56 protein-coding genes and 1 riboswitch (1 of these 57 running past the window's edge) are annotated in these 57,671 nt (G+C 30.9%); of the genes, 7 read left to right on the plus strand and 49 right to left on the minus strand.

The window, feature by feature from the left end; genetic code table 11:
* Positions 1 to 187: CAP domain-containing protein (locus C661_RS21655; protein ID WP_041877247.1), on the plus strand; the 187-nt coding region annotated here is incomplete at its 5' end.
* 179 nt (positions 188 to 366) lie between these two features.
* Here the strand turns inward: C661_RS21655 and C661_RS23950 are convergent.
* The 10 genes from C661_RS23950 to C661_RS21660 form a co-directional block, all read right to left on the minus strand.
* The gene (locus C661_RS23950) at positions 367 to 522 is read right to left on the minus strand and encodes a hypothetical protein (protein ID WP_017415165.1); all 156 of its coding nucleotides are present in this window, start codon (positions 520 to 522) and stop codon (positions 367 to 369) included.
* Positions 523 to 640: 118 nt separating this feature from the next.
* The gene (locus C661_RS0109975; RefSeq protein WP_017415166.1) at positions 641 to 1,378 is read right to left on the minus strand and encodes a hypothetical protein; all 738 of its coding nucleotides are present in this window, start codon (positions 1,376 to 1,378) and stop codon (positions 641 to 643) included.
* Positions 1,379 to 1,480: 102 nt separating this feature from the next.
* Positions 1,481 to 2,104: a DUF47 domain-containing protein gene (locus C661_RS0109980; RefSeq protein ID WP_017415167.1), complete on the minus strand. Its 624-nt coding sequence runs from the start codon at positions 2,102 to 2,104 to the stop codon at positions 1,481 to 1,483.
* Positions 2,105 to 2,125: 21 nt separating this feature from the next.
* Complete coding sequence (locus C661_RS0109985) at positions 2,126 to 3,178, minus strand: inorganic phosphate transporter (RefSeq protein ID WP_017415168.1); 1,053 nt, start codon at positions 3,176 to 3,178, stop codon at positions 2,126 to 2,128.
* Between the two features lie 277 nt (positions 3,179 to 3,455).
* Positions 3,456 to 3,623, minus strand: a complete 168-nt coding sequence (locus C661_RS23645) for a hypothetical protein (protein WP_017415169.1) — start codon at positions 3,621 to 3,623, stop codon at positions 3,456 to 3,458.
* A gap of 295 nt (positions 3,624 to 3,918) precedes the next feature.
* Positions 3,919 to 4,911 carry an adenosine deaminase gene (add, locus tag C661_RS0109995; RefSeq protein ID WP_017415170.1) on the minus strand — a complete coding sequence of 331 codons (993 nt, stop codon included), beginning with the start codon at positions 4,909 to 4,911 and terminating at the stop codon, positions 3,919 to 3,921.
* A gap of 133 nt (positions 4,912 to 5,044) precedes the next feature.
* Positions 5,045 to 5,144, minus strand: a riboswitch (purine riboswitch).
* 42 nt (positions 5,145 to 5,186) lie between these two features.
* Entirely contained in the window at positions 5,187 to 6,329 is a 1,143-nt protein-coding gene (locus C661_RS0110000) for a P-loop NTPase family protein (protein WP_017415171.1), read from the minus strand.
* 49 nt (positions 6,330 to 6,378) lie between these two features.
* The gene (locus C661_RS0110005) at positions 6,379 to 7,194 is read right to left on the minus strand and encodes a TPM domain-containing protein (RefSeq protein WP_017415172.1); all 816 of its coding nucleotides are present in this window, start codon (positions 7,192 to 7,194) and stop codon (positions 6,379 to 6,381) included.
* Complete coding sequence (locus C661_RS0110010; RefSeq protein ID WP_017415173.1) at positions 7,187 to 8,224, minus strand: TFIIB-type zinc ribbon-containing protein; 1,038 nt, start codon at positions 8,222 to 8,224, stop codon at positions 7,187 to 7,189. Before C661_RS0110010 ends, C661_RS0110005 begins: the two co-directional genes overlap by 8 nt.
* A 21-nt stretch (positions 8,225 to 8,245) precedes the next feature.
* Positions 8,246 to 9,733: an SPFH domain-containing protein gene (locus C661_RS21660; protein ID WP_017415174.1), complete on the minus strand. Its 1,488-nt coding sequence runs from the start codon at positions 9,731 to 9,733 to the stop codon at positions 8,246 to 8,248.
* A 262-nt stretch (positions 9,734 to 9,995) separates the two neighbouring features.
* Here C661_RS21660 and C661_RS0110020 point away from each other — a divergent pair, with 262 nt between their 5' ends.
* Positions 9,996 to 11,471 (plus strand): hypothetical protein, encoded by a 1,476-nt coding sequence (locus tag C661_RS0110020; protein ID WP_017415175.1) that lies wholly within the window; start codon positions 9,996 to 9,998, stop codon positions 11,469 to 11,471.
* A gap of 305 nt (positions 11,472 to 11,776) precedes the next feature.
* Here C661_RS0110020 and hydE read toward each other — a convergent pair whose 3' ends face one another.
* Complete coding sequence (gene hydE / locus C661_RS0110025) at positions 11,777 to 12,808, minus strand: [FeFe] hydrogenase H-cluster radical SAM maturase HydE (RefSeq protein WP_017415176.1); 1,032 nt, start codon at positions 12,806 to 12,808, stop codon at positions 11,777 to 11,779.
* A gap of 266 nt (positions 12,809 to 13,074) precedes the next feature.
* Here hydE and C661_RS22740 point away from each other — a divergent pair, with 266 nt between their 5' ends.
* Together C661_RS22740 and C661_RS0110035 are read left to right on the plus strand one after the other, a co-directional pair.
* Positions 13,075 to 13,602, plus strand: a complete 528-nt coding sequence (locus C661_RS22740; protein ID WP_017415177.1) for a helix-turn-helix domain-containing protein — start codon at positions 13,075 to 13,077, stop codon at positions 13,600 to 13,602.
* Between the two features lie 364 nt (positions 13,603 to 13,966).
* Positions 13,967 to 14,860 (plus strand): AraC family transcriptional regulator, encoded by an 894-nt coding sequence (locus tag C661_RS0110035; protein WP_017415178.1) that lies wholly within the window; start codon positions 13,967 to 13,969, stop codon positions 14,858 to 14,860.
* Between the two features lie 260 nt (positions 14,861 to 15,120).
* On the opposite strand, the gene C661_RS0110040 is transcribed toward C661_RS0110035, so the two are convergent.
* The 7 genes from C661_RS0110040 to C661_RS0110075 form a co-directional block, all read right to left on the minus strand.
* Entirely contained in the window at positions 15,121 to 15,864 is a 744-nt protein-coding gene (locus C661_RS0110040; protein WP_017415179.1) for a lysoplasmalogenase family protein, read from the minus strand.
* 176 nt (positions 15,865 to 16,040) lie between these two features.
* Positions 16,041 to 17,375: a WD40/YVTN/BNR-like repeat-containing protein gene (locus C661_RS0110050; RefSeq protein WP_017415181.1), complete on the minus strand. Its 1,335-nt coding sequence runs from the start codon at positions 17,373 to 17,375 to the stop codon at positions 16,041 to 16,043.
* A gap of 36 nt (positions 17,376 to 17,411) precedes the next feature.
* Positions 17,412 to 18,374, minus strand: coding sequence for an NAD(P)H-dependent glycerol-3-phosphate dehydrogenase (locus tag C661_RS0110055; RefSeq protein ID WP_017415182.1), 963 nt, complete (start codon positions 18,372 to 18,374; stop codon positions 17,412 to 17,414).
* Between the two features lie 79 nt (positions 18,375 to 18,453).
* Positions 18,454 to 18,771, minus strand: coding sequence for a MazG nucleotide pyrophosphohydrolase domain-containing protein (locus tag C661_RS0110060; RefSeq protein WP_017415183.1), 318 nt, complete (start codon positions 18,769 to 18,771; stop codon positions 18,454 to 18,456).
* A gap of 348 nt (positions 18,772 to 19,119) precedes the next feature.
* Positions 19,120 to 19,533 (minus strand): NUDIX hydrolase, encoded by a 414-nt coding sequence (locus tag C661_RS0110065; protein ID WP_017415184.1) that lies wholly within the window; start codon positions 19,531 to 19,533, stop codon positions 19,120 to 19,122.
* A 233-nt stretch (positions 19,534 to 19,766) separates the two neighbouring features.
* Positions 19,767 to 21,359: an ATP-binding cassette domain-containing protein gene (locus C661_RS0110070; protein WP_017415185.1), complete on the minus strand. Its 1,593-nt coding sequence runs from the start codon at positions 21,357 to 21,359 to the stop codon at positions 19,767 to 19,769.
* A 2-nt stretch (positions 21,360 to 21,361) separates the two neighbouring features.
* Complete coding sequence (locus tag C661_RS0110075; protein WP_017415186.1) at positions 21,362 to 22,966, minus strand: ATP-binding cassette domain-containing protein; 1,605 nt, start codon at positions 22,964 to 22,966, stop codon at positions 21,362 to 21,364.
* Between the two features lie 407 nt (positions 22,967 to 23,373).
* Between C661_RS0110075 and C661_RS0110080 the strand changes: the two genes are divergently transcribed.
* Positions 23,374 to 24,150, plus strand: coding sequence for a DeoR/GlpR family DNA-binding transcription regulator (locus C661_RS0110080; protein ID WP_017415187.1), 777 nt, complete (start codon positions 23,374 to 23,376; stop codon positions 24,148 to 24,150).
* Between the two features lie 103 nt (positions 24,151 to 24,253).
* On the opposite strand, the gene C661_RS24225 is transcribed toward C661_RS0110080, so the two are convergent.
* From C661_RS24225 to C661_RS0110170, 18 genes are all read right to left on the minus strand, one after another.
* The gene (locus C661_RS24225; RefSeq protein WP_017415188.1) at positions 24,254 to 25,048 is read right to left on the minus strand and encodes a GNAT family N-acetyltransferase; all 795 of its coding nucleotides are present in this window, start codon (positions 25,046 to 25,048) and stop codon (positions 24,254 to 24,256) included.
* Between the two features lie 77 nt (positions 25,049 to 25,125).
* Positions 25,126 to 25,692 carry a GNAT family N-acetyltransferase gene (locus C661_RS0110090; RefSeq protein WP_017415189.1) on the minus strand — a complete coding sequence of 189 codons (567 nt, stop codon included), beginning with the start codon at positions 25,690 to 25,692 and terminating at the stop codon, positions 25,126 to 25,128.
* A 472-nt stretch (positions 25,693 to 26,164) separates the two neighbouring features.
* Positions 26,165 to 26,896, minus strand: a complete 732-nt coding sequence (gene nadE, locus C661_RS0110095) for an NAD(+) synthase (RefSeq protein WP_017415190.1) — start codon at positions 26,894 to 26,896, stop codon at positions 26,165 to 26,167.
* 21 nt (positions 26,897 to 26,917) lie between these two features.
* Positions 26,918 to 28,387 carry a nicotinate phosphoribosyltransferase gene (locus C661_RS0110100; protein WP_017415191.1) on the minus strand — a complete coding sequence of 490 codons (1,470 nt, stop codon included), beginning with the start codon at positions 28,385 to 28,387 and terminating at the stop codon, positions 26,918 to 26,920.
* Between the two features lie 2 nt (positions 28,388 to 28,389).
* The gene (locus C661_RS0110105) at positions 28,390 to 28,938 is read right to left on the minus strand and encodes a cysteine hydrolase family protein (RefSeq protein ID WP_026051009.1); all 549 of its coding nucleotides are present in this window, start codon (positions 28,936 to 28,938) and stop codon (positions 28,390 to 28,392) included.
* A gap of 13 nt (positions 28,939 to 28,951) precedes the next feature.
* Positions 28,952 to 29,749: a ribose-phosphate pyrophosphokinase gene (locus C661_RS0110110; RefSeq protein ID WP_017415193.1), complete on the minus strand. Its 798-nt coding sequence runs from the start codon at positions 29,747 to 29,749 to the stop codon at positions 28,952 to 28,954.
* A 20-nt stretch (positions 29,750 to 29,769) separates the two neighbouring features.
* Positions 29,770 to 30,660, minus strand: a complete 891-nt coding sequence (locus tag C661_RS0110115; RefSeq protein WP_017415194.1) for an NUDIX hydrolase — start codon at positions 30,658 to 30,660, stop codon at positions 29,770 to 29,772.
* 177 nt (positions 30,661 to 30,837) lie between these two features.
* Positions 30,838 to 32,535, minus strand: a complete 1,698-nt coding sequence (locus C661_RS0110120; protein ID WP_017415195.1) for a peptide ABC transporter substrate-binding protein — start codon at positions 32,533 to 32,535, stop codon at positions 30,838 to 30,840.
* A 445-nt stretch (positions 32,536 to 32,980) separates the two neighbouring features.
* Positions 32,981 to 34,942 (minus strand): FtsX-like permease family protein, encoded by a 1,962-nt coding sequence (locus C661_RS0110125; protein ID WP_017415196.1) that lies wholly within the window; start codon positions 34,940 to 34,942, stop codon positions 32,981 to 32,983.
* Positions 34,929 to 35,696, minus strand: a complete 768-nt coding sequence (locus tag C661_RS0110130) for an ABC transporter ATP-binding protein (protein WP_017415197.1) — start codon at positions 35,694 to 35,696, stop codon at positions 34,929 to 34,931. Before C661_RS0110130 ends, C661_RS0110125 begins: the two co-directional genes overlap by 14 nt.
* A gap of 244 nt (positions 35,697 to 35,940) precedes the next feature.
* Entirely contained in the window at positions 35,941 to 36,993 is a 1,053-nt protein-coding gene (locus tag C661_RS0110135) for a sensor histidine kinase (RefSeq protein WP_017415198.1), read from the minus strand.
* A 15-nt stretch (positions 36,994 to 37,008) separates the two neighbouring features.
* A complete protein-coding gene (locus C661_RS0110140; RefSeq protein ID WP_017415199.1) occupies positions 37,009 to 37,698 on the minus strand; it encodes a response regulator transcription factor in 690 nt (229 codons plus the stop codon).
* A gap of 84 nt (positions 37,699 to 37,782) precedes the next feature.
* The gene (locus C661_RS0110145; RefSeq protein WP_017415200.1) at positions 37,783 to 38,406 is read right to left on the minus strand and encodes a cyclase family protein; all 624 of its coding nucleotides are present in this window, start codon (positions 38,404 to 38,406) and stop codon (positions 37,783 to 37,785) included.
* 143 nt (positions 38,407 to 38,549) lie between these two features.
* Positions 38,550 to 38,813 carry a hypothetical protein gene (locus C661_RS0110150; protein WP_017415201.1) on the minus strand — a complete coding sequence of 88 codons (264 nt, stop codon included), beginning with the start codon at positions 38,811 to 38,813 and terminating at the stop codon, positions 38,550 to 38,552.
* 324 nt (positions 38,814 to 39,137) lie between these two features.
* Positions 39,138 to 39,485, minus strand: a complete 348-nt coding sequence (locus C661_RS0110155) for a hypothetical protein (protein ID WP_017415202.1) — start codon at positions 39,483 to 39,485, stop codon at positions 39,138 to 39,140.
* A 111-nt stretch (positions 39,486 to 39,596) separates the two neighbouring features.
* A complete protein-coding gene (locus tag C661_RS0110160; RefSeq protein WP_017415203.1) occupies positions 39,597 to 40,046 on the minus strand; it encodes an NUDIX hydrolase in 450 nt (149 codons plus the stop codon).
* A 115-nt stretch (positions 40,047 to 40,161) separates the two neighbouring features.
* On the minus strand, positions 40,162 to 40,950 hold the full coding sequence (locus C661_RS0110165) for a class I SAM-dependent methyltransferase (protein ID WP_017415204.1): 789 nt from the start codon (positions 40,948 to 40,950) through the stop codon (positions 40,162 to 40,164).
* 120 nt (positions 40,951 to 41,070) lie between these two features.
* Entirely contained in the window at positions 41,071 to 41,652 is a 582-nt protein-coding gene (locus tag C661_RS0110170; protein WP_017415205.1) for a nitroreductase family protein, read from the minus strand.
* Between the two features lie 540 nt (positions 41,653 to 42,192).
* Between C661_RS0110170 and C661_RS0110175 the strand changes: the two genes are divergently transcribed.
* Both C661_RS0110175 and C661_RS21670 read left to right on the plus strand, forming a co-directional pair.
* A complete protein-coding gene (locus C661_RS0110175; RefSeq protein ID WP_017415206.1) occupies positions 42,193 to 43,977 on the plus strand; it encodes a PAS domain-containing protein in 1,785 nt (594 codons plus the stop codon).
* Positions 43,978 to 44,389: 412 nt separating this feature from the next.
* Positions 44,390 to 45,085 carry a DUF3784 domain-containing protein gene (locus tag C661_RS21670; RefSeq protein ID WP_017415207.1) on the plus strand — a complete coding sequence of 232 codons (696 nt, stop codon included), beginning with the start codon at positions 44,390 to 44,392 and terminating at the stop codon, positions 45,083 to 45,085.
* A gap of 240 nt (positions 45,086 to 45,325) precedes the next feature.
* On the opposite strand, the gene C661_RS0110185 is transcribed toward C661_RS21670, so the two are convergent.
* The 13 genes from C661_RS0110185 to C661_RS0110245 all read right to left on the minus strand — a co-directional run.
* A complete protein-coding gene (locus C661_RS0110185) occupies positions 45,326 to 46,108 on the minus strand; it encodes an ABC transporter permease (RefSeq protein ID WP_017415208.1) in 783 nt (260 codons plus the stop codon).
* Positions 46,109 to 46,112: 4 nt separating this feature from the next.
* The gene (locus C661_RS0110190; protein WP_017415209.1) at positions 46,113 to 46,916 is read right to left on the minus strand and encodes an ABC transporter permease; all 804 of its coding nucleotides are present in this window, start codon (positions 46,914 to 46,916) and stop codon (positions 46,113 to 46,115) included.
* Positions 46,913 to 47,887 (minus strand): ABC transporter ATP-binding protein, encoded by a 975-nt coding sequence (locus tag C661_RS0110195; protein ID WP_017415210.1) that lies wholly within the window; start codon positions 47,885 to 47,887, stop codon positions 46,913 to 46,915. Before C661_RS0110195 ends, C661_RS0110190 begins: the two co-directional genes overlap by 4 nt.
* 356 nt (positions 47,888 to 48,243) lie before the next feature.
* Positions 48,244 to 49,704 carry a nicotinate phosphoribosyltransferase gene (locus C661_RS0110200; RefSeq protein WP_017415211.1) on the minus strand — a complete coding sequence of 487 codons (1,461 nt, stop codon included), beginning with the start codon at positions 49,702 to 49,704 and terminating at the stop codon, positions 48,244 to 48,246.
* A gap of 74 nt (positions 49,705 to 49,778) precedes the next feature.
* On the minus strand, positions 49,779 to 50,543 hold the full coding sequence (locus C661_RS0110205) for an ABC transporter permease (protein WP_017415212.1): 765 nt from the start codon (positions 50,541 to 50,543) through the stop codon (positions 49,779 to 49,781).
* Entirely contained in the window at positions 50,525 to 51,250 is a 726-nt protein-coding gene (locus C661_RS0110210; protein ID WP_017415213.1) for an ABC transporter ATP-binding protein, read from the minus strand. The genes C661_RS0110205 and C661_RS0110210 overlap by 19 nt, the downstream gene beginning before the upstream one ends.
* A gap of 138 nt (positions 51,251 to 51,388) precedes the next feature.
* Positions 51,389 to 52,318: an ABC transporter substrate-binding protein gene (locus C661_RS0110215; protein WP_017415214.1), complete on the minus strand. Its 930-nt coding sequence runs from the start codon at positions 52,316 to 52,318 to the stop codon at positions 51,389 to 51,391.
* Positions 52,319 to 52,421: 103 nt separating this feature from the next.
* Positions 52,422 to 53,168, minus strand: coding sequence for a polysaccharide deacetylase family protein (locus C661_RS0110220; protein WP_017415215.1), 747 nt, complete (start codon positions 53,166 to 53,168; stop codon positions 52,422 to 52,424).
* 275 nt (positions 53,169 to 53,443) lie between these two features.
* Positions 53,444 to 54,247 carry an MBL fold metallo-hydrolase gene (locus C661_RS0110225; protein WP_017415216.1) on the minus strand — a complete coding sequence of 268 codons (804 nt, stop codon included), beginning with the start codon at positions 54,245 to 54,247 and terminating at the stop codon, positions 53,444 to 53,446.
* 384 nt (positions 54,248 to 54,631) lie between these two features.
* Entirely contained in the window at positions 54,632 to 55,555 is a 924-nt protein-coding gene (locus C661_RS0110230; RefSeq protein WP_017415217.1) for an NUDIX domain-containing protein, read from the minus strand.
* Between the two features lie 345 nt (positions 55,556 to 55,900).
* Positions 55,901 to 56,449, minus strand: a complete 549-nt coding sequence (locus C661_RS0110235) for a GNAT family N-acetyltransferase (protein WP_017415218.1) — start codon at positions 56,447 to 56,449, stop codon at positions 55,901 to 55,903.
* Between the two features lie 216 nt (positions 56,450 to 56,665).
* Positions 56,666 to 57,091, minus strand: a complete 426-nt coding sequence (locus C661_RS0110240; protein ID WP_017415219.1) for a GNAT family N-acetyltransferase — start codon at positions 57,089 to 57,091, stop codon at positions 56,666 to 56,668.
* A 182-nt stretch (positions 57,092 to 57,273) separates the two neighbouring features.
* Positions 57,274 to 57,671: the 3' portion of a nucleotidyltransferase family protein gene (locus C661_RS0110245; protein WP_017415220.1), read on the minus strand. 154 nt of this gene lie beyond the right edge of the window; 398 of the gene's 552 nt are visible here — the last part of the coding sequence; its start codon lies beyond the right edge, outside the window — the gene reads right to left on this strand; its stop codon occupies positions 57,274 to 57,276.

The raw sequence follows: 57,671 nt of genomic DNA on the forward strand, positions 1-57,671 counted from the left end.
TATATTCTATAGCCAAGGTTACCCAGAAGCTACAACTACAGCTAAATACTTAGTTGATCAGTGGATGAACTCTCCAGGACACAGAGCAAACATTTTAAGTGCTAACTGGACTAAAATGGGTGCAGGAGTAGTATTCAGCAGCCAAGGAAACTATGTTTACGCAACTCAACATTTCTCAACTAACTAATATTAAAACTTAAATGATTATAGCTTTTAAGAATATAATAGGAGCTGTTACACAACTTACTTATAAGTTGTGTAACAGCTCCCTTTTATTCACTAGTTGTTTTTATGTTAGGTAATTATTACTCTACCACTATAAAAAACTCATAATCATTTCATTCATCTTCTTTATAATTTTTACTACTACTTATCGAAAAGTCCTCCTCCATTAGAATTTCTTCTAGCCTTCTGTCCTTGACCTAAAGTTTTTGCTGGTCTTTCTACTGCTCCTTGTTTTGCGCTTTTTGCTTTTTTAGCTTCGATAATTTTTTTCATCATTTCTACATTCTTCTCTGACATAGTAATCTCCTTTAAAATCTATTTATTAGCAATTTCATTTACTATTACTTTATTTAACTTGTAATTTTCATAAAAGTATTTTACCACATTTTTATAGCTTATTCCTACTATAAAGTTATTACTGAAGATAATTCTTTATTATTTTTTTCATTTTTTCCTTATTTTGCTCAAATTGAGTAAATCTATGTCCATTAGCCCCTGAAGGATGAGGAAAGCCTTTTAGACATTGTTCTTCCTTTAATACTCCTGATTTAATTAAATCCTCAAGAACTTCTTCCACAGATTTGCCTAGTGGTATAAATAGTCCATGTTTTAAAGCTTCTACTTGAGGATAGAAATAGTTCTTTACATACTTCAACAGTAAATCATTCTTTAACAGCTTAGGCCTATGGCCTGTATAGTTTTTTCCATCTACAAATACTGCAAAAGGAATTACGGAAGTAGTATGAAGTAAGTAATCTTTGCTTCCAAATAGCTCACTGCAACTTTCTATTCCTAGCACCTTGTTTAGCTCTAATTCATTTAACATATCTATAATATTCTTTCGTATGACTCCATAAAATCTTCCTTCACTTTTACATATATACGGTATTTCTTCTAAGGGTATGCTTCTCTCAATGGCCTTCCGTGCTACAGCAATGGACTTACTCATTTGTTGAAATCCAGGAGTTATTCCAATTATAAAAATCTTAGCTTTTGTATTAACATATTCATTATGAGTGCAATAAAAAATCTCCATATTTCCTTGGTTCTCTATAAAGAAGTCAGCGGTTAGTATTTCAGCCTTTTCATAAGATTCTTTTAGAGGAAGCTTCCTTATTCTGTCATAATAATGTTCTAGATCTAAATAATTCATAGTTGTCCCCCTAAATTTATAATGGTAACTTAAAAGAAATTAGAATTTGATTATAGTAAAAAAGTAGCAGGAATAAATCCATGCTACTCTATTTTTATCTAATTAAGAATTTTTCATTACAATATTTTCAATATTATTTGCTACTTCTTCACAACTATCACAACATTTTTCTAATAAGCGGTATATTTCTGTCCATATCATTAACTCAATTGGATCTTTTGAATTTCTGTATAGATTACGTACCCCGTTAATATAAAGCATATCGCCTTCTTCTTCTAAACGGTTAACTTCTACAATCGCATCATGAAGAGTTTTTGATCTTTTAAAGTTCTCAAATTCTACTAATGCAGAGTTCATAGATTTACAACAGCTCATTATTAACTCTGTAAACTTAATTATTTCTGGTCTAATAACTTGCACATTATACATCTCAACACCAATTAGTACATCTTCTATTGAGTCTATTACGTCATCAATATTATCAGTAATGCTGATGATATCTTCTCTTTCTATTGGTGGAAGAAATTCTTTAACTAATCTATTAGTTATTTTATGTTTTTCAAGGTCTGCTGTATGTTCAATATTATGCATATCTTTTACTTTTTGTTCTGCAGTTTTCACATCATAATTATGTAAGGTATCATTTAAAATTTCAGCAGCTTTTAATGAAAAATTTGATAACTCAACAAAAGCCTTAAAATAATTAAAATCTCTACTATTTTTCATTCTTATACTTTCCTTTCGCTTTTAAAATATTTTCATAAAAATATAGGCCATTACGTATCCAACGATACCACAACCAGGGAATGTTAAAACCCAAGCTAGTACCATTTCTTTTACTATGCTCCAGTTAACAGCTGAAATTCTTTTTGAAGCACCAACACCCATAATTGCTGTTGTTTTAGTGTGGGTAGTACTAACTGGTACACCAAACACAGAAGAAACTAATAAACAAACCGCTCCTGCTACGTCAGCAGCGAAACCTTGATAAGTTTCTAATTTTACCATACCCATACCCACTGTTTTAATAATACGATAGCCTCCTATTGAAGTACCAAGTGCCATTACTAAGGAACAAAGCACCATTAGCCATATAGGAATTGTAAAGTTAGTAACATTAGCTTGGCCATTAGCAAGAAATATACCTAACATGAAAACGCCCATAAACTTCTGACCATCTTGTGCCCCATGCATAAACGCCATTGCTGCTCCACCAGCTACCTGTGCATTTTGGAAAAACACTTTAGTTTTACGTCTATCCATAGATTTACATACGGATTGTATAATACGAACCACTAAGAAACCAAATCCTAAACCCATTATAGTGGACATAAATAATCCATAAATAACTTTCATCCATTGCTCGCCATTTATACCTGAAAAGCCACCTTGCAGTGCTATTGCTGCTCCAGATAGTCCTGCTATTAAGGCATGACTTTCACTAGTTGGAATTCCAAGGGCCCAAGCTGCTGTTGCCCATAATACAATTGCAAACAATGCTGCACATAGTGCAATTAATGCATCAGTAGAGTTTCCTCCAAAGTCAACCATTTTATAAATGGTTTGTGCAACTGTAGCATTAAATATAGTCATAACTAATACGCCTAAAAAATTAAAAATTGTAGCCATTATTATGGCTTTCTTTGGACTAATTGCTCTTGTAGAAACACAAGTTGCAATTGCATTAGGTGCATCAGTCCAGCCATTTACCAAAATAACACCCAATGTAAGTAATACTATTATAAATAATGCCGGGTTTGATATTAGCTGCTGCAAAAAATCTCCCAAAGTAATACTCATTTTTAACCTCCACCTATTTTGAAAATTGATAATTCCCTTTAGTCACAAATAAAATATAGCACTTGTTTTATAGAATATCAATTAGTAACATAAACTTAACATAGATTTAACATTAAATATTTTGTATCTTCTGAATAATTCTTTAAATGTATTGTTGTTTAGAGTAATATACTATACCAATTATATTGTTTTTATTTATATAAAAGAAAAGTAGCAAGAAATTATTCCTTCTTACTACTTTAACTGATATTTTTATACAATTATATTTGTTCACTTTTTATAAGTTGGTAGGTCCATTTTGAGAATCATTTTCTTGAAATTGAGCTAAATTGTTATTGTTATCTTGATTAAAGGAATTAGCTTTTCTGCTACTTATTTTATTAAGCAAATAAACACTTACTATTAAAACCACAAACAAGCCCAAAATACCATATAAAAACCCCATAAAAATCCTCCTATAAAATTATTGAACAATTAGTAAATCTTTACATTAATTATATGCCAATAATTATTAGTTTACAACAATTTTCCCGTAAATACTGTGATAATAACATAAAGCTTATAGTTATCCTCTTATTAACTGTTGTTTTTATATTTTGAAATCTCTTATTATTACAATTTCTTATATAATATAACTATGATGGTAACTCTTATAAATTTTACATAAACATAAATTTAACTTCAACTTAATTAACTAAATCCTTAAAACTAAGACTACTTCAAGGATTACTAATTATTTTTTAAATGTAGCTTTTCAACTTTTCCTTTGTTTCACAATCAGCGAAACATGCTTCTATGCTATTGAAATATATTTTTTTATAATCCTCATGATTCATATTAAACTCTTTCAATACAATTTCACATTCCTTAGTCATGTTTGTATTTGATACAGTTCTGTTATCAGTATTTATGGTTACCCTTATTCCATCTTTATGAAAATCCTGTATAGGATGCTCAATAAAGCTATTTACTGCTTTTGTTTGAATATTACTTGTAGGGCACATTTCCAGAACCACCTGCTTACTTTTAACAACATCATAAGCTTCCTTGCAATTTTTTATATACACTCCGTGTCCAATTCTCTCTGCGCCTAACATTTCTACAGCTTCCAATACATTTTTCCCAATACCAGTTTCCCCAGCATGAATAGTTACTCTATACCCATATTCTCTGGCTAAAGAAATTGGTTCATAGAACTTTTCACAAAAGCCTTCTTCTTCAGAAGAGCATAAGTCTATAGCAACTACTCCCTTACCAAGAAACTTTCTACCTGCTTCTACTACCTGAAAAGCCTTTTCTACAGCCATGGTTCTCATACATCCTAGTATTAAGTTTCCCTTTATATCATATTTTTCTTCTCCATCTCTAATTCCTTGCAATACACTTTCTATAACCTGTTCTATAGTAAGTCCTTTTTTCGTATGAAGAACTGGTGAAAATCTCACCTCAATATATTTTACATTTTCTCTTGCGCAATCTTCAAGTAATTCAAAGGTAATTCGTCTTAAGTTCTCCATTGATTGCATTACCAAGTTTGGAAGAGAAAACCTCTTTAAGTACTCATCTAAAGATTCACAATCTAAAGGTGCAGTGACGTGTTCATTTATTATATCTATATCAAAAGATGGAATACTTAAATTCTCTTTCCTTGCTATATCAATTATTGTTTCAGGCCTTACACTCCCATCTAAATGACAATGAAGTTCAACCTTAGGTAATTTTAATAAACTCATATTCTTATCCCCCTAACTTAAATATATAAATTATTGACTATTAATCTATTCCTTAACCAATTAAAAGGAACCCAATTAAATAATGAAATAAACAAATTTTGTATAATAAAAAATCCTGATTACGAAGAAAATACACATAGAGTATTTTCTTCGTAATCAGGAATTATTGGCTCCTGGTAGAAACCCCCAAACCATATTATTGGAGTTATACGAAGTTGAAAAATCATTATTTTTATATTAGTATAATGATTATTATTTTTAATGTCAAGATACTTTTAAATACGTTTAAATATCATACCAGGCTCTCCATAAGAAGCTGCAGTATCTCGTCCACCTATTACTAGTCTATCCACTTTCCCCGATTCATTTTTTAAGAAAATTGCATCTAAGGTACTTGCTTCTATGTGAAAACTATTGTTGTAAATTGGTATAAGTCTTTCTTTGTAAGTTTCATTAATGTAAAAAAACAATCTGCCCTTTTCTAGCACTACTGGAATTTTCCTTTGGATTTCTCCATTTAAATAAGTTCCTACATAATTTTCTAAAATGTCACAAGGGACAGCTCCATCTTCTAAATGTTTCACCTTTAAAAACTTTAATATATCTTCCTTATACTTATCCCAATTTCCTTCTGAATTCTCTATATCCACCTTATTTATGCCAAGTTCATCATAAAGTTCATCTCCAATAGATCTATATTCCCTAAAGAATTCTATTGCACCCTCTATGCCAGTTAAGTTTTTGCTTTTTCCATAACTACTTTCACAAACCATGGTTACAATATATTCTGTAAAGTCAGCTCCCCTAAATTCCAAAATCTTTTTAATGGAATTTTCCACATCTTTTTCATAGAGATATATTAATGTGGGATTGTATCCTTTAACAGTTGTTAAAAGCTTACTCACATATTTTTTAATTTCTTCCCTAGGTTTATTACTTAAAAGCATAGTAACGATGGGACCTTGAAATAAACTACTTTCTATAACAGTAATTTCTTCTGATGAATCTACTTTCTTACTAAACTCTTCCCATTTCTTACCTTTAAGATCCATATAACTTTCCACGTTACTATTTTCTACATCTAAACCCTCTAATTGTTCAATAAGCTCTTCGGGTATTATTCCTTTATATTTACGTTGAAGTTCTATATATTTATAAAAATATTTATTATACTTTTTTTCTACTTCTGTTTCTAATATACTTCTGAAATCTGAGTATTTGTTTAGTAGTTCCTCATAATCTTTCCTATCTAAACATGCAACACTACAAAATTCTAAGGGATGATATAAACCTACTTCATAGTACCATTGTGCCTTTATATTATTTCTTTGAAGTTGATGTGCAATAAATTGAGCTATGGTAGATTTTCCCGCCCCTGGAAGTCCCTCTACTATTATTAACTTAGAACTTAAGTCCATTATTTTATCCCCCTGTATTTTAAGTTTATTATCCTTTAAAACCTACTGTTTAAAAGCTTCCACCACCGCCACCATGGGTTTCTCCACTGCTGCTAGTGTGAGTGCTACTATTATTATCACTATTAGATGAAGTTTCTATTTTAGTTCTTGAAATAGCTTCCCTTATGAAATCATCTCTCGAATCTAACAACTTGAAGGTGCCACCTTCATAGGTTCTGCTATTTATTGTCACTTTACCTTTGCTTGACAGGGAGGCTATAACAGTGGTAGCTACAGCTATACCAGCAGCTATTAAATACATTGGGAAGAACTTTATCATTGTTTTAACTCTCTTTAAATAAGGTTCTTTGGGTGCTGTAGGATCTTTTATAACTTTCTGTCCTTCAGGTACCCCTAGTTTTCCGTAGTTACTTACAGCTTTAATAAAAACTTTGCAACCTTCTCCATACTTTTTACTACCAAGTTCCTTGGTAACCTGCTTTATCATATCCTTTATTCTTCCATCAGTAAATATATTGATTGCCTTACCTTTGGTACTTATCCAAGCTTCCCTTTTTTCCATATTAATAAGAATAAGTATCCCTGAATGATCTGTTCCAATTCCATAGCCATTATTGTCATAATAATCATCTGCAAAAGCTCTAGAACTTTTCCCCTTAGTATCTTTAGTGATAACTACAACTACGTCAAGACTTAAATCCTTTTTTACATCCTCAATCATAGTTTGAATTTCTTGAGCTTCACTATTTTGTAATAAATTCATATAATCTTTAACATTTTTTTCTTCAGCTGCACTAACCTTAATTGTAGGCATCATAATAAGAAAAATAAATACAAGAGTTATAGTGCCAATTTTCTTAAACAAATAAAGCACCTCCAAACACAGCTATCATCCATACTGCAAAAAATATAATTCCAGCAAAAACCACTTGTTTTTTCACACTAATAGGAGTATCTCCAACCACTTTACCTGTTTGACCATTAACCATAAACACATGTTCTTTCCCCTTATATTTATTTATTAATAGATATATAGGTAACATAGAGTAGTCTTCATTAGCATTAGATATATTTACATCACTACTTCTAGTAGAGTAAGTTGCATATCCATCCACAGTATTTTTTAATCCTTCCTGAAAGTAATCCTCAACTCTTTCCTTTAAAATCCCTCTGGCCTCCCATGCTTCCACATCATATTTTTCAGCCATAAATCCTGACATATATTGCATAGAAAAATCCTTCAGATCCTCATAATTATATGGCTCAATTAAATGCATGAACTTATCATCTAACTTTTTTGAGGCATCCACAGGAACTTTGTGATATTCTGCATTTCCTCTACGAAAAACTCTATAATACCTAGTGTTAGTATACCTATATTCACCGTCAGACCAAGAGCTTACCGTAGTTCCCTCTCCATTAATAACTCCCTCTACATGACAATCAAAAAGCCAAAAGGGAGCATATATTCCTGTTATCTTATCAATTTCCCTTTTTCCTTTAAATTCATCCGGTACAAATCTACGTTTTCCAATCCACTCTTTATAAATATCTCTAGCTTCTTCTTGAGTTAATCTAAAAGGAATTAAGTTTTTAGGCTTAAACTTGCCTGAAAATCTACTCTTGATAATAGTTGGGCTTTTACAATACAAACAAAAGGTAGCAGAAGTGGTGCCATCTGCAATTAGTTCTGCTCCACAACTTGTGCACTTATAGGAATCTAACTCAAGATTATCCTCCTCTGGTGTTTTACTTTCTTCTTGCTGATACGCATCATCAAGCTGCTCTTTTGTAAATTCACTAAAACAATAATTACATTTCCAATTCTGAGTTGGAGGGTGAAATTCCAACCCTGCTTTACAACTGAGACACTTATACTCTTTTACTGAACTCATTATAACTCTCCTCGCAAATTTCTAGCTATTGAATTGCTTATCTGCATCATCAAATTTATCTCCACACTTGGGACAAAAGGCAGGTGAGTTTTTAGGGTTTTCTGGAACCCATCCACACTTATTGCATTTAAACCTTACTTCTATTATTGAGCTATCAGGCTTCTTCCTACCACAGTTAGAGCAAAATAAGTCTTCTGTTACCTTGCCACAGGAGCAAGTCCATTTCTTATCTTCTGGTCTCTTAGACCCACAACTTGGGCAGAACATACCTTCACTAACTTTTCTTCCACAACTACATTGCCATCCATTTTCTTCATTAAGCTCCTTAACAGCTTTCTTAGCTCCACATTTAAAACAAAAGTTAGCTTCAGGAGCCATGGTATTTCCGCAAGTACACGTCCATCCACCTACTGGTGTTGATGTAATATTACTTTGTTGATTCACCACTTGCTGATTATTCATAGTTCCCATGGCATTACTAGCATTAATACCCATAGACATTCCTGCAAATCCTAGCATGGCTCCGCCCTCATTAGACCCTGCTGCCTCTAACCCAGAAGCAAGACTTCCTGTCATACGAGCTGCTCTTGCATTTGGATCAAATAATATAGAGTCATTTGCATACTTTTCAAGTAAGCTATCTGTTTTCTCATCAAAGGATATTCCTGCAATACCCACACTATGGATATAAAATCCTCTTTTAGTAAGCCATTCTTTATCTAAAACCTCAGCCATATACTGGCCAAGCTCCAGGGTTTTTGTTGCTATATCTGAAACTAGCACCTGGTTTCCAGCTAAACTTGCTAGAGCAGTAGTATATGCTTGTAAAAATTCATTTAAATATTGTTCTGCCATATGGCTAGTTGTAAGAGTACTCTTTCCTGACTTGCTACAAACTTCAGTATAAAAAAGTATAGGGTCTCCTATTTTTATTGAGTATGTTCCAAAGGATGTAACCTTGCAGGGTACTACTCTTCCTGGTACTAATACCCTATCAGTATAAGACACTGGATTTCTTGTTCCAAATCTAATATTAGGAATTTCTTGCTTATTTATATAAATAACTCTTTGCTTTACTGGGGTTATACCACCAAATTTAAATCGTTCCCAAGAATCCCTTAAAGTACTCATTAGTCCCTCAGATCTTTGAATAGCTCCTCCACCTGGATTTCCATATTCCGAAATTTCTGCCCCATGTTCTGATTGAAAGAATATAGATGGGGAACTAGAGTTATCAACTTCATAATAACCGGGTTCATCAGTAGCTGAAATAATTCTTCCTCCATCAACTAAAAGCATAAATACATTTTCAGGTACATGTATAATTGATCCATTTGAGATCACATCTTCACTGCCTCTTCTATTTGAACTACGCCAATCTCCCTTTCTAACAAAAACTCCATAAGAAGCCAAGGTTGAATTATCCATTTGTTCAGGCTCGATGGTTTCAAGCCATTGATCTGCAAAGGCCCCTCCAATTGAACTAATAGCTGCTTTAAAAATACCCATGAATTTATCTTCCTTTCCAAATATAAATAACATTTTCCTATAATTACTTGTAACATTTATATGAAATACTACTTTTATTTATCCATAAAATACATAAATCTAAAAAATCTTACAATTAATTATATCATAAACTACCTTATTAATGCTTTTATATTTTATAGCTCTTACAGTAACCTTCTTTGTCACTGAAATTACATTTACACATATAATATATTACAACATGGTACAAGCATAAAAAATTTTATAATAAGGAGTTAATACTATGATAGGATTAAATAAAATCACCCCCTATAACGGGTTTTATCCAGATCCAGTTCTTGGTCAGCAAAACAACTACGCTTGGTCAATGTCTGAATTAGGTGATTATATTTATGTTGGTACAGGAAGAAATATAGTATTCTCAGTTGCGGTAGGAGTTTTTAATATTCCACCAGATAGAGTTCCAAAAGCCTTTATTCCAGTTCTTCCACCTGATATGAATGCGGAAATTTGGCGCTATAATAAAAATGGAAATGAACCTTGGGAAAGAGTTTTTAAGTCAACTCCTGAAAATTTTAGTAACGGCTTTAGATTTATGATTAACTACACTCTAAGGGATGGAAGAGAAATTCTTGTTGCTGCTGGAGGAAACTTTACTGGTTTAAATATTTTAGTCAGTGAGAATGGTACTGATTGGATACAAGCAAATACTGGTCTTTCAGCTGGAAATACCGTAAGAGCTATGATAGTTCACAATGGTAGACTTTTTATGGGAGTTATGACTGGCTTAGGTGGCAGCGATGAAACTATTTTATATGAAACAGAGAATCCTCTAGCTGGTTGGCGTAGAGTGACCTTTGGTGGCACTGTGGACAATCCAAGAGGAGAAATAGCTTCTATGGAATCCTTTAATGGTCATCTTTATCTTGGAAACTCAAGACCAGGAGGTTTCGAAGTTTGGCGCACTAAAGGGTATGAACCCATAGAGAATCAATGGAAGTTAGTTGTGGATAAAGGTGCTGGAGATGCTTATAATGAACATGCGCTTAGCATGAAAGCCTTTAAGGGTCACCTATATGTAGGTACTGGAATTTGGTTTGGTATTTACAGTATAGCAAGTACTCCTTCTAATCCAAGGATAATCCCTCCAAAGGGCTTTGATTTGATAAGAGTATGTAAAAACGATAGATGGGAAGTAATAGTTGGAAGTACACCACTATCCCCTACTAACCCTACAACTGATGGTATTAGAAATCCAAGAATTCCAGCTGGTTTTGGATTCATTTCCAATGCCTACTGCTGGCAATTAGAAGAATATAACGGTAAGCTTTATTGCGGTACTTGGGATTGGTCAGTGCTTATTCCTACTATTATTTTATCTATAATTAGCAATTTAGATGATATAATAGAACTTCTAAGAAATAATCCATCTACTTTAGATATAGTTTTACCAAATAATTTAACCCTTCCTTCCTTAAATGAAGAAAACTTGGGTAATCTTATTCCTATAATAAAAGCTATACTAAAATTTATTTTAAGGTCACTTCCAACTATGGGAGGAGATCTGTGGGTTACTGAAAGTGGAGAATGTTGGCTACCCGTTTCTTTAAACGGTCTTTGTAATCCTAAGAACTATGGGATTAGAAAACTCTTCTCAGCTGATGATGGCAGACTTTATGCAGGAACAGCAAATCCTTATGAAGGTTGTGAGGTTTGGAGATCTGAACCCCAAGGTCCATGTTATCGAGATTGTTTATAGCATAGAATAACTACTGAATGTATCAACAAGATTAATCAAAATATACAGATAAAATCCTCGCTAATTTTTATTACAGATATATAGCTTACTTTAGACTTCCAAGGTGAGAATGTATTTTATTCATTCCCCAAAACCTTAAGGGAACCCATGTAGGATTAATGTATAAGTTAAGTCTTGTCTTTGGTTCCTTATAACACTAGTTTTAACAACTTCAGGTAATTTTTAAGGAGATGGTGATAAGTCCATCTCCTTTTTTATTGGTAAATATATTTCATTGTAGCTTATTTTTGAAGAACTGATGGAATTTAATTTTTATGCTTATTTCTAAATCCATATTCGCCTGAAACCCTTCTTCCAATACCATTTATCTTTCCAGTAATGCAACTTCTGCAATGACCTGGGGTATCGTTAACGCAAATTTTTCCTGGATAAAGAGCATAAAGCTTTCTATACTCTCCTTCAGTAACATTAGGCATAACTACATTTGCTCCACTTTGAAGTGCAATAATTCTTCCCTGCTTATTTAAAGACTCCATAGCAGTTGTAGCTGGAATGTTTATATCTGGAAGTAGTAACCTTGTAATTGCCATAACTTTTAAGCTAACAGTAAAATCTCCGCCCTTTTCACCCTTCAGTGGAGTATCTTCGTTAGGTATGAAAGGTCCTATTCCAATCATATCTGCATTAATGCTTTTAAAGAATAGTATATCTTCTGCAAGCGATTCCATAGTCTGGTTTGGAAGTCCAACTAAACAGCCTGTACCAATCTCAAAATCTAGTGCTTTTAAATCCTCAAGACATCTAATCCTTTCTTCATGACTCATACCTGGGTCCATATCTTGGTAAAGCTTCTTATCTGTAGTTTCAATTCTTAATAAGTATCTGTCTGCTCCAGCCTCCTTATAAGCTTTATATTCCTCAGTGGTCTTTTCTCCAAGGCTTAGAGTCATAGCTACATTAAGTTTTTTAATCTCCTTAATTATATAAGTCATTCTCTCCACATTATAATAATCATCTTCCCCACCTTGAAGCACTAACGTCTTGTAACCATAACCAACAGCCTTTTTAGCTAAGTCAACGATTTCCTCTGGTTGAAGTCTATATCTTTTTATGTTACTATTCTGTGCTCTAAGTCCACAGTAAAGACAGTTTCTCTTACATATATTTGTAAACTCAATTAATCCTCTTAAATGAACCTCATCTCCAACATACTGCTTTCTTACTCTATCAGCAGCTTCAAAAAGCTCCTTGTCATACTCATTGCTATTTAATAAGGAAACTATTTCTTCCTTGGTCAACTGATGTATTTCTTCTGCCTTTTTAATCAAATCCAGCATAAAAACGCCTCCTAACTTTGTTCTTATTGCAAACTTATATATATATTTAAATACAATAAAATTTCTTTACTAAATAAATTTCTGTATTTTCTTACATTATATCAGAAATTTAAGAACATTCCATCCAAAGATGATAACTTGTTTCAACTAATAGTTTAGTTTATCATAATTATTGTAAACCATGGGATTATTGTATATATATGGATAATAATTTATGATTATATTATAGAAACCGGTTTTAAGTAATAATTGGAGATGATATAAGGATGGATATAAGAAAAATAGGTGAATATATACAAAGCCTAAGAAAAAAGAAGGGTATAACCCAAACTCAATTAGGTGACAGACTTAATGTATCTTATCAAGCTGTCTCAAAATGGGAACGTGGAGAAACTCTTCCTGATACTTCTCTGCTACTTGATTTGTCGAGTATCTTAGAAACTACAGTAGATAATATTTTAAATGGAGGGGAAAAATTGATGAATTTTAATAAAAAAATATCAACTAAGGATATTAAACTTGGCATAGATAATTTATCAACTATAGGGAGCTTAATTGGTAAAGATAATACTATTTATATCGGCATGGTAGAAGGCATAAATAATAAAATGAATATAGATTTAGAGGAATGCTTCAGTGATCCTTATAAAAAGGAAGCATTAGTTGTAGAGATAATAGTACAAAACCTTATAAATGGTGACTATGTAGATATTTCTGATGCACAGAGCTATTTGCAATATGATCATTGGAAAAACATGGTATCTAAGTATGCTAACAAATACGGAATTAAATAAATCATGTAATATTTATCTTAATTGATTTTAAATAGGCTAGTAGAAAATCTTTCTACTAGCTCTTTTTATTTATAAAGCCTCTTCTTATTATGTCCTATGATTTTCATACTATTAAATTCAATAAAACTGTGAATTGCCTCAATATCATATATAATGGTTTACCCTTATACTTTATCAAAAGTAGCTGTGTATATACTCTGTACAACATAATTGCTTAAATTCTGAAAAGCTATTTAGAAAGAATTTTTTTCAATAAATTCAGTAATTAATATGACCAATTAGCAAAATAGGAAAAGAACTATACTTACCTATATGATAAAATATATTTACAGTACTGAAATAATCTTAATTAATGGAGGCCTCAATGGATTATATTGATATAACTCAAAAGGTATTAGACTATATAGATAATCATATAACAGAAAAACTTACTGGTGAAGAATTAGCAAGCTTTGCTGGATTTTCATCTTATCACTTTTATAGAATCTTTCGAGATATTATTGGTGTAACCATAATGAATTATGTTACAAAACGAAAGCTTCAATTTGCTTTATATGAACTAAGTAATGGAGGAAAAGTATTAGATATTGCTTTAAATTATGGTTTTGAAACCCATGCTGGTTTTACTAAGGCCTTTAAAAAGTATTTTGGATATGCTCCAAATTTTTATCGAATTCACGCCCCTATAACAATGCCTCAAAGAGTTGACTTGGAAAAATTAAAAGAAATTAAAATTGGAGGGGTTATAATGGAACCTAAAATGATTGAAAAACAAGCTTTTAAAGTTGTTGGTTATAAATTTGAAACTACCTTAAAAAACAATGCTCACTCAAGAGATATTCCTGCCTTTTGGGATAAATGTAGTACTGGAGATGCTGAGAAAAACTTATATGCTTCTCAGAACACAGTAAAGCACGGAGAATATGGAATTTGTGTAAACACTAATCCATATTCAGACGAATTTTCTTATGTATTAGGGGTGGAGGTTACTGACTTTACAAATGCTAAAGAAGATATGTATACCCTGGAAGTCCCTAAGGCAACTTATGCTGTTTTCACTACACCTACCGTTGAAGATGAAAATTTTGTTGTCTCAATTGAAGGTACTTGGAAATATATTCTTGAAGAATGGCTTCCAAATTCAGATTATGAAATTGATGATTCAAAATTAGATTTTGAATTTTATGATGAACGTTGTCACCCTTGGGAGTATGAAAAACTTTCCATGGATATCTATGTACCAATAATAAAAAAATAATGTGGGATTTTTCCTGTGAATCTCATATTTTGCAGTAGAACTAAAACATGAGATTGTCATAAAAGAAATATTAAACAACTCAATATCATTAAAACCATGGATAAATGAAGAAGTCAGTTCTTTATTATTCATGGCTTTATTACTATTTAAAACTCTTATGTTATCACCCTTATGTGTAACAACGGTAATGGATAGAATACTAATTTATCCTCTTCCTAGTATTTACTTCTTGCATGTTTATACAAGTTTTTCATTAAGTATCACCATATATCTTTTAAATTTTTAAGCCCACTCCAAGTTAAAAACATTTGGGATGGTGCATAAAATAACCAAACTAAATATCCAGCAAAAAAACTAGTTCTTGGAGAAATCATGGTTCTTAGTGAACTCATTCCTAATATAGTGTGCAATCCTACATTTAAGTCACAAAGAAAGAATAAGACCATTCCTAAAGCTATTAATACTGAAGCCCCTTTGGGATATTTACCTCTCCTTAGGAGACTGCAAGCTGAGTAAACACTGGTTAATAAAAATGCAGCATAAACCAATGCAAATACTATTAACTTTCTATTAGTATATTCAGGTTTAATATTAAGTAAAATTATCAAAACTAAACCTAAAGCTATAATAATGAAAACAATACTTCTGTAGCTCTTATATCCCATAAGAGAATGCCTTATTATATAAGTTACTTGAACTAAACAAAAGAATAAAATTCCAAGTTCATAATTATCCTTTAACAAAAGATGATAGTCTGCAATTAAAGTTAAGAATCTAGCTAATTGTAGTAAAAAAGTATCTCTTTTATTATGCCCATCACTACCTATGAGTAGAGTTATAATAAGGCAAAGTAAAATAACAGAGTACTTTAAATATATTGAATGCACATTGCCCAAACTTTTAGTAATAACATCTATGTATAAAAATATTATATAAATTAAGATAACTATTATTGAACTTAATTTAACACATGCTCTCTTAAATAACCCTAAATTATTTATCATAAATAAACTCACCCTAACATTTTATTTGTTATAGTATATGAGTTAAGGTAAATTTCTACTTCCTTTATAATCTGAAATTTATTCATAAGCTCTAAAAGTATTAAAGGAACCACCTTACCTCCCTTGTAGTTGGGATAGGAAGTTAGTTCCTTAAAATAATAAATTAGCCCTTTATTTTATCCAATCTCTTCAATAGGATGATCTTCTAACTGAACAAATACCCAGGTTTTCCCTCCATCATTTGATTTATATTTTGCCATTACAGTACCACCTTTAAAATCCCCTTGTTCTCCTTGCCCTACCAAAAGAAACAATTGGCCCTGTTCAACATAGGGTATTTCTGGCTGAATAAAGGGTTCCAAAGTTACTCCCATCCACTGTTCTTTAACTACAGGTAATACTATTGGCTCAAAGGTCTTTCCTCCATCTTCTGTTCTATAAAAATTTGTTTCAGCTCCCTCAATTTTTGGATAACTCATAAACCCCACCTTCTCATCTATGAATCCTCCGGAATATAACAAACTGGTTCTTGGTCCAGCCCCCATCTCTTTCCATGTAGTTCCACCATCAGTAGTTTGATAAATACTTTGTCCTTCCTGAGACATAGCTCTACCACCTGCTACAATTGCATAGCCAACTTTTACACTAGGAAAACTACAAAATCTCACTCTTGCACTATCTAAATCTGAGTTAATTTTTGCTGTACTCCAATTTTCCCCCATGTCTTCTGTGTAAGTAATCATAAGCTCACTTTCTCTGGAGCCACCATAGATAAAAGCTGTCTTTTCTGGAGTAATCACATAGCTTCCCTCTTGCAACTTATTGTAATAAGCTTTCCCATCTCCAACCTGTACTAAGGCTTCTAAAGAAACTGGGACTTCCTTCCACGCCTTTCCACTATCATAACTAACATATAAAATCCTATCTTGAATTTTATATGTATACTTTTGCTCTTTATACGGAACTTCATTTACATATTTATTTTTGTATTCATCTTTTTCTTTTTCACCACTAGTATTATATTTTTCTAAATCATAGCCTGCAGGTCTTTGAAACTTTGTCACAGTATAAATACTATTTTCATTAGAAGTTGGTTTTTCTGAAAACCATAAAACCCATTGACATTGTATTTTATCTTCTTGTACTGCTCCATTTAAAAGAAATGCTAGGTTTTCATTTAATTTCTTTGGAACAACTGAAAAGTTTATTTGAATAATGTTGTTTTCTAAAACATTAATGCTATCAATAGTATAATTAATAATTTTCTTGTTACGAGATAGATACTTTTGTTGATATTGACCCATATATTTTTTAAGCCACTTTTCTCCAATCAGATTAATTCCCTCTGTGTTACTCTCAATAAAATAGTTTTCAACAGGCAGAATTATAGTTTTACTTTGCTGATATCTATAATATATAAAGTAGCTCAAGGCTATTATTAGTATTGTTATAATAGCAATAATACTTAATTGTATTTTCCTTTTTGGTTTATCATAGTTATTTACGGACATATCTTTTAAATTCTCCTTAATTTATTGCACCACCTATTAAAATTCAAATTTAACTGGTCTTAAAAATAAATCTAACAGTGTCTGGGCAGCTTCTTTTTCATTGAAAATCACCTGAGCTAAAGCATCGCAAATTGGCAATTCCACATCATATTGTTTTGATAACTGTTGAAGTGCCTCAATGGTTGCAACTCCTTCAGCTAATTTATTAAATCTTTTCTCTCCTACAAAATCTTCTCCAAATCTTCTATTGTTGCTAAAAGGAGAAAATAAGGTTGCCTCATAGTCTCCAAGATGACTTAATCCATAAATAGTAATATCATTTCCTCCCATGGCTCTCACAAGTCGAGATATCTCCCTAGTGCCTCTTGCCATTAATGCACCTTTTAAACTACTGTAGTTAAGTCCATCTAGCATACCTGCAGCTATTCCCATTACATTCTTAGTGGCAGCTCCAATTTCATTTCCAATGAGATCTTGCCCATAATAGAATCTAATCAAATCACTATTGAATGTATTAACAATAGTCTTGGTTACTTCTATATTTTCACTGCCTATTACCATACAATTTGGTATATCCCTAACAAAGTCTTGAACATGTCCTGGTCCTAGCCAAACTGCTAAATTTACACTAGAACCTACTTCCTCCTTAAAAACTTGAGACAATCTCTTTCCACTAGTAGCCTCTAGTCCTTTCATGCATAAAACAAATATTTTATTTTGCGCATCAGGTAATAACTTTAATTGCTTACCTAAATTACGTAGTTGTTGAGCACTTATTGAAATAATTATTATATCTGCAAAGGAAACTGCCTCCTCTAAAGAATTTGTCAGTTTCATTTCCTCAGATATAGTTAAATATTCATTTTTTCTTTTTTCCTTTAACTGAAGAAGATTTGCTGATCCTTCTCTTCCCCATAGAGATACATTATGACCAATTTTACTCGCATACCAAGCTAAAAAGGTACCCCATCTGCCACATCCTAAAACTGAAATATTCATTTTAATCACCTCAAATTTATAAAATATACTTACTCTTTAACAATCAAATTCCATGTCTATAAAATTAATTTAAACTCAATTACCTTCCTGAACCTAAATCACCTTTGCTTTTAAATCTTTTTTCATATTTATTAAGTACATGATTCAAGCATTCCTCTAAATTAGTGTTAGTTTCATTGGCTAAGCAGATAAGAGAAAATAATACATCCCCAACCTCACTATTCCATTCTTCAGTTTTACTAAAAACCTTGTTACCATAGTCAGTTCCTTTCAAAACCTCCTTTGATAACTCTCCAACCTCAGATGCTAAGTCAATAATTCTCACATTAACATTTGAATTCATTCCCTTGCTCTCAGTAAAGCTCCCAACTGCTTCTTGAATATGTTGTAAACTCATACTTATCCGACCTTTCAAATTATAAATATCCTATCTATAGCTTTCAATTCAAATATACAAATTAATTACTTAAGCACGAAGCCTTATATCCTAACAGATATAAGGCTTCTATTTACACTTATCAAGTAATTCAACAATATTAACATAATTATTATACCACAGTGCCATTATGTGTAAAACCAATATTGAAATCTAGTTATAAATATTTATTCTTATATTTATAACTAGATTTCAATAAATTTTCTGCAATAATTTCATTATCTAAAACTCCAATATGCTTCCTCCCGCACTGTCTGAAAAACATATATGTATAATATTAATCATAGAATCCTCCACTTTACAAAATTGTTACCTTAAAAGTATATCCTTTGACATTTTTACATGCTCAATAATGTGACCAATATTTCCTTCTCCCGCAAATTGAGTCATATCAAAAAAGTCATTATTAAAATTTGTCCATAATAATTCATTTTCATCTTCAAATACTTTAAATTCTCTATTTAACTTTCCAACATAAACCTCCAAGTAACAATTATGAATATAATAGGTAAAATCCATTAAGTGAGTTAAATTTATGTCCCTTCTTGAAATTCCTGTTTCTTCTTCAAGTTCCCTGTATGCTGCTTCTAAGCCTTCTTCATTAGCTTGTATCTTACCCCCAACTAAATTTAACAATCCTTTGTATGGCTCTTTTCTTCTTTTACACATTAGTAGCTTTTCACAGTTATTGTCATAAACAACTATTACATTATATCCTTGCATAATTGCCCCCTATATTTTAAGTAATATCTATAATTACGTTCTTTTACTTGAATATAGTTATAGTATGTATTATTTTTACATTAATTACAATGTTTCTTACTTCATTTTATATCAAGTAAAGATAAACAAGTGATTAAAAAGGTTGAATATTCAATTAGATAATCAACCTTTTTAACGACCTATTTTTAACAAACTTGTGCCGAATTATTTTAAGGTTTACATATTGTCCTTTTTTACTTAACACCCATATCCACAATGAAATCAGCATACTTTAGCAGTTCATAGTCATGAGTTATAAACATAATGGTTTTTGATTCATCTCTAAGAATTTCTTTAATTACCTCTCTTCCTTTACTATCTAAATTGTTAAAGGGTTCATCCATTAGTAGTATGTTGGAATTTCTAATCAAGGCTCTAGCAATAGATACCCTTTGTTTTTCTCCTCCAGATAGGTTGCTTCCTAATTCCTTAGTTTCCTTATACTTTATCTCAGCCAGTCCAACTTTTTCTATATACTTTTCTAACTCCTCTTTTGATTCCTTTATATTACCAATAGCAATATTATTATAAATATCTGTGGTAAATAAGAAGGGATCTTGCTCCATGTATGCTATATTATTTCTAAAGTCACTTAAATCAAAACTTTGTAGCTTTGTACCATTTATTTTCACACTTCCCTCATAATCATCATAAAGTCTGCTTATAATCTTTAATAAAGTTGATTTTCCGCTTCCATTAGTTCCCATAATAGCAACCTTATCACCTTTTTTTATAGTAAATGAGATGTTTTCAAAGGCCTTCTTTGAGTTATGAAACTTATAACCAATATTCTCTGCTTGAAGCACAGAAAAATCCTTTAACTTCTCCTTTCCACTTGCCTCTTCCATTAGATAAAATTCTCCAACCCTATCCAAACACTGAGGAAGAAGTCTACAGTTCTTAACTATGTCACAAATGTCTTTGTACATATCTTGAACCTTGCTAAAGTATATCATCATGGCCGCTATAGCACCTGAGTTGATTTTCCCTACTGAAACAAGAATAGCCCCTAACAAAAGAATGGCTACTTGGCATAATAAGTTGCATAGATTATTGGATAATTCCACCACACTGCTACAATTTATAACTCTTTTTATGGTTTTCTCATAGTAGAGACAAAATGTGTTTGAAAAATCTTTTAGTACAGCTTCCTTAATTCCATATACTTTTATAAACTTGAAGTTTGAGAAAATATCACTTTGCATATCTCTGGATTTTTGTTCATACTCTTTTCTTTGCAGCTCATACCTTTGCTCAAAACTGCTACTAATCATTGCTATAAGTACAGGTATTGCCCCTAGAACAATGCAGGCTATTGCATAAATTCCATTGATATTAAACAAATTCATGAAAAGCCCAAGTGCCACAACTATAGTTGCAACTGAAGTAGAAATAAATATTATCAATGCCCACATTAATTCATTTGCATCCATTTCTAATCTATAGGAAATTTCTCCAACATCATAATTAATTATATTTTTATAGGATTTACTTATAAATTTTCTTACTATAAGCCTTTCATACTTAAGTGATGCCTTAAACAAAATACAATTAGCTATATATCTAATAAAAGGTATAATAAGAATAGTCATTGCACTTGCTATTAATAATGCTATAAAACTTTCTTTGACTATAGTTTTATTTCCATTAACTGCTGCCTCTGCAAAACTTCCTATTATGCTTCCTGTAAAAATAACTAAATATCCCAAAATAATTTTATTAAAGATATTCATGGCTATAACTGGCCACATAATTTTAAGAATATCTTTTATTACTTTCCTTTTCACTCTCAGTTCTTTCCCCTTTCTTCTGTAATTTCCCCTTCACATAAATTGATTTTCAAGTTGCAAATATCCATAAAATAGGGATCATGAGTTATCATAATTATTGTGTTTTTACTATTTTTTAATATCTCTTTAAGCACTTTCTTCCCCTCTACATCAAGAGAATTGCTTGGCTCATCTAAAAACAATAGTTTATGCTGTTTTAGCAGGCTTATTATTAGATAAATTTTCTTTTTTTCTCCTCCAGAAAACTTATTAATTCTTTCATTGATTATTAACTCATCACCTAATTTGAAGGTTTTTCCAAGGCATAAAGCTTCTTTTTTTATTAGAACTTCTCCCTGCTCTAATAGCCTCCAAAACTCCTCTAAGGATTTGGAAAAACCACTTTCTTCTTGAAAGTTACAAGAAATCGACCCATAATATTTCTCCAAATCTAAGCTTCTTAAATCCATACCATTAAAATATACATGTCCATTATAATTTTTATGTAAACCCATTAAGATGTTCAATAGCGTGGATTTTCCTGAACCATTAGCTCCGCTTATAACTACTAAATCACCCTTTTTTACTTTAAAAGATATATTCTTTAAAATAATATTATTTTCATAGCCAAAAGAAAGGTTTTCAACTTCTAAAATAGCCTCTTCTGAGGGTTTATTAACATTCACCTTTAAGTTTATATAGTTTTTCTTATTCTTCTTAGTTATTAAAGATAATCTATCCTTTGCCTTTTTAGCCACATATATTTCTGGAATAGCATTAAAAATTCCATTCATGGCTGAATAGAAACTTCTTGATAACACTATTACCTTAGTTGCTGTATCTAGAGCAATAGCATTTTCTAGCACAAAAAACCCTAGTAAGCTATAGGTACCAAATCTTAATACAATATCTATAGCACTTTCCATGGAGTTCTGGCTTTGTGCCGCTAATTCACTCTTACTACCAACTTTTACATATATATCATGAAGCTTTTCTAAACCCTTTAGATAAAACTCGTATAAATTAAAAAGCTTAATAGTAGCTGTTCCTTTATAGCCTTGCGCTATATAGTCTGTTATTTGCCCTTCAATATCCATAGTGGCATCATAATTTTTCACCATAAACTTCTTAACAATAATAGGAGGAACTATTTGTATAAAGCCTATTATGAGAATCAGTGCTGCTAACCCTATATGACTTACTCCCATAAATAAAAGATAAGCAACAGTAGTAATGCAGTTAACTATACAACTTGAATAAATCTTTGCGTATAATTTAATAACCTCTCCCACATCCTTTGTGAAATTCACAATAACTTCCCCAGTGGACTTATCCTCATTAAAAGAATTATTGAGAAAGCAACTATAAACATTCTCACGAAAGCTCTGACTAGCCTTTTCTACTTCTCTTTGACTGAATATATTACTAATAAAAATAAAAATCTGATATGACACTATAAAAATTATTAAGGTTATAGATTTATTTTTTACCTTGTCTATACTACCATTGCCAGCATGATAAACAATTTTAGAAATAAGTTCTGAAGTTATCAAAATAAATGGAATTTGAATAATCCCTTTTAAGCTATTGATAATGGTGCATTTATTTAAATACTTTGCATTCATAAGTAACTCCTATATCTTTATTAGGTTTATACACAAACTAACACCAACTTTATGGACTAACTTACCTACTAATAAAGATATTAAGAAATATTCTAGATATAACAAAAACATATAACCTAGGGTTTAGATTATATGCTTACCTTAAAATTTATATTTACTTTTTCATTGTTGGGTTTTCCATAGTCTTTATAGCTTAATTATGTTGCAATCCCTTGATATAATGAACCTACAATGTTCTAACTACACATTATTAATGTTTATTAACATTATTTCCTTATTATTAATTATTTTTCAGTTTTATTTCCAGATTATGTTGATATTCGTTAACATTCATGATATAATATTAATAAAGATGAATCATAGTGCACAATGATTTCTCTTTAATTATTAAAAAGGAGCATATTTTTATGTTTATTGAAGAAAGGCACCAAGCTATTTTAGACATTATCTCTGAAAATGGCAGAATATCTATTGGAGAAATTCAGGAAAAATTTAACGTATCTGTTGACTCCGCAAGACGAGACTTAAGAATACTTGAAGAAAAAGGCCTTTTAAAAAGAACTCATGGTGGTGCAATTCCTACAAGACAAGTTGCATCAGGTAAACCACCAAAAACTACAGCAAAGGATATAACCTCTGTTAAAGATAACTATCTTTCAATAGCTCTAAAAGCTGTTTCCATGATTAATGACAATGATGTAGTTTTTATAACTTCTGCAACCCTTGGTTATTTTATGGCTCAAAACTTACCAAGTGATATCCGTATTAGAGCTGTAACAAATTCTATCATAATTGCAGAAGAACTCAGGAAAAAGGATAATATATCTGTAATTTTTTTAGGAGGAGAAATGGATAACAAGGGCAACTGTTATGATGCCTTTGCCGTTGAAATGATTACTAGATTAAGATTTGATAAATGCTTCATTACTTCTGCTTCTATATCTCCTAAGTTTGGTTTATCAATTCAAAAATCCGTAGCAATCACCTTCTGGAATGCTATAATTGATAGTTCAAGAGAAACAATCGGATTGTTTCCTACAGAAAAAATTGGCTTTGAATCAATATTAAGTATTTGTCCAGCTAATAGATTAGATACCTTAATTACAGATTGGGATGCCTCTGAGGAAGACCTAGCTGCTTTTGACGAACAAGGAATTAATGTTGTGGTGGTAGAAAAAGAGTAAAATTATAGGGCAGGTTTCCTGCCCTTTTAAATTTGCTATTCTTTAAGACTTAGGTAACGCATATTTAAATTGCCACTGTAATTTTTTAAAAACTATAGATATTCTACTTACCTTCTTTGCCCTCCCATAAACTCCAGAAACCAATTTCTTCAAAGCCTAAATTCTTATATATCTTTCCTGCGGCGGGGTTATCGTAAAACAAACAAAGAGTTCTGCCCTCTAAGAGTAAATCCTTGCACAATTTAGAAACAACTGCGGTAGCATAGCCCTTATTGCGATAATTAGGGTTTGTACAAACTCCTACAACCATAGCAGAATGCTTATTTTCTGCTGTTGTTTCAGCACTACATACCATTTCACCCTTGTGATTTTTTATATGATACCCTCTTCCACCTTTACTTGAAAATTTACTTTTTAGTCTTTCTAAGGTTTCTATATCTTCTCTTCCATCTATTATAGTGTATAATTCATAAAGCTTTACTACGTCTTCTTGCAAAGTAGGTTGTATTACCTCTAGTAATACTCCACTATATAATTTATCAAGTTTATCTAGCTTTGCAAAATACATTTCACGCTTTCCATAAACTTTTATATGGTGAGAAAACTTTTCTACCACAGACATTTTCCCACTTAATAAGCTAAAATTATAGTCTTTTAAAATTTTAGAAAACCCAAGTGCATCAAATTCACCCTTAGAGTAAACAGTGAAATCATCATAAAATCTCAGTAAAACTGCAATGATATCATTATTTTCATTAAATTCTCCCCAATACTCTATAAACTCCTCATTGAACCCAAAGTTCTCTAAATCTCCTATTATAAATAGGTTTAGTTCCTTTTCTTCCATCAAAAATTTCTCTAACTTATTTTGATGGGAAGCGTTTAATTTCAAAATCATCTTTTACCCCCATAGACTTTTAGTCCTTACTTCATTCACCTAAAGCTTGCTTCCCCTGTCTCACTCTACCTTCATGCCTACTTATTTAACACCTTATTAATTATTGAATCTTGAAATTCCTCATTTAAAATATCCATGTAAACTTCATCATACTCATTATTTCCATATATAATTGCTTTTCTTCTTCTGCCAATTTCTTTAAAACCACACTTCTTACATGCTTTTATTGCTGGCTCATTGAAGGAAAAGGTTTCAATCATTATGTTTCTTAAATTAAGTACATTAAAGCCAAAATCTAGTATTAATTTAGTAGCTTCTGAGCCTATGCCTCTATTTCTGTTGCTTCTCTCTCCGATAAACATACCCATAACAGCATTTCTGTTTATATAGTTTATTCTCATAAGTCTTCCTATTCCAATGACTTCATTATCTTCTGCTCTTACAATGTAAAAGGCATAGCCTCTGCTATTATTCATGTTTAAAAGATATTCTCTTTGTGTATCGTAAGAAATCATATCCGATATATCACCAGTTCTAATTGCAACTTCAATATCATTACTCCACTTAGCTACCTTTTCTGCTTCATTGCCATCTACTGGTGATAAGTAACACTTTTCCCCCACTATTTTTCTTAAATAACTCATTAAACCAACTCCCCTTAAATATGCCATAAAATATAATAATCAAATTAAATACCTTATGATTTTTTATCGTTTTTTAAATCTTGCTCTTAAATCCATAGTAATCCTTGATTAATACCCCTAGGAATATATTACCAACATTCACATAATCATGTAAATACCTATTTATGTAAAACCTTTTTACTTCGTTACTTTTGAGCTCATATTCGCTAAAACTCAATATTCTAAATAGAATAAATGCAGTGCTTTACAATACATTGTCTTTTATCTAGTATAAACTTTTTTAAATAACCCCTCTATAAAAGTAATATTACAACTTATAGAAAATTAAGGATTGTTAAAATTTAAGATGAACCTTGTGTTTGTATGGAACACAAATACAAGGTTCATCTTAAACACAATATCTAAAATTAAAACTAACTATACAAATCCTCAAAATGAACTCATACTGCTTAAGAAAATCATTAAGCTTATATTACTCTATCTCGCATTTTGGTGGTAAAGCTCGCTTATGCTTATTATATTCATTTTTCAACTTGATCTTCTCATCTATTTCTTTATCTCCACAGCTTCCATTTTCTATATATTCATTAATTTGCTTATAGGTGAAGCCTAGTTTCTCTTCATCTGATTTTCCACTTAATCCATCACTAGGAGTTTTATGCACTAAGTCATAGGGTAATCCTAAATAATCCCCAACAGCTACAACCTCCTCTGTAGTTAAATCTCCAATTGGGTTAAAATCATAAGCACTATCTCCCCATTTTGTTGTATAGCCTACAAATGCTTCTGATTTATTTCCTGTACCACATACTCTGTAATGAAGATTTGCAGCAATTGCATACACTGTAGTCATTCTTAGCCTTGGTGGTATATTAATTTTAGCATCCTGTGATAAATCTTCTTGAATTTCCTCCACTAACCCTTTATATGCCTTTTCTATATTCACCACTTTATAGTTAATTCCTAAAATTTCAACTACCCTTAAGCTATCCTCTATATCCTTCTGCTCCCCATTAGGCATTAAAACTCCAAATACTCTTTCTTTCCCTAAGGCTTCAACTAATAGTTTAGCTACAATAGTGCTGTCCTTTCCTCCACTAATCCCAATTGCAGCCCCCTTAGCACTTGGCTGAGCTTTAAAATAATTTCTAATCCAAGTTATAATTTCTCCACATACCTTTTCAACATTAAAACCTTTTCTCACTATCTTCTCCTCCTTATAAACTTAAAATTTTCCGTGTAGTCTATTTCTTATTTCTGATAGGGAATAATCCTTAATTAATACTCCATCCTTAAATACTAGTTCTAGTAAATTATCCTTATAACTTTCTTGTTGTTTTATGGTTAATTCATCTTTATATAAGATATCTTCCCCTTGTTTAAACACATAACACATTCCCTTTTGAGATTTTTTAAAGTTGTCTTTATCTGTTTTAGGAGCCTTAAAGATGAATCTTTCTTCTTCCCCTATCACAGCATGAGTTGCTTTTAATGCAAAACCAAAGGTGTCCCTAGTATTATATTGATAAGTGTAAGAACCAATTCCAAAAACACAATTATTAACTGCAAACCCCTTTTCCATAAGCCCTTTGCAAATTTCTTCGCACCTTTCAATAGTAATGCTATCTCCATAAATTGCACCTATTTTACTATTTAGCACCTTATAGCCCTTTGAGTTAATTTCTCCTCCAAATATATCCCAAAGCAGCTCCACTGTTCCCTTGTATTCTTCACTATCTCTTGGAGCACTACTATCACCACATATTATTTTTATAGGATCTCCACTATCGCCCCTAATGACAACCTTTCCATTTCTACTTAGAATTTCTTCCTTTAATTTTGGAAGTATCTCAGTTATTACTCTCCAATAATCATAAGTGTCTGAAACTATACTTAAAACTCCCCTTGGAAACACTTCTGTGATTAATCTTTTATAGGCTGAAAACTCATCCTCTCCATAGCTACACATTACACTGTGCTCTGTGGAAGGTGTTCCAAGTCCAACTAATTCCTTCTCCACATCACAATTATAATATTCTTCAAGGTAAGCAATGGCTGGAATAGTTGCAGTTCCAAGAAAAGAGAGAAGATGAGCTGCTCCACTAAGCTCTGCACTCTCCACAGAACTAAAACCCCTCATACTAAAATCTCCACAACCCCTTCTTACCTCTCCATTATCTACAGTTAAATTAAAATATTTTTCTATTATTTCTCTATATCTATAACCAATTGTGGCACTGGTCATAGGCTGCCATATATTACAGCTCATAAAAGTTTCTAAATAATTCACCAGCCATGGAAAATCTTCATGGGTGTTGGTAATTTCAATCATTGGAGTTTTAATATTTACCCTTGCACCTTCAGCTATAGCTTTAACTTGTATAGGTAAATATCCTAAAGCATGAAGAGCTTCTATATGCTTTGTATCAGCTGCAATATTTCCTAAGGTATTAGAAATAATTCTCTTATACTCCTTGATAACCTCTTCCTTATCTCTTTTAAAGAAGTTATCATTAAAATACTGGATTAAATACTTTTTAATAAAAGGCTGAAGTCCAAACATAACCACCTTATCCATGTGCTCTTTTCTAGACATTCTAGGAGTCCAGTAACTTACTAATTTAGTCATGCCTTCTGCATAACACATATGGTGAATTGTCTTGTAAAAATCCGTTAATAGCATTGGATTTATCATAGTTATTTCCCCCTATTAATCACTTTTCCCTGTAACCCTTCAATTACATCTAATGCTTTTTCATGAAGTGAAGGGTCAAAACTAGCACAAAGGCTTCCATCAACTATAATTTCTGCATTTCTATATTGGGACTGGAATAAAACCACGTTGCTGATTACACAAATATTAGTAACAACTCCCACTAATTGAATTTCTTCAACCTCTTCTCCAATTTCTTCTGCTATTTTAATCATGTCCTTTGGAGAAATCCCAAAGCCCCTTTTTTCATAATGAAGGGTATTCTCTATATTTGAAAACCCCCTTAATCTTCCATGCAATTTATGACCTTCGCTGCCCTTAAGGCAGTGATTAACTGGCAAGTTTTTTCCTTCTCTAGTTTGTAGATAATCTTCAAAGTGAGTATCATAGGTGAATATTACTTTATTTCCTACCTTTAAATACTCCTTCACCTTGTTATAAATGCCTTCTTCAAGGGTTGTAGCTTTCTCAAAGCCTAGTGCTCCGTCCACAAAATCCTTTTGATAATCAATAACTACTAACAATTTCCCCATTATAAATACCTCCCTATATTTCATAAACCCTAATTTTTTCATGTTTTTTGCTCAAAATACTATTAGTTGTATAAATCCCCTTTACTAAGTCACTATTTAGTAAGTTTCCTTCAAAAATTGTATTTTCACAGTGGGTAACTACTAAATAGATTTCACTAGTTCCCATTTCCTTTAACTTACTAGCTGTCATCATAAAGGTTCCACCCTTTGAACATAAGTCATCTACTATAATTGCCTTAAAACCCGCTTGCTTCACATGACCATTAATTTCAAGACTTTTTATGAAGCCTGTTTTAAAATCTCTTTCTTTATTTGCTGTTAATATATTTTCATAGTTTATTTCTTTACCATATCTTTTAGCAGCACCAGCATCAGGATAAACCAAATAAACGTCTTCTTTTCCCCCATTTAAATTCTTTAAAAGCTCTTCTGTTAAAACCTTAGTCATATTTACTACCCTAACTCTATCTAGCAAGGCAGTGGTTACCTCTGAATGAGGCTCATAAATTGTCACAGTTTCAAAGTTTAAACTATTAATTGTTTTGCATAAATGTTTTAAAGTAAAAATCATTACGCCTTCTGTTCTATCCATTCTACTATACGGCATGTATGGAATAACTAAATTGCACTTTATTCTTAGTTCGTCTAAATGATACTTTAAGAACATTAAGTGAGTAATATCTTCATCATTTTCAAATTTAACTTTTATTTCATTAAATCCTTCTTTAATTTTTAAACTCTCACTCTTAATAAAGGACTCCCCATTAGGAAATTTATTAACCTCTAGCTTCTCATCATTTAAATAAATCATTTTATACCACCCTAACTTTTTTAAAAATTATGTTCCCAGTTCTCATTGAACTTAAACATTTTAGCAGGCCTAAAGGGTCTACCTTCTAATTTTTCATCAGTTTCAATAATCATATCTCCCATTTTTCTTCTAAAATTCAAAATTTCTCTTCCCATAATAGCTTCATAAACATTTTGAAGCTCTTTTACTGTGAAAATCCTCGGTAAAAGGTTAAAGGCAATTGGAGTATACTCTACTTTGTTTCTCAATCTATCAATGGCATAATCTAAAATCTTATAGTGATCAAAGGCTAATTCTTCTGTGGAATTCTCTATTAGTTTATAGGAAGTTTCTTTTCTTCTAAAAACATCTCTCCCTACTTTCTCTATAACCTCATAATTGATGGTTACTTTTCCGTCATGAGACTTAAGCTTTAAAATATGCTTCTTTTCTATATACTCTTGGTGTTTTTCACAGCTTAAAAGATTTTTATCTACCCAAAACCATTGACTTTTTTTATCATCCTTGATTTCTTTAATTTTTATACTACTTTTTTCAACCAATGCAAGATTTCCTACGCTAATAACTCTTGTTCTTTTATCTCTATCTACATCCCCAAAGGTATAAAGCTGCTCAGTATACACTTTATCTATTCCTGTCTTCTCCCTAAGCTTTTTCTTCGCGCCCTCTTCTAAGCTCTCTTCCATTTGAACAAAGCCTCCTGGAAGAGCCCATGTATCTTTATAAGGGTAATCTTCTCTATTAATTAAAATAACCTGCATACCCTTTTTAGGTATCTTCCTAAGATTATCTTCCTCTATATCCTCTGTTGTAAATATTAAAATATCATTGGTGACACTAGGTCTTTTATACTGACTTTCATCATAGTTTTTTAGGAATTCATCTTCTTTATTTATAAAAAAGTTATCCAAAGCAACTTCCCCCAAACTTAATTTCATTTAGATAATATCATATTGATGTTATGTACTTATTATAAAACTTCTCCCACTATATGTCAATGAGACTTACTTAAATTTTCCTTTTTAAATTTCTGTAAACTTAGGAACATTTTTATAATATAAAAGCAGTGCCTAAGCACTGCTTTTATATTATTCTCTTCCTTCAGTATAGGTGTATTTTAAATCTATAGTTCCAAAGGTTGGAGCTGCATAATTTTTAACAAATTTTCTTATAAAAGTATTTTTAAATCTCCATATACGAGGTGAAATTACACCATCTTCATACACAAGAAGCCTTTCAGCATCCTTAAATAAGTTAGTTCTCTTCTCCATATCTGTAGTTTTAGCTGCCTCTTTTATATAATTATCATATTTTTCACTTTCCCATCCAGTATTAGTTATTCCTGCATTACTTATAAACAAATCAAAGAAGGTGTTTGGGTCGTTGTAATCTCCAGTCCATCCACTACCTGCAATTTCAAACTCATATTGCTCTGTTCTCTTTTGGAAAACCGCCCATTCAACGTATTCACACTCAACATTTATCCCAAGCTTACTCTTGTAGTTTTGCTGAGCAAACTCAGCAAATTCTTTAGATCTTGCATCTGTACCTGACTCTAAATATTTGATATTGAGTTTCGATGGATCTGGATCTAATCCAAGCTCTTTTAACCCTTCTGATAGCAAAGCTTTTGCATCAGGATGTTGCTTCTTTAATTCTTCTACCAAATTATGATTAACTTTCTCCCTAAAGTCTTTACCATCTATCTGTATTCCAGGTGGACACCAAGCATATGCTGGTTCTGCTAACCCTCTATATAATGTTTTTGCTACTCCTTCTCTATCTTCTGCTATAATAAAGGCTTTTCTTACCTTCTCATTACTAAATAGCTTATTTTTTTGATTGAAAAGTGTATAAAAACCTGTACCATCATATCCTTTTTTTACATCAAACTTTCCAGTTCCATTGAATTTATCTATCCACTCTTGCTTAGATACTCCTGCGCTATCCAAGGAACCATTGTAAAGCTCATTCATTCTTGAAGTTTCTTCTTTTATAATTTTCATAGTTACTTTTTCTAATTTTACATTTTTAGCATCCCAGTATTCTGGATTTTTTTCTAGTTCAACTGCATTGTTGTGAACCCAATTTTTTATAATAAAGGGACCTGAAAACACCATAGTATTAGCTTCAGCTCCATATAATTCTCCGTGCTGTGTCAAAACATCTTCTCTTTGTGGCTGCATAACCTTAAAATATGTTAAATCTAAGAAATATGCACAAGGTGAACTTAGTGTGAATTCAATTGTCTTATCATCAACTGCCTTAATTCCTAGATCTTCAACCTTTGCTTTACCACTATTAAACTCATTAGCATTCTTTATAGGGAATAATAGAAAAGCATATTGAGATCCGGTTTTTTGATCTAGAGTTCTAGTAATTCCGTACACATAGTCTTTAGCTGTAATTGGCTTACCATCACTCCATTTTGCATCTCTCAAAGTGAAAGTCCACTTTAATCCATCTTCAGACTGTTTCCATTCCTTTGCTCCGCCTTCTACTATCTTATCCTTTCCATCCTTGTCCACAGTAATTCTTGTTAAGGCCTCCTGAGTGTTTGTTAACACCTGAGAAGCTACTGAATCTGTAGATTTTGATTGATCTAAAGTTTTAGGTTCTGCAGCAAGAACAATATTTAAAAATTGCTCTTTGTCCATTTTTGTTTCCTGAGATGTACTATTATCCTTATTAGATTCCTTTGCATCTTCTTTTTTGCATCCCACTAGCAAAGTGGTTGATACCATTGACATAACAATTAAAGTTGCTAATAATTTTTTACTTTTCAATCCCATTTCCCCCTCTTTATGTTTTCATCCTCATAAATTAATGAACAATCCCCATATTATTCATTTAAGTAAATTTATGGATTTATTTATTTATATTACACTATGTTTTTGTAATATTCAATATATTTTTAAAATTATAAATATATTTTATTGAAAATAAGCATATTCACAAGCCTTTTAAAAAAAATCAGCAACTACTTGTATTTTTTTGAATTCATTGTAATCTCCACTAATTACAAGGCTTTACTGGTATTATTATAGGTCAAAAAAGCTTCCTTTCCTATATAAAAATAAAAGTGATAAGGTTATGCAACTCCTTATCACTTAATAGCTAATCTAATTATTGTGATTACATCAAATCAAAACAAATTTTGTTGCTTTTTATTGGTTTCCATTTTACTTAAGTGCGTTCCTATGATGTCAGTGACATTTTCACTACGTCACCTTACCTCCAACTATTAATCTGTTTTACATACATGTACTTTGCAAAGCTATAGTAAATTATTTGAAGTAATAAATAAATACCTACTATAATCATTAAATAAAAGCTTAGGCTTGTTCTTAATAAATTACTAAAAGCTATTATTGCAAAACTTGTGTGACTAAAGGCTATTAAGAAGGGAAGAAAGAACATTATAAAACACTGAGTGCTAACAATTTTTTTAACTTCTTCAATAGACATTCCTATCTTTCTAAGTGCTATAAATTCCTGTCTATCCTTTTGAACTTCATTAAACATTTTAAAGTATAGGATGCTTCCTGTTGCTATAAAAAATAGTATGGCGATAAAGGTTCCTATAAAGAAGAACAGTGACATGCCCGTCATCAATCCTGAAATATCTATAACTCTTTCTCTAAAATCATAAGCTCTTTCCTTTGGAACTTGCCTTATGATTTCTTCCACTGCATCTACAGCTTTCATCCAGTTTTTTATGTTATACCCATAATAAACTTGTAGCTTTTCTTCTGTTAGCGCACTCTTAATTTTATTGAAGTCCTCGTCACTAAGAACAGCTGTATTAGTAGCTTCTTGATTTGCATTTATTATTCCTGAGGTAATTTCATCTTTTATAAGCCAGCTGGTTGATTCACCTTCAATATTTAGCTTAAGCTCCTTTTTATCTAGGAACATTTTTGTCCCTTTACCTCCTGTAAAGTTATAAGAATGTACTAAAACTTCACCCTTATTAATTGTAGTTGTAGGTTTTTTCTGTTGTTTTGCTAAGGAGTTATAATCACTATTACTCATAATATAAAAATCTTTATTATTTGCTAGTCTATTATATTTTATAGCTTCATTTTTAGGTAAATCCTCATTAGTCCCCTTTATTAGTATTATTTTATTTTTATATTGAATCTCATGTTTGTGGGAAGCTAAAATTTCTTCTACCTTTTCAGTGCTTATTATTTCATGGGTACTTAATCCACTTTCTACAAAGCTTATATCCTGTGGATAATTTAAAATCGAACTATGTTGAAGGGTCTTTTGAAAAGAGTATACACTTGCTGAGGCTGTAAGGGTTACCGCTGAGAGTATCGACACAGCAAATAATATTCTCGCATTATCTCTTAGCTTAAATATTATTTGGGACAAGGTTATCATATTAGTTCCCTTATAAAAAACGCTGCTATTGTTTTTAAGTTTATTAGTAAAATACACGCTAAACTGTGAGTAAAGCAGATAAGTTCCTGCTACAGTAACAATTAAAATTGGAAACATAGTAAATATTATAGCTTGGTTTGAGAATACTGCAGTGCTATAACCTACTCCTATTAGAACTATTGATAAAACTGCTTTCTTTGGAGAAAATTCTGGTATTGGTTTAGCAATTTTTTCTCCTTTTAAAAGTTCAATTATATTATTATTTTTAATCTTATAACTTGCCATAAACCCAATGCCTTGAAACAATACTAAAAAACTTACTGTGGTTATTGCTATAGCTTTAACTGATATATTTAATGGAAGTTCTGCATCTAAAATTAGAATTGCTGAAACTGCCATGAAAAATAGTTTTGAAAACAATAATCCAAAAAGTAATCCCGTTCCTATGGAGAATAAAGAAACAATAAGGTTTTCAAACATTACATAGCTTCTTATTTGACCTTTTGTAAGTCCAAACATAGATAAAAGTCCAAATTCCTTCTCCCTAGACTTTAAAAAACTTGTAATAGAATAGTTGGTAAATACAACTGTAAAAATCAGTATTACAATTTCACAAAGAAACATAGCTTGGGCTGTCATTCCTCCCATTTGTCCCATGGTTTTTACATTTTTCACTTGCGGATTAAACAGGAAATTAGCAAAAATAAAGAAAACCATAACCACTAAGGCATTACTTAGATAATACATTACAAATTTATTTAAATTACCCTTTATATTTTTAAAAGCAATACTACGCAAGGTCATTATATCTTCCTCCAATCATGGTTAATGAATCCATAATTTCCTTAAAGAAAGCTTGACGGTTGCCTCCTTTTACAATTTCTAAAAAGTGCTTACCATCCTTAATCATTATTATTCTCTGACAAAAACTAGCTGCAAAGGGATCATGAGTAACCATCATAATAGTGGCCTTTTTTTCCTTATTAAGATTATCTAAAGACTCCATCACATCTTGAGATGCCTTTGAATCAAGGTTTCCTGTTGGCTCGTCTGCAAGTATTATTGCTGGATTATGAATCAACGCTCTTGCACAAGCTGCCCTTTGTTGCTGTCCACCTGAAGTTTCATAGGGTCTTTTATTTAAAATATCTTTTATGTTAAGTAAGGCAGCAATGCCCTCCACGCTTTTTTCAATTTCCTTTGGATTCATTTTATCAAGTACTAGAGGAAGTACTATATTTTCCTTTATAGATAGTGAATCTAATAGGTTAAAATCTTGAAAAATAAACCCAAGTTCCTTTCGTCTAAATAATGCTGACTTCTTTTCATCAAGTTTTGCTGGATTTGTTCCATTTATAAAAAGTTCCCCTGAAGACGGTGTATCTATAGTTGCAAGAATATTTAAAAGGGTACTCTTTCCACTTCCTGAGGGTCCCATTACTCCTACAAATTCTCCTTGATTTATATTAATACTAAATTTATCAAGGGCCTTTACCTTTAAACTTCCTCTTTTATCACCATAAATCTTAGTTATATTTTCAGCCTTTAATATTGACATATTATCCTTCCTTTCAATTTCAAATTTAGGGTTTATCTATAGGGAACGAAATCAAGACTAAAATTATACATAATTCCCTATCTTGGTTCCCTTAAGGCTTTTTAAAAATGAACAAAATATATTTTCATCTTGGAAGCCTATACAAAGCATAACTGAAAACCCTAAATATATTATAAAAAAAATAGAGAAATCAACCTATTGATTTCTCTTTCAAATATAACTTTAACCTTACAAAATTGAAAGGTTAAAATTTAAATATATTCTTGCCTTCATAAAATTCAATAGAAAAGGTAGTGCCCTTTCCTTTCTCTGATTCTACAGTGATATTATGATTTAACTCATCACAAACTCTTTTTGCTAAATACATTCCCATCCCCGTAGACTCTGAAGTTTTCCTTCCATTCTTTCCTGTAAAGAAGGCATTGAATACTCTACTTAAATCTTCCTTAGGAATTCCTATACCCTCATCGCTTATGGATAGAGTTATCTTTGAGCCCTCACAGTTAATTTTGAAACTTATGCTTTTACTTCCTCCAGTCTCAACTTTTGAGTATTTTATAGCATTAATAACTATTTGATTTATAACAAAGTAAATCCACTTTCTGTCTGTGTGTACTGTTATTTCATCATTGCAATGAATTTTAGGAAATATATGATATCTAATTAAGGATTTTTTATTATCATTTACCACTTTTCTCACAATAGAAATTATATCTAAAGTCTCCACATTAAAATCTAAATTAAACTCACTAAGCCTAGCATTATACAACATCATATCAAGACCATGAGACAACTTTTCATTTTCTTCAGCTATGCTACCATATATTTCTCTATTCTCCTCACTTTGCGCTTCTTGAAGTAATAAATTAATAACTGATACCGGAGTTTTCATTTGATGCACCCATTGGTTTATAAAATGTATGTACTGTTTATGTGCTTCTTCATACTTTATAGTTTTATTTCCACAGAGTTTATAAGTGTTAAGTAAAATTCTTTTAATCAATTCTTGTTCACTACTGTTTGGACTTCCAAGATTTAAAATATAATCTAAATCTTCCTTTGATTTTGATATTAAATCTAATTGCTTATAAAAATCTTTATTTTTATAATACTCATAAAGCAAAAACATCAACAGTAGAACTGCTGAAACTAAAAGTGCATATAGTACATTATTTATTGAAATATGATTTCCTCTTATAATAAAGCTTAAACTCATTATAAGAATTGTTATTAAAGTACTTAAAAAGCATACTATTATGTAAGCAATTCTATCCTTAAGGAACTTTTTAAGTTTCATACCTTCACCTACTTTTTACCATCTAACTGCTATTTTATACCCTTGACCTCTCTTAGTCTCAATAACTTCACTAATTCCAAGGTCCTCAAGTCTTTTTCTTACCCTTGTCATATTAACTGACAAGGTGTTATCATCAACAAAATCCACATCACTCCACAAAACCTCAAGTAAAGTTTCCCTTGAAACAATTTTATCTGCACTTTTAAGTAAGGAATATAAAAGCTGAAACTCCTTCTTACTAAGCTCTATGGTCTTTTCTTTATACTCAGCAGTATTTTGATTTAAATATAAAAATAATCCATTAACCTCTAATACCTCATTGCTGGTGGCTTCCGCATAATCTCCATAAACCCTTCTCATAACTCCTTTTATCTTTGCAAGAAGCACCTCATAGGAAAATGGCTTTGTAATATAATCATCTGCTCCATTTTCAATAGCCATAACTTGATCCATATCAGAATCTCTAGCTGAAATAAAAATTATAGGCACCTTTGATATCATTCTTATATCTCTACACCAATAAAAGCCATCAAACAAAGGTAAATTAATATCCATAAGAAGTAGCTGAGGATTATTTTTTACAAATTCTCCTTTTACATTTGAAAAATCTTCTACAATATAAGTTTTATATCCATATCTTTCTAGATGGTTTTTTATAAGGCTGCTTATCTTTTTATCATCTTCCACAATCATTATACTATACATTTTAAATCCTCCTCCATGGTCTTAAGCTATTACATAGGGTTGAAAAACAATTTTTTTCTGTACCATATCCCCCTCTAAAGCTAATTATGAAATAACTCTTGCAACAACCCTTGCCATTGAACCATCAGCTTTTATCTTTAAAGGAAACGCTATGACTTCAAAACCTTGTACTTCGAGTAACCTATGAAGATTTGTTAAGTTCTCAATTATATACACCTTATTTTGTAAAAGCATTTTATGAATTTCAAAAGGATACCTATCTGGAGAAGGGATATCCATACCTATAATTTTAATATTTTTCCTTATTAAAAACTTACAAAACTCAATATCTATAATTGGATGTTCTTCATAATACTGAGAAGTACCATAAACTTCATCTAAACCAGTGTAAAGAAGTACAATACTATTTTCCTTTATTAAGTTCTCATATTCAGGTTTCATTTTGATTATACACTGATTTCTAACATCTATTATACATCCTTCTCCTATAAAAGAATCTAAGGGTATTTCTGAAATATATTCTACGCTTTCAGTTAAGTGCATAGGTGAGTCTATATGTGTGCCTGCATGCATACCAATTTCTAGTCTATGATTATTATAACTATTTACATTTAAGTACTCAGTTTGAACCAAATTTGTTTTCATATCTCCTGGGTATACTGGCATATCATCTTCAATTATTTGTGTTAAATCAATTAACTTTTCCAACTTCTTTACCACCTCTTCTATCCCTATTTAATTTGCTTAATTTCTAAACAATCATCAATTATTTTAATGCCCTACTTTTCAATTATTAATAATATTGTTTCTATAAAAGTTTTATGTAGTGCACAGTAAAACTTTTATCTTATTTATTTTATTAAATATTTTTTCTTTTTCTCTCTACCTTTAATCCACTCAGAATCTAAATCCATGTTGTGCTTTGCAGCTATTTCAAAAAGTAAGAAAAGCATATCATATACCTGATGCTGCATTTTATCTTCATTACCGCAGGAAGATTTAAGAAGAGCTAACTCTTCATCTAACATATTAAAAATATCCTCTTCCACCTCTGGTGAAAATCCAGCTTTAACCATAAATTCTTCAACTTCATCTCTATAAAAATTAAGACTCAAAAAATCATCTCCAATAATTTTATTCTTATTATTCCGAATAGGGGTCATCTATTCTATTTAAATAAATTTTAACAGGTTTCTATATTAAATTTCATATAACTTATTATGATTTTAAAACTTCCCCTTATAAGTCACTGACTATAAACTTATACTAGAATTATAAACCACATATTTACATTATGCTATAAAAAAAAGACCACCTTTAAGATGGACTTTTAAGTCAATTTATGCACATTTTATAATTTAAAGATAGGTAACTTCTAGTAGTTAAAGAAGTTCATCAAGGCCATAAACTAAATAATTAGTTACAACTTAATACCCTTCTTAACTTTCAAGCTTTTCTAATTTTATATAACCTTTACTAAATAGTATGTCTACTAATTTTATCTTAGCCTTTTCTTCTGAATGAGCCTCTATTTCAATTGATTCATTTGAGTTAAAACTAAAGCTGAAAACCTTAGTTTTTCTACCAATTAACTTTGCAGCACACTCTCCATATTGCTTATAGTCCTCTGTGCCTTTTTTAATCTGCTCAATCTGAATTTTATATTCCTTAGCAAAGTTACTTATATCCTCCCATTTAAAGTCATGGTAAGAATACATAAATATTTCTCCATCTTTTAACTTATTAAAAAATTCTTCTTTATTTAAGTACTTAGTCAAAAACTTCACAGTTTACCCCTCCCAACCTTAACTTATATAGGTTTTATAAATATTTCTTTATATTAAAACTTACGTATTTTTATTAAGGTTTTACGGGGTGCAAAGATAATATGTTAATTTTTATATTCCATGTTCCTTACTAAGTCTTTTATTAAGTTCCCAAAGTGCAACTTTATTTCCATCCCATTTTAGATATGAAACGGCTTCTTCATAACTCACCCACTTACACTCTGTATGCTCCTCAGAAAGTATAATTTGCTTCTCTATGACCTTAACACCATAGCAATTCTCAGGTATTACATATATACTTTTATCCCAATTAACACTATCTTTAAACTGTTCTGCTGGAATTGAACTAACTGTATCTAGCTTCAGGTACTGAGATTCCTTGGATATTCCCCCTTCTTCCCAGGCTTCTCTTTTTGCTGATTCAATAACTGTCTCTCCCTCTTCTCCTCCACCCGAAATAGCCTGCCACCAGCCTGCATCACTTCTTCTGAAAATGGCATATTCTATTCCATTGCCGCTTATATAATAAGGAAAAACCAAAACTTGATAGGGTGCTCTCATACTAACCCTTCTTTCTTGCTGTAATTTAATTATTCTTAGCTGTTGAATTTATAAATAAGTTTCTCTCAAGGGTAACTTCCTATAAGTTATAACTAAGCCACTTTTAAAAACCCATTTAAATTTTTTGAACAATATCAATACTATGATGTGTCACTCCCACCATATCTGATCTCTCACATATAGCATAATGATATTTCAGATATAATTCAAAAGTCTTGTCATCCATAGCATCCACAGTATCTCTCATAAAGTTGGTGATTAAATCCGTTGCAACATAATGGAGTCTTGCAACCCTAAAATTATCCATTAGTTTAAATATGTCTTCTTTGCGATATAACTCAAATATTTCCTCTGGACTAGAGAAGGCTTTAAAGGTTTCCGTATCAACTAGTCCTTTATTTAGCAATGTATCAATATTTCCACCTCTAAATCCATAGCACATAATTGAAGCATCACTAATGCAATAAGCTGTAATCAATATACCACCTTTTTTAGTAACTCTAATAGCCTCAGATAAAGCCTTAATCTTATCCTTTTCTGTATAAAGATGATACATTGGTCCTAACAGTAAGGTTACATCATAGGTTTCTTCTTCAAAACAAGATAAATCTGTAGCATTCCTTTGTCGCACACAAACCTTCATATCCGCAGTAATTTTACTTTTAAAAACCTCAATGTTATGTTGTATTAATTCCACTGCATTAACATGATACCCTTTCTTTGCTAGTGCAAGAGAATATCTTCCCGTTCCAGCACCAATTTCAAGGATTTTTGCACCTGGTTTAAGATACTTCTCAATATAGTTCATAGTAGTTAAAAACTCTACTTTTCCATGTTTGGAAAGTAACCTTCCTTCTTCATCATAACTATTGTAATAGTCCTCTAAATATTTTAACTCTTCCATTTATAATAACACCCAATTTTATGTGTAAAATAATGTTTTCAGCCATATTCATAATTATTTTGAATACATGACCAAATATTAATGTGCATCCATATATTTATAAGATGGCTATATTAGACATTAAGTATATGAATTTATAAATACAATTTCATTCTTTTTCTTTTTTGCTCTTGGTTTTACCTCACCTTCAGGATATCCGAAAACAAGTATTTCAGAGGGTATATATGATGAAGGCAAGTTTAGTAATTTTGAAACCTCACTAACATTGAAATAAGAAACCCAGGTTGAATAAACTCCTTGTTCCAATGCTGCTAAAACCATATTGGTTCCAGGTATTTTGCTTTGATGCTCTTCAGAATTTAGCCTACTGTAAAGTTCTTTGTCCATATTTGATATTTCATTTTTCCATTCTGGAAACCTTGATACTTGAATGTCTCTTGCTCCTCTCTCATCTTCTATAACGGTTGTACACAACACAATTAATAAAGGAGCAGATGCAATCCACTCTTGATTATAAGCTGCCACTGCAATGTTGCTTATCAGTTCTTTATCATTTATTATTCCAAACATCCACGGCTGCTCATTCCCTCCAGATGGAGATAGCCTTCCTGCTTCAATAATATAATCCATTGTATCTTGAGGAATTGGCATTTGCTTAAAATTCCTCATACTGCATCTTTTTTTTAATAAATCAACTATCATGTCTTCCTCCCCAATAAAAACTCTTTTACGCTTTAAAACTTTTGCTTTGCTCTATATGATTCTGCTACCTGATATACTTCAACACTAATACTACTAATTCGCTTTTTTTAGTTAACTTTCTATTTAATACCTTTAGCTAATTTTACTATATCTTCATCATTATGCCAATATTTTGAATCTTATAAGTCTAATCTATATATAGTACTTTTATTTTTACTTAGTAAAAAACTTCCTTTATGGCAATAATATAAGAAAATTGTGATTCTAATCACATAAATTGGCATACTAGAAATAGTATAATTTTTATATAGTTGATATTAATTATCATTTGAGTGTATTTACTATATTCACCCCTAAAATCATAACCCGTAGAGTAATAAAATATATACAATTTGATGAACTGAATAAGAGATATTTATCTCAACTTTAAATATTATTAAATAAACTTACATACCAAGTGATTCAATCATAAGAAATCCTTTAATTAAGAATTAATTTACCTCTATATAATTTATTGTAGTTTTGAAAGGAGTTTTGTTTATGAAAAAAGACATAAAATATATCACAATTGATGGCAGAGGAGAACATGAATCCTTTAGGGATTGTGTTACAAAAGCAATAGAAGATTTAAAACCTGGTGAAGGCATCCATGTTATTAAGGATTTTGAGCCCTTTCCTATGTATAAAATGATGGAAAGTAAGGGTTTTGATAAATATGTTGAAAAGGTTAGCGATACTGAATATCATGCTTACTTTTTTCCAAAGCCTAAGCTTCATGATATCGAAATGCACAATCACTTAAACGTAGATAAAGAAAAAATTGAGAAAATGGTTGATATTAAGCTTGATTATTTCAATGGCAGAATTTCTCTAGAAGAAGCAAAAAATAAAATGAAGGCTTCCTTTGAAAAAATTACTGCGGAGGAATTTGCTATAGCTGAGCAACATTTAATAGGTCATGGAATTTCTGATGATGTTTTAACAGAAAGATTAGCTGAAATACTAGAAATTTTCGATGGAATTCTAGTATCTACTGAAGTTGATGTGCCAAAGGGTCACCCCATTAGAACCTATATGGATGAAATAATTGAAATTAAAAAAGTTCTTACCTCTATGAGTAAGCAGCTTAATAAAAAATTCATTAAGAATCAGTGGCTAGAATTATATGATAAGCTTAGTCAAATAAGCATTCATTTTAGTAGAAAACAAAATCAGCTGTTCCCTTCCCTTGAAAAAAGAGGCTTTGATAAACCTTCTAAGGTTATGTGGACTCTAGATAATAATATCAAAGATATAATTAGAAAATCTAAAACTCTTTTAAATGAAGATAAAGACCAAGAATTTTTAGCTCTTCAACCTGAAGTCATAGATATGGTTAAGGATATGATGATTAAAGAAAATGAAATCTTATTCCCTACAGCTATGGAAATGCTTACAAATGAGGACTTTATAAACATGAGAATTAGTGATGATGAAATTGGTTACTGCTTAATAGATCCCCCCCCTGCCTTTGTGAATCCTAATTCTAAGGTGAATACTAATTCTCTTGAAAATGGAGAAAACATGAATATAGATTTGCTTAAGGATTTAGCAGCAGTTCTAGAGAAACATGGTGTTTCTTCTAAATCAAATGAGGATGAAGTATTAAATGTTAGTCAAGGTCTCCTTACCCTGAAACAAATAAACTTAATTTTTAAGCATTTGCCTGTAGATTTCACCTTTGTAGATGAAGAAAACCTAGTTAAATTCTATAGTGATACTAAGCATAGAGTTTTCCCAAGAAGTGCAGGAGTTATAGGAAGAGCCGTTGAAAATTGCCATCCACGGGAAAGTGTTGATACCGTTGAGAAAATTATTAATGCCTTCAAGGACGGAACTCATAATGAAGCTGAGTTTTGGCTAGAAATGGGTGGAAAGTTTATATATATCCTTTATACTGCCGTTAGAGATGAAAAAGGGAACTTCAAGGGTGTTCTTGAAATGATGCAGGATGCCACTCATATTAGGAGCTTAACTGGAAGTCAAAGACTTCTATCCTGGAATGATTCAGATAATAAAACTGCAAATCAACAAGAAACTACTCCTGTTCCTAACAATGAGTACAATATAACAAAGGATACTCACATTGGAGGCTTACTAAAGGAATATCCTTATCTAAAAGACTTCCTCATAAGTTTAAGCCCAAAGTTTGAAAAACTTAATTCCCCATTTTTTAAAACTATGGCTGGAGTTGCTACCCTTGAAATGATTAGTTCTAGAGGTGGATTTCAGGTTTTAGATTTGATAGATAAGATAGTTAAAGAGATTAATAGAAAACAGAGTTAATAGATTAAGAATTTTTAGTAATGCAATAGAATCTATAATTAATTAAGCTAGTAAGGATAACTTCCTTACTAGCTTTTTTCAATAATATTTAAAATAAGCCCTTTACTATTAGATGAATCTATAAACTTTAATCACTTTCATTAAAGTTTATTATCACTACTATAATATTTTTCCAAAAGCACTTTTCCTTGTTCCATAAAGTCCTAAAAACATAAATATTTCCTCTTTATTTGCTGATAAATTCATACTCTTAATGAAAGACTTCTAATTTTTGAAAGTTAAAATTTAACAATTGTTTACCACCTACAAAACTCACTTTTGTAATATAATATATTATAAGGAAACAATGTGAATCAAATTATTTATCTATGATTTATAAAAGGGGTGAGATATCATATTTATTTTAATATTCATGGCGGTTATATTTTTAATCCTTGGAGTAGCTATAGGCAAGTACAAATGTTATTGGTTAATTAGCGGATATAATACTGCAAGTAAAGAGAAAAAACAAAAGATAGATATTGAAAACACAGGAAAAATTATTGCTAAAATGAGTTATATTGTGGCAGCTATCAACTTTTTAGGTGCTTTAGCAGCTTACTTTTTTCAATCTTCCAAGTCAATATTGATTTCTATATTTTTAATGTTAATAGTTATTTTTTATTACGTGTGGAAAGCCCAAAAATATGATCATAGTTCTAATGCTAAGGTTTCTAAAATTATTCTAGTTGTGACTATGGTATTGGTGATTGCAATTAATATACCTATTTTTTATGCTGCTAACAAATCTTCAGATGTAGAAGTATCAAAAGACTCCATAAAAATCACTGGAACTTATGGTAGAACTATTACAAAGGAATCTATTACTGAAATTAAGCTTATTGATAACATTCCTGAAATCAAAATTAAAACTAATGGTATTGGCCTTGGGAAAATTCAAAAGGGAAATTACAAATTGGAAGGCATAAATAAAGGAGTATTATTCCTGGAAAATAATGATGGTCCTTTTATTCAAATTACTACTAAATCTTACACTGTATTTATTAACTACAAAGATGATTCTAAAACTTTAGACATATACAAAAAAATAAATAGTGAGTTTAATTAGATATAATTTATTTCTCAGTAAAAAAGCACACCTTTACGATGTGCTTTTTCTCTTCTAAATAAGACTTATTATATATAAGTTGCAATATTATATCTACATTATTAGTAATTTAAAGCTACTTATATTAAGAAAATGCAAAACAGAATTAGAGATATTTATGCAGTATCTTTATTGCATTCTATATACATAAGAAAAGTTAGTCTTAACTTTTCTCTCCTTGATATTATTATATAAACCTACTTAGGATCCCGTAGAAGTATACCTTCTAACTCCAATTCTCCAGAATATATAGCTAGGTATTATAAATAGCAAAGCTACCATTGGAGATAACATATATAAAACCGTACTTCCTTCATATTTATCTATAAGAAATAAAAACGGATAATAATTTATAAAAGCTAAGGGCACTACAAAGGTAAAAAACTTTAATACCCAATTCTTATAAATATCTAAGGGGTATTGGGCAAGTTCTCTTCCTCCATCTGTGAAGATATTCATAAACTCAAGACCTTCAATGGTGAAAAAGCAAATTCCCGCGTAAATCATGAAAAATGAGAAGAATAAAACAGTACCACCTATAATCATCAGTGTTAAAGTTAGTATCTTTTCTGGATTCCATGCTACTCCACTGGTAGCTATTCCATAAATAAATACACCAAGGGCTTGTAGTAGTCTTCCAACTCTCGAAAGTTCAATTCTAGACCCTAAAACTTGAAGTACTTCATTTTGTGGTCTTACCATTATCCGATCAAACTCTCCATTAGAAATTATGGTAGAAAAGGAATCAAAACCTCTCCCAAAGCACTCAGCTAAGGCAAAGGACATGAAGATAGTACTAAAACATAGTAATACTTCATTAAAAGAGTATCCTTTTATGCTCCCAAACCTATTAAATAAAAAGTACATACTTAGGAAAGAGAAAAAAGTGGTTAGCCCCTGCCCAATGGCTGTAAGTATAAAGGAGGTTTTATATTGCATAGCTGATTTTAAGTGAATTGAAAAGTATTTTAAATAAAGTTTCATCTTCCTAACCTCCTTGCACTATGACAGTTTTTATGGTTTTAGATAATAAAAACTTGCCAAAGAGAATTAAAATCACTGCCCAAATTCCTTGCAGTGCTATTGCCTCTAGAGCCCCATATCCACTTAAGTTTCCACTATAAATTCTAAAAGGTACATTTTGCATAGCTGCAAAGGGTGAAAGATAAATATATTTAGTAAGCCACTCCGGAAGAAAAGGTAGAGGTACAAGTCCTCCAGACAGAAAATCTGCAGTCATAACCATTGCAAGCCTAACCCCCATCGGAGATATAGTATAAAAGGTAAGAATATAAACTAGCATACAGTAAGCTACCACTACTATAAATGCGCAAAACATAGCAAGTAAAAATAGTGCTGCCTCATTAATTGAACTTGGCAGGTTAAATTTATAGGGTGTAGGTAAAAAATAAGCAATGATAAGTATAGGAAAGCATCTTAAAAGGGTTTTTGAAAGCCTTGTGGCACAGCTTTTTGCAAACCATAAATTATAAATATCTAAAGGTCTGCATAGCTCGTAAGAAACATTACCACTACTAATAAGCTGAAATATTTCATTATCTAAAAACCAAGTCATAAAAAGTGCTAAAAAAGCTTGTTGTAGCCAAATGTAACTAGCAAGTTGTGAAAACTCCATAGGAGCCATTTGTGGGTTACTACTATAAAAAGTTTCATAGAGCATTATATACATAAATCCCCAAGCGAATTGAGTAGCAATCCCTGCATAAGCTGCTGCCCTATACTGAAGACCTTGTATAAATCTGATTTTAAAATAAGAAATATATGATTTCATATCTTATACTCCTTGTAAAGCCCTACTACCACATCATCTACTGTTACAGAGTTTACGCTAAAATCTAATACCTCTACTTGTTCCGTCAGATAACCTATAGCTGAAGACACTGATATTCTAGAACTATCTACTGAGATTACTGCACGAGATGAATACTTTTCTACAAACTCTAATCCTGGTAGTAGATTTATTATATTTCCTAGGTAATCAACTGTAATTGTTCTTTTTTGATTAAATTTCTGTTTAAGATCTTCTATATTTCCATCTAATAAAACTTTACCTTTGCCAATAAGGATAATTCTTTTTGTTAGTGCTTCGATGTCTTGGGTATCATGAGTGGTTAAAATTACTGTGGTTTTATTTTCTTTATTGATGTTTTTTATAAAGTCTCTCACTGCAATTTTTGATACTGCATCAAGACCTATGGTGGGTTCGTCTAAAAATAAAATTTTAGGACTATGTAAAAGAGAAGCTGCAATTTCACATCTCATCCTTTGTCCAAGACTTAGCTGTCTTGTAGGAACTTTTATTATATCTTTTATATTTAACATTTCACAAAGCATGGATGAATTCTTTTTAAATTTATCTTCTGGTATTCTATAAATATCTTTTAAGAGTTCAAAGGAATCACCTACTGGCACATCCCACCAAAGTTGAGATCGTTGCCCGAAAACTACTCCAATGTCTCTTACATGACTAACTCTATCTTTCCATGGAGTTTTTCCATTTATCCTGCATTCACCTTTATCTGGATATAAAATACCACTCATTATCTTAATAGTGGTACTTTTCCCTGCACCATTTGGACCAATATATCCCACCATTTCCCCTTCCCTAATGGTAAAAGAAACATTGTCTAAAGCCTTTACTTCTTCGTACTCTCTAGAGAATAATGCCTTTACTGCTTTTTTCAGTCCTGGGTTCCGCTTAGCTACCTTATAAGATTTTGATATGCCCTTCATTTCAATCATACTATCCCCTCCAATCTAATTATCAGTTTTATAACGAAAAACCTGCTTCTCTTAAAAGCTTATTGCTAAGGTTTAGTTTGTTTAACCTTCTTAGTTTTTCATTAAGAAACCATCTCATATTTATTCTTAAAAAAATCACAAGAAAATTAGTCGAAGTTAAATTATACCACTTTTATACTGTAAAAAAAAGTATATAAGCAATTAACTTATATACTTTTTAAATATTAATATTAACTTTTAAATGTGTTATGAAAATCAAAGTCACTAAGAACCTTTTACCTCAAACCTTTCCTTACTCTTAAGGCTCTCTTAAAAAGTAAGTAGGCTACACTAAATATTCTTACTATTTAAGCATATTATATTCTATCTTTATACTCTTCAATTAAGTTATTCTTTATATTCCAAAGTTCTTCGGATAAATCTACATAATACTTATGAGGGTATTCAAATCTTTTTAACTCATCCCAAAGAGAGTTAACTTCTTCTCTACAATAATCTTTTATTTCCTCTATTTTAGGTAAATTGTATACAAGTTCACCTTTTTCAAAGATTTTAACTTGCAACCTTCTTGCTTTAAAATTCTCTACAATCTTCTTTTTCCAAGTAAAAACAGGGTCAAATAAGACGTAGGGTTTTGTTTCATCAATTACTTCATGATGAATTGTTAATATATCTGCTATAGCTTTGCCACTTTCCTTTTCATAAAGTCTCCACAACCCTTTATAATGAGGATTTGTAACCTTTTCCACATTTTCAGATAGTTTAATTCTTGGAATTATTTCTTCTCCATCTTTTACAGCCACTAATTTATAAACACCTCCAAAAACAGGCTCACTTTTAGAGGTGATTAGTCTTTCGCCTACTCCAAAGGTATCTATATAAGCTCCTTGAGAAATTAAATCCTTAATTATAAACTCATCTAAACTATTAGATGCCACAATTTTGCAGTCCCAAAGCCCTTCTTTATCTAAAATTCTTCTACATTCTTTAGAAAGATAAGCCATATCTCCACTATCTAATCTAATTCCTTTTAGCCTTTTTCCTAGTGGTTCTAAAACTTCTTTTGCAACCCTTATTGCATTGGGAACTCCACTTTTAAGTACATTATAGGTATCTACTAAAAGAGTGCAGTTATCTGGATAGGTTTTAGCATAAGCTTTAAAAGCTTCATACTCATCTCCAAAAAGCTGTACCCAAGAATGTGCCATAGTCCCTATAGCTGGAATCCCCATTTCCATATCTGTATAAACATTGGAACTGCCTATAGCTCCAGCGATATAGGCTGCTCTGGCTCCATAAATTGCACCGTCATAACCTTGAGCTCGCCTTGAACCAAATTCCATTACATTTCTTCCTTGAGCTGCTCTCACAATCCTACTAGTTTTAGTAGCAATTAGACTTTGATGGTTTATAGTTAATAAAATCATAGTTTCTATGAGCTGTGCTTCTAATATTGGTCCACACACTGTAAGAATTGGTTCATTTGGAAAAACTACTGTACCTTCTGGTACTGCCCAAATATCACAAGTAAACTTAAAGTTTCTTAAATAATCTAAAAAGTCTTCACTAAAAATCCCTTTAGCTTTTAAAAACTCTATATCACTTTCTTCAAACTTTAAACTTTTAATGTAATCAACCACAGCTTCTAGACCGCATGCTATAGCAAAGCCTCCTTTATCAGGAACTTTTCTAAAGAACATATCGAAGTACACCATTGTATCCTTAAAGCCATGGCTTAAATATCCATTACTCATAGTCAATTGATAATAATCCATAAGCATGGTTAAATTTCTAGGGTCATTAAAAAATTTATTCATTTACGCCACATCCTTTTGCCTAACAATTTCTTAATATACCTCTAGTATTACCTTTGTTCCTGGTTAATATTTCATTAATTTATCCAAGGACAAAATTTCTTTTCTAGCAAATCAATGGACTTAAAAATTACTAACCCCATAATGCTCAAGGCTAATATCCCAGCAAACATTTCTTCATAATGGATTATGGTAAAGGAATTCATTATAAAGTATCCAATTCCATATGCCGTTGCAAAATTTTCACTAAAAAATAGTACAGAAATACTAATTCCAATAGTTATTCTTAGTGAGGAAAATAGTTTTGGTAGTATAGCAGGAATTATTAAATGTATGTATTTTTCTCTTGTGGAAAGTCCTAAGGTTTCCATAGAATTAAATAAACTCCTAGGTATTTCCTTAATTCCATCTCTTACTGCAATTTGTATTTGAAACACAATTATTGTGACAATAAGTATAACCTTTGGCACATCCCCAAACCCAAAGAGTATTAAAAATACGGGAAGAAACGCTATTTTAGGTATAGGATAAAGTATATAGGTTATTGGGGAGCATATACCATCTACCCTTTTGCTAAGCCCCATTGCAATTCCTATTGGTATTGCAATGACAAGGGAAATTAATAATGCTACCATAATTCTATAAAAACTAAAGAGTAAGTGTAACATTAAGTCCTTTCTTAGAAGCTTGAAAAAAGTTACTATAGTTATAAAGGGTGACGGTATTATGGAGGAGTTAATTAATAAGTGAGCTATATACCAAAATAAAAGTATGACTATACTTCCCTGTAAAGTTTTATTTTTAAATATAGTTTTTAAAGGTGTTATTTTTGGTATAACCATTTCCGTACCTCCCTACAAATATTGTAATAGCTGTCCTTCTCTCTTATATCACTTTGTCCAAAGTAAGGATTATGAATCACCTTTTTAATTTTAGTGTTTTCCATTACAATTATTTTTTGTCCTAAAAACACAGCTTCCTCAATACTGTGAGTTACTAACACTAATGTCATTGGATGATTTTTGTATAATTCTAATATTAAATTTTGTAATTGCTCCTTTGTAATTTCATCTAAAGCTGAAGTTGCTTCATCGCATAGCAATAAATCTGGATTTAAAACTAAGGTTCTTCCAATTGCTACCCGTTGCTTTTCTCCTCCACTAAGTTCATGAGGATACTTATTCTTATGCTGTGTTATGGACAACTCTTCTAGCATGTTCTCAACTTTATTCTTAATTAAGTTTTTATCTATCTTTCTTACCTTAAGTCCAAGGGCTATATTATTCCATACATTTTTCCAAGGTAGCAATCCCAAATCCTGAAGTATAACTCCTGTTTCTTGCCTTGTTCCCTGCAAGAATTTATTGTCTATTAGTACTTCTCCACTACTTTCTTTTATAAGACCAGCTAATATGTATAATAAAGAAGTTTTTCCGCAGCCAGAAGGTCCGATAATAGCACAAGTTGAGTTTCTTTCTATATTAAGTTCAATATTATCTAACACTAATTTTTCTCCATAATTTAAGCACAAATTCTTAACATGAATCATAACTCCACCTCTTTAGAGTAAAAAACACCCCAAAGGGCGTTTTTATAATATTTAGCTTACTAGCTAGTTAATGTATTAATTATTCTTTATAATCTCTCTGTACAAAATACACATTATAAAAATACTAAATATTTTATCTTATTTAATAAAATTGAAATTTCCTATATCCTCATATTTATAATCATTTTTCACAGTATTTTTTGTCTTAGTCCATTTTAATACATCTTCAAAGGTTTCTTTTGGTATTGCTCCAGCCTTTTCATATTTTGCTCCACTACCTAAGTAATTCTTAATAGTATCTGAGAAGGTATATTTATTTAAATAACTTCCATAGGTCTCTACACTTTCTGTATTAATAAGTTCTACAGCTTTATTATAAGCTCTATAGAAAGCCTTTACCCCTTCAGCATTATTTTTTATAGTATTCTCATCAAAAATTACTGCTCCTGCTTTTATATTGTATTCTTTAGAAGAAGCTAATACCTTAGCTCCTTTTTCTTTTAACTGAGTAGCTTGCGGCTCTGTAAATATAACACCACTGATTTTATCTGCTAGAATTGCTTCAAATCTGGCAGGAATTGAAGGTATATTTACAACTGAATAAGTTATATTATTTTTTTCTGCCATTTTATCCATAATATATTCCAAAACAAAGTTTGGAACTAAGGATACATCTTTTTTATCTAGTTTTTGAAAAGTATCTATTCCAGAGTTTGGTGAAGTTAATAGTTTAAAATCTTCATTTATATCCGAAGTAATTTTCATTTTAAAGCCACCATCATTAAGGCTTAAAGCAGTCATAACATCTGCAATTGTACCATTTAATAGCTTCCCCTGAATTGCTGCGTTTCTATCATTAGGTGAGTTGAACATAGTTAGCTCTACGTTTAATCCTTCCTTTTCAAAAAAACCTTGTTCTTTGGCTACTATAAAAGGTATAGCAGATTCTGCTGGAAGAAGTCCAAATTTTATTGGCTCAGTTTGTTTTGGCTTACTTTGGCAACCTGCAAAACCTAAACTAGTAGTTAGTATTATAACTGATGTAAGTATTGATAATATTTTTTTCATGTTATTCCTCCATTGTTATTTAAAAATATATTAAAGCAATATAATCAAATATTAAGGGATTCAACTTATTTATATGTTAATTTACCTCAAATTTTCATATCACTTAACTATTAAACATTTCTATGAACTTATCTATATCATAGTTTATAAAAACACCATATCTGTAAAGTTCCATTGGATTTGTTTTAGCGGTGTTTTTTCCTGGCTCAGAAGTAAAGCCTAGTAAATATCCCCATTCCTTTAAATTATCTATAACACCCTGATTGTATCCTCCAAAAGGATAAGCAAAAACTCCTTTAGTGTTTACAACCTCCTCGCATTTCATTAAGTCATTGTAAAGAATGGCTTTCTCTGCAATCTGAACTTCTGTATAATCTTTTCCCCTTTTATGTAAGCTTGCAGTATGATTTGCAAATTCAAAAACATCACTAATTTCTTCTACTTCCTTAAGGCTCATAGTAATGGATTTCTCAATACTATATTCCTGTGGTTCTGAAAAAATCCAATTCTTAACCATAAACCCAACTGCATGGAAGTTGTATTTCTTAAGTATTGGGTAGGCATAAATATATACAGATTTAAATAAATCATCAAAGGTTAAAAGTACAGCCTTTTCAGGTAATGTCTTTCCTTCATAATAAAAGTCCTTCACCTCTTTAAGTGTTAATGTTTTATACCCATTTTCGTATAAATACTTCATTTGCTTTTCAAACTCATCTAAAAAGCAAAATAAAGGTGTAGGCAATTTATCTACATAGTTATCGCTTACACAAATCCCCTGATTAACTGTAGGTGTAAAATCTTCCCTTTTTATAATTTCATGGTACATTAATGTGATAAAACTACTCAAAAACTCATCTCCCTATATACTAATGTTAATTATTATAACATTGTTAATTCTTAGATAAGTATATTACTTTTGTTAAATAAATTCAAATTTTTCCAAAACAATATTTTTCAATTTTATAAATTACAACTCACCTTGTCATCATAATTATAAAGCAGTATCCCTAAAATAAAGGCTAGGTGAATTGTCCTATTAGAATATTTCTTACTGTGAAAAGCAATAAAATTGCATTTTATTTTAAATTTTACTTTATTAACTTTTTATTAAAAAGTAGTTATTTATAAATTAACTACTTCTAAGTCATCAGGAACTAAAATATTTCCCATGAAATATTCTCTTCCTTCTTCTGTGTATAATTTTTTTCTCTCTACTATATTCTTATCTTCAGTATGATACATTATTAGATTTTTAACTTTTAGCCTAGCTGCATTTTCACAGGCCTCTTTTACTGTGACATGATGTTTATCATAGGGTTTGAATATCTCTCTTTGGGAGTACAAGCAAAAGGCTTCATGAAGTAAGTAGTCTGCTTCATTTGCATAGTCAAATAATACTTCTCTATAAGGCTCGTCCCCTAGGAAGGTAATTTTTTTCTTATTGTTTAATATGGTTGTAAATCCAAATTGTAATTGTTTTGTGCTTCCAATATCAAAGAACTCAATATCCCAAGTTAATATCTGTTCTTTATGATCATGATTTATTTCTATAAATAGAATTTTATCATCAATGTAGTTAGTGAATTTCTTATCTAAAAGTAAGCTGGAAAGGATTCTGATAGCTTCAATATTCTCCTTATGACAGTAAATCTTCAAATTCCCTTCATATTTTCCATTAATAATTTGTTGAGCAATAGCTCTAATAATCCATATAATTCCTGTAATATGATCATTATGTCTATGAGATATAAAAACATGATGAATTTTAATTATAGGTATATTTAGCTTTTCCAAATTAGTCAGTATGGTGTTTCCTCCACCTGTATCTACTAAGAAATGTTCCTCTCCGTTGCTTAGTGTAAAACAAGTATTGTAGCATTTAGTTACCATGGCACAGCCTGTACCTAAAATATTGATTTTCTCCATAATTACCTCCAAATACTTTACTATATTTTCTAGCTACCTTATATCAACTTTTAATTTATAGAATGCAATAAAGATACTGCATAAATATATCTAATTCAAATTTGCATTCTCTTTTATATAAGTTGTCTAAAATTATCTTGCAATGTAAAAATAATATTACAACTTATATTTTAAAGCTTTCCAGATAATAAGGTTATAGGGTTCCATGATAGAATTTTAACTTATTCATCTTCATAACCCCTTAAGGGAACCAGGGTAGGACTCGTGTATAAGTTAATTTTAAACTCTGGTTCTCTATAATAAAAATTATTATACATTAACTAAAATTAAAAATCTCCTATAGATTTAACTTAAAATCAATCTATAGAAGATTTTCTATAAATGCTAAAACTCATGCTCCCAATTAGCGTTTAACTCATATAATTGTTCTGAACTTCTCACTGTGTTATTTTCGCATTCCTTAACTTTTACTACCATATCTCCAAGCTTGCACTCTAGGTTTTCAATTTCTCTTCCAAGTATAGCTTCATAAACCTGGGTCAATGCTTTTAAAGTAAAGGTTTTAAGCAACAAGTTTAAGGCTATAGGAGTGTATTCAATTTCTTTTCTTATCCTATTCAAACCACAAAATATTAATTTAAAATGATCTGCTGCTAAGGAATCAGTACTGCTATCTAAAAGGCTATAATTCAACTCTTTCTTTCTCATAGCATCATTACTAATCTTTTCTTCCACCTTATAAGAAATTTTAGTTTTTTTATCCTCAGAGGTAAGGTGTAAGATATTAGTTTTGGTAAAATATTCTTCATAGACCTTTTTGCCCAAAAACTCAGTTTCCACATTAAACAACATCACATTTTCAGCATCATCCCCTGCTTCTGGTTTTAACTTATCTTTAGGAATAAGTGCGATGTTACCTACTGTTATAATTCTAGTTCTTGGGTCTCTTGGAATAGTTCTATCCTTATCGATGTACATCTCACCAAAAGCACCTAATTGCTCTACATAAATGTCAGTTACTCCAGTTTCTTCTTCAAGCTCTCTGTAAGCTCCCTGGATTAAATCCTCATCCATATTTAAAAACCCGCCTGGAAGTGCCCATTTGTGAATAGAGGGATGATCTCTTCTTTGTATAAGCAAAAGCTGTAGCTTCTTATGAGGCGAGTTGCTTCCTTCTTCACGCTCATCTAAGGTAAATATTAATACATCATTAGTTACACTAGGTCTATCATATTTATTGGGATCATAATTTCTTATAAATTCACTTTCAGTAAGTCCTTGTTCATTTCTAAATTCTCTATTGTCCATATGCTCTGTTTAGCTAATAGTTGTAATATAACTTTTATTAGATCTAATAGAATACTTCAGGTCATTAAACCTATCTTATTTTCTATTGTAAGTTTTAGAATTATCTTATAAACAACTATTACTAATGGTTCACATCCTTTCTTTAGTACTTCTATGAAAATAAATACTATAGACTAACTATAAACACTTTACGTACACCTTCTTATATTTCCCTGCTTCAAACCTTCACATTCCTATTTTAAAAAAAGAACTACCTTAAGCATTAGTAGTCCCTTATCATTATATAGATATAATCCTATATAATGATTATACAAATATTACCACACTTTAGTCTACAACTTAATTTTAAAGTTCTTTATAGTATAGTAACCTTTCACTTTCAACTTCTTTCCCATGTACAATTTCAGTTTTTTTTAACTTTCCACTTAACTGAAAGCCCATTTTTTTAATGGACTTTTGAGAATTTATATTTTCTTCTCTTATTGTTGCACGCAAAACTGAATATGTTCCATCTTCCTTTATAAATGGAATTAAACTGTCTACTGCTGAAGGCATAATTCCTCTTCCCCAGTATTCTACACTAAGTCCATATCCTATAGTTAAAACCTCGGGTTCTTCCTTATTTAGTAATCTTATAACTCCTACAAGTTTCTTAGGAATTACAGTATAAATCCCTAGATATATATTATTGTTTTCTTCCATTCTTTCCTTTATTAGCTCTATAAACTCTTTAGTATCTTTAATTGATTTATGAGTTTTTCTAGCAATATATTTTGCCACTTTTTCATTGCTATAAATATTGAAAAGATCCTCTATAAAATCATTAGTTATATTGTCAATACTATACTCCTCTGAAACTGCAATGGGCAGTTTATTTTGAATTATTTCTAACATAATATCCCCCCATAATAAACCTATAGTCATACCTATATTTATAGTCCTATGTTTATGCATTAATTTTCTCTTTTCAACTTGATAATAACTATTTATGTTTATAAGTTACCTACCTATTTAGAAATTAATCTTTAGTAAAATTTCTACCTAAGATTCCTCACTGTTAATGAAATCTTAAATAAAATTACTGCTAATTTATTAAGCAATAAAGCTAGTTTATTGTTCAATAAAACCCTTTTCTTGCATTCTCTCACTATTTAAAAATAATGCCATTCCTGTTTTCATTCTTTTGAATCCCAACTTTTCATAAAATGCATCTTTTCCTGGAGCAGCATATAAAATCACATTACACTGTGGAATGGTTTTTAAAATATTATCTACAACTACCTTTCCTATACCCTTCCCTTGATATTCAGAGATAACTGCAATATCGTAAATTCCTGCCTGGTAAGCTCCATCTGAAATTGCTCTACCAAAGCCAATTAACTTTTCGTTATCAAAAACAAACACCACAGTATAGCTATTTTCAAAGGCTTTTCTGTGAGTTTCAGCATCAAAGTATCCCATTCCAACAGCTTTAAGTGTATCAGTTATCTGCTGAAAATCTATGCCTAGACAATCATATTGAATCCTTAAATTCATCTCTATCTCTCCTTACAATTATTTCACTTTATGTTTTCGTACTACAAATACCTAAATTTTATTTCGTACAGAATTCATGAATTGTATTATTCTATTAATAACTACTAAATACATACTTTCCTCTAGAAATAGTATACTCCTTCGAAAAATAAAAAATAAGACATCCAAACATATACCTTACTTTATAGTATAATAAAATTTTCAATCCTATTTCTCACTTCGATAGGCAAACATCCTTCTAAAGCTCTCTTTAATAAATCTGTATTTTTCACCCCATTGTTCAGCATATAATCTTCTATAAGTTTTACTTTTACTTTTCTATTAGGAATTACTTGATATAAAACATACCAATCTTCCAAAGATGTAAGCGGTATTTCAATTCCATTTATTATTTTCTTACTTGTTATTGCTTCATTATTAAACTTGTACTTATATGACCCTTCTTCATGATTAATAACCATTCCTGCCATAACATCCACATCAATGCCATTAACCACATATTCATAAAAGTACTCTGTATCATAGGTAGACACTTTTTCTTGTATTTTCTTCTTGCCTAGTGAAGTCAGAACCTTATCTG

The organism is Clostridium tunisiense TJ, from assembly GCF_000300195.1.
In the GTDB taxonomy this organism is placed as follows: domain Bacteria; phylum Bacillota; class Clostridia; order Clostridiales; family Clostridiaceae; genus Clostridium_J; species Clostridium_J tunisiense.

Excerpts from the sequence above, each read along its gene's own strand:
- C661_RS0110170 (WP_017415205.1), bottom strand. The coding sequence starts at position 41,652 with ATGATAGTTGATTTATTAAAAAAAAGATGCAGTATGAGGAATTTTAAG.
- C661_RS0110160 (WP_017415203.1), bottom strand. The coding sequence starts at position 40,046 with ATGAGAGCACCCTATCAAGTTTTGGTTTTTCCTTATTATATAAGCGGC.
- C661_RS0110100 (WP_017415191.1), bottom strand. The coding sequence starts at position 28,387 with ATGATAAATCCAATGCTATTAACGGATTTTTACAAGACAATTCACCAT.
- C661_RS0110105 (WP_026051009.1), bottom strand. The coding sequence starts at position 28,938 with ATGGGGAAATTGTTAGTAGTTATTGATTATCAAAAGGATTTTGTGGAC.
- C661_RS0110090 (WP_017415189.1), bottom strand. The coding sequence starts at position 25,692 with ATGAGTTATTTAAGAAAAATAGTGGGGGAAAAGTGTTACTTATCACCA.
- hydE (WP_017415176.1), bottom strand. The coding sequence starts at position 12,808 with ATGCTGGATTTGATTAAAAAGGCAGAAGAAATACATCAGTTGACCAAG.
- C661_RS0110130 (WP_017415197.1), bottom strand. The coding sequence starts at position 35,696 with ATGTCAATATTAAAGGCTGAAAATATAACTAAGATTTATGGTGATAAA.
- C661_RS22740 (WP_017415177.1), top strand. The coding sequence starts at position 13,075 with ATGGATATAAGAAAAATAGGTGAATATATACAAAGCCTAAGAAAAAAG.
- C661_RS0110205 (WP_017415212.1), bottom strand. The coding sequence starts at position 50,543 with ATGGTTATACCAAAAATAACACCTTTAAAAACTATATTTAAAAATAAA.
- C661_RS0109980 (WP_017415167.1), bottom strand. The coding sequence starts at position 2,104 with ATGAAAAATAGTAGAGATTTTAATTATTTTAAGGCTTTTGTTGAGTTA.
- C661_RS0110055 (WP_017415182.1), bottom strand. The coding sequence starts at position 18,374 with ATGAATATTTCAGTTTTAGGATGTGGCAGATGGGGTACCTTTTTAGCT.
- C661_RS0110035 (WP_017415178.1), top strand. The coding sequence starts at position 13,967 with ATGGATTATATTGATATAACTCAAAAGGTATTAGACTATATAGATAAT.
- C661_RS0110235 (WP_017415218.1), bottom strand. The coding sequence starts at position 56,449 with ATGTTAGAAATAATTCAAAATAAACTGCCCATTGCAGTTTCAGAGGAG.
- C661_RS0110040 (WP_017415179.1), bottom strand. The coding sequence starts at position 15,864 with ATGATAAATAATTTAGGGTTATTTAAGAGAGCATGTGTTAAATTAAGT.
- C661_RS0110010 (WP_017415173.1), bottom strand. The coding sequence starts at position 8,224 with ATGAGTTCAGTAAAAGAGTATAAGTGTCTCAGTTGTAAAGCAGGGTTG.
- C661_RS24225 (WP_017415188.1), bottom strand. The coding sequence starts at position 25,048 with ATGATTTTGAAATTAAACGCTTCCCATCAAAATAAGTTAGAGAAATTT.
- C661_RS0109975 (WP_017415166.1), bottom strand. The coding sequence starts at position 1,378 with ATGAATTATTTAGATCTAGAACATTATTATGACAGAATAAGGAAGCTT.
- C661_RS0110020 (WP_017415175.1), top strand. The coding sequence starts at position 9,996 with ATGATAGGATTAAATAAAATCACCCCCTATAACGGGTTTTATCCAGAT.
- C661_RS0110215 (WP_017415214.1), bottom strand. The coding sequence starts at position 52,318 with ATGAAAAAAATATTATCAATACTTACATCAGTTATAATACTAACTACT.
- C661_RS23645 (WP_017415169.1), bottom strand. The coding sequence starts at position 3,623 with ATGGGGTTTTTATATGGTATTTTGGGCTTGTTTGTGGTTTTAATAGTA.
- C661_RS0110230 (WP_017415217.1), bottom strand. The coding sequence starts at position 55,555 with ATGGACAATAGAGAATTTAGAAATGAACAAGGACTTACTGAAAGTGAA.
- C661_RS0110195 (WP_017415210.1), bottom strand. The coding sequence starts at position 47,887 with ATGATTGAAATGAAGGGCATATCAAAATCTTATAAGGTAGCTAAGCGG.
- C661_RS23950 (WP_017415165.1), bottom strand. The coding sequence starts at position 522 with ATGTCAGAGAAGAATGTAGAAATGATGAAAAAAATTATCGAAGCTAAA.
- C661_RS0109985 (WP_017415168.1), bottom strand. The coding sequence starts at position 3,178 with ATGAGTATTACTTTGGGAGATTTTTTGCAGCAGCTAATATCAAACCCG.
- C661_RS0110000 (WP_017415171.1), bottom strand. The coding sequence starts at position 6,329 with ATGGACTTAAGTTCTAAGTTAATAATAGTAGAGGGACTTCCAGGGGCG.
- C661_RS0110240 (WP_017415219.1), bottom strand. The coding sequence starts at position 57,091 with ATGAATTTAAGGATTCAATATGATTGTCTAGGCATAGATTTTCAGCAG.
- C661_RS0110060 (WP_017415183.1), bottom strand. The coding sequence starts at position 18,771 with ATGAGTTTACAACATATTCAAGAAGCAGTTGGGAGCTTTACTGAGAGC.
- C661_RS0110075 (WP_017415186.1), bottom strand. The coding sequence starts at position 22,966 with ATGAATGCAAAGTATTTAAATAAATGCACCATTATCAATAGCTTAAAA.
- C661_RS0110165 (WP_017415204.1), bottom strand. The coding sequence starts at position 40,950 with ATGGAAGAGTTAAAATATTTAGAGGACTATTACAATAGTTATGATGAA.
- C661_RS0110140 (WP_017415199.1), bottom strand. The coding sequence starts at position 37,698 with ATGTATAGTATAATGATTGTGGAAGATGATAAAAAGATAAGCAGCCTT.
- C661_RS21660 (WP_017415174.1), bottom strand. The coding sequence starts at position 9,733 with ATGGGTATTTTTAAAGCAGCTATTAGTTCAATTGGAGGGGCCTTTGCA.
- C661_RS0110080 (WP_017415187.1), top strand. The coding sequence starts at position 23,374 with ATGTTTATTGAAGAAAGGCACCAAGCTATTTTAGACATTATCTCTGAA.
- C661_RS0110065 (WP_017415184.1), bottom strand. The coding sequence starts at position 19,533 with ATGCAAGGATATAATGTAATAGTTGTTTATGACAATAACTGTGAAAAG.
- C661_RS0110125 (WP_017415196.1), bottom strand. The coding sequence starts at position 34,942 with ATGACCTTGCGTAGTATTGCTTTTAAAAATATAAAGGGTAATTTAAAT.
- C661_RS0110050 (WP_017415181.1), bottom strand. The coding sequence starts at position 17,375 with ATGTCCGTAAATAACTATGATAAACCAAAAAGGAAAATACAATTAAGT.
- C661_RS0110175 (WP_017415206.1), top strand. The coding sequence starts at position 42,193 with ATGAAAAAAGACATAAAATATATCACAATTGATGGCAGAGGAGAACAT.
- C661_RS0110185 (WP_017415208.1), bottom strand. The coding sequence starts at position 46,108 with ATGAAACTTTATTTAAAATACTTTTCAATTCACTTAAAATCAGCTATG.
- C661_RS0110135 (WP_017415198.1), bottom strand. The coding sequence starts at position 36,993 with ATGAAACTTAAAAAGTTCCTTAAGGATAGAATTGCTTACATAATAGTA.
- C661_RS0110110 (WP_017415193.1), bottom strand. The coding sequence starts at position 29,749 with ATGATTTATTTAAATGATGAGAAGCTAGAGGTTAATAAATTTCCTAAT.
- C661_RS0110210 (WP_017415213.1), bottom strand. The coding sequence starts at position 51,250 with ATGATTCATGTTAAGAATTTGTGCTTAAATTATGGAGAAAAATTAGTG.
- add (WP_017415170.1), bottom strand. The coding sequence starts at position 4,911 with ATGAGTTTATTAAAATTACCTAAGGTTGAACTTCATTGTCATTTAGAT.
- C661_RS0110190 (WP_017415209.1), bottom strand. The coding sequence starts at position 46,916 with ATGAAATCATATATTTCTTATTTTAAAATCAGATTTATACAAGGTCTT.
- C661_RS0110200 (WP_017415211.1), bottom strand. The coding sequence starts at position 49,704 with ATGAATAAATTTTTTAATGACCCTAGAAATTTAACCATGCTTATGGAT.
- C661_RS0110225 (WP_017415216.1), bottom strand. The coding sequence starts at position 54,247 with ATGGAGAAAATCAATATTTTAGGTACAGGCTGTGCCATGGTAACTAAA.
- C661_RS21670 (WP_017415207.1), top strand. The coding sequence starts at position 44,390 with ATGGCGGTTATATTTTTAATCCTTGGAGTAGCTATAGGCAAGTACAAA.